Below are 54780 nucleotides of genomic sequence, written 5' to 3'. Positions count from 1 at the left end.
GCGAACTGCCGACCTTCATCTCGAACCGCGGCGGTGTCGCGCTGCGTCCGGGCGACGGCGTGATCCACTCCTGGCTGAACCGCCTGCTGCTGCCGGACACCGTCGGCACCGGTGGCGATTCGCACACCCGTTTCCCGATCGGCATTTCCTTCCCGGCCGGTTCCGGTCTGGTCGCCTTCGGTGCGGCCACCGGCGTGATGCCGCTGGACATGCCGGAATCGGTGCTGGTGCGCTTCAAGGGCTCGATGCAGCCGGGCGTCACGCTGCGTGACCTGGTGCATGCCATTCCGCTGTACGCGATCAAGGCCGGTCTGCTGACCGTGGCCAAGCAGGGCAAGAAGAACATCTTCTCCGGCCGCATTCTGGAAATCGAAGGTCTGCCCGACCTGAAGGTGGAACAGGCGTTCGAACTGTCCGACGCGTCGGCAGAACGTTCGGCCGCCGGCTGCACGATCAAGCTGAACAAGGAGCCGGTGCAGGAATACCTGCGTTCGAACATCGTCCTGATGAAGAACATGATCGCCAACGGCTATCAGGACGCCCGCACGCTGGAGCGCCGCATCAAGTCGGTAGAAGCCTGGCTGGCTGATCCGCAGCTGCTGGAAGCCGACAAGGACGCCGAATACGCGGCCGTGATCGAGATCGACCTGAACGACATCAAGGAACCGATCGTCTGCTGCCCGAACGATCCGGACGACGCCAAGTTCATGTCGGAAGTCAGCGGCACCAAGATCGACGAAGTGTTCGTCGGCTCCTGCATGACCAACATCGGTCACTTCCGTGCCGCCGGCAAGATTCTTGAAGGCAAGAAGGACATTCCGGTGCGTCTGTGGATCGCTCCGCCGACCAAGATGGATGCCTCCGAACTGACCAAGGAAGGCTATTACGCCACCCTGGGCGGTGCCGGCGCCCGCATGGAAATGCCCGGCTGCTCGCTGTGCATGGGCAATCAGGCGCAGATCAAGGAAGGCAGCACCGCGATGTCGACCTCGACCCGCAACTTCCCGAACCGTCTGGGCAAGAACACCAATGTGTTCCTCGGCTCAGCGGAACTGGCGGCGGTGTGCTCCAAGCTGGGCCGCATCCCGACCGCTGAGGAATACCAGGCCGAAATCGGCGTGGTGACCCAGAACGCGGACAAGATCTACAAGTACATGAACTTCGACCAGATCGAAGAATACGTCGAGACCGCCAAGGAAGTGACCGCCTGATCGCGTCTGCATCCTGAGCATGGAACGGCCCGCTTCGGCGGGCCGTTTTTTTTTGCGCGCCCGGTCCGGCATGACCGATTCATGTTGCACTGCGATGATGCCGTGAATGACGGCATTGCCCATGCCGGAGCGGCCCATGTCCCTCGATCTGTCCCACCTCGACGCGCTGCTGGTCGAACCGTCGCCGACCCAGCAGCGCATCATCCGCGAACTGGTGGCCACCGCCGGCCTGCTGCGCGTACGTGAAGCCGGCAGCATGAGCGAGGCGCTCGAACGGATGCGTGAAAAGGCGCCGGATGTGGTGATCAGCGCGCTCTACCTGCCGGATGCCGACGGCACCGATCTGGTCCGGGCCATGCGCGATACGCCGGCGCTGCAGCACGTGGCCTTCGTGCTGGTGTCGAGCGAAACCCGGCCGCAGGCGCTGGACCCGGTACGCCAGTCAGGCGTGTGCGGCATCCTGCCCAAGCCTTTCTCAGGCCTGCAGCTGCAGCGCGTGCTGCTGGCCACGCTGGATTACCTCGGCGACGGCGCCGCCAACGACGACGACGCCGAGTACGACGCGATGCGCGTGCTGCTGGTCGACGACAGCGCGAACGCGCGCCGTTTCATGCGCCGGGTGCTGGAAAGCGTGGGTTTCGTCGATATCGTCGAAGCCGAAGACGGCCGCAGCGCGGTGGATCTGCTCGACCGCACGCTGTTCGACCTGGTGGTGACCGACTACAACATGCCGGAAATGGACGGCCGTGCGCTGGTCGAATACGTGCGCCAGCAGAGCTGGCAGGCGTCGGTGCCCATCCTGATGGTGACCAGCGAATCCGACATGGGGCGGCTGGCCGCGGTCGAACAGGCCGGCGTGTCCGGCATCTGCGACAAGCCGTTCGAGCCGGCCATGCTGCGCGGCCTGCTCAAGGGCGCGCTGCAGCAGCGCGCCGCCTGAGCTCAGGCCGCGACCCGGTGCTTCAGTGCGTCGCTGACGGTGGCCGCCAGATCGCGCAGCATCTGTTCGGTGGTGGCCCAGTCCACGCAGCCGTCGGTGACCGAACAGCCGTACTTCAGCTGCGACAGGTCCTTCGGAATCGACTGGTTGCCGGCGTTCAGATGGCTTTCGATCATGACGCCGACGATGGAGCGGTTGCCGTCACGGATCTGGCCGGCCACGTCGGCCAGCACCAGCGGCTGCATCTCCGGTTTCTTGAACGAGTTGGCGTGCGAACAATCGACCACGATATTGGCCGGCAGGCCGGCTTTCGTCAGCGCCTGTTCGGCCAGTGCGATGCTGACCGAGTCGTAGTTCGGCCGGCCGGCGCCGCCGCGCAGCACCATGTGGCCGTGCGGATTGCCGCGGGTGCGGATGATGCTGGAGCGGCCATAGCGGTTGATGCCGAGAAAGCTGTGCGGCCGGGACGCGGAAATGATGCCGTTGATCGCTGCGTCGAGGTCGCCGTCGGTGGCGTTCTTGAAGCCTACCGGCGTGGACAGCCCGCTGGACATTTCACGGTGGGTCTGCGATTCCGAGGTGCGGGCACCGATCGCGGTCCATGAAATCAGGTCGCCGAGGTATTGCGGCGAAATCGGGTCCAGCGCCTCGGTCGCGGCCGGCAGACCGAGCTCCGCCACGTCGAGCAGGAAGCGGCGCGCACGGCGCATGCCTTCCTCGATCTGGAAGCTGTCGTCCATGAAGGGGTCGTTGATATAGCCCTTCCAGCCCACCGCGGTGCGCGGCTTCTCGAAATACACCCGCATCACCAGCAGCAGCGAGGGCGACAGTTCGTCGGCCAGCGCGCGCAGCCGGCGCGCGTATTCCATGCAGGCCACCGGGTCGTGCATCGAGCACGGCCCGACCACGACGAACAGCCGCGGATCGCTGCGCTCGAGGATGGCGCGTACCGCCTCGCGTCCGGCCCGCACCGCCGCCGACGCGGCTTCGCTCATCGGCGCTTCGCCCTTGATGTCGGCCGGGGCCGGCATGACCGAAAAGTTCTCGATCCGGCTGTCTTCGAGCAGGGTTTCGGAATTCATCGCTGTTCCTTTGTCATGGATGGCGCCAGTCAACGCGCTCTGGCCGCGGCTGTCAATCGCGCGGGTCAAGCCAGGCCCAGATCGCGTGCGCGCGCCGCCGCTTCGGTGCGGTTGCCCACGCCGAGGGCGCCGATGACGGCCGCCACGTGCAGCTTGACCGTGCCTTCGGTCAGACCGAGCGCGCGCGCGATGTGCTTGTTGGTAGCGCCGCCGCTGAGTGCGCGCAGCACTTCGAGCTGGCGGGGGGTGAGCGCCGGTGCGGCGGCCTGCGCAGCGAACGGGCCGGCGTCCGCATCGTCCGGCAGGTCACCGGCGAGCAGGGTGGCGAGGTGGCGGCGCAGCGTGTCCGGCGGCAGTGATTTGCGCAGGAAACACACGGCGCCCTGCGCCAGCGCATGGCGTGCGTCGAGCGGGTTTTCCGAGCCGGACACCACCACGATGGGCAGCGTGGGCTGCAGCGCATGCAGGCTGCCGACGACGTCGGCAGGGGCACCGCCGGGCATGCGCAGATCGATCAGCAGCAGGTCGGTGCAGTCGTCGAGTGCGCGCCGGGCTTCGTCCAGACTGCCAGCCTCGACGATGAGTGCGTCGGGCGCGCATTCGCGCACCATGCGGGCGAGGGCGTCGCGGAACAGCGGATGATCGTCGGCGATGAGCACTTTCATGCCGCGATTATCTCAGCACCGCGGCGCTTCAGCGCGCGGCAGAGCACGGCGCCCCGCGGGGCGCCGTGCCGGAAACGCCTTACTTCTTCAGCGTGGCGCCGAGGCGGCCCAGACCGGCGTCGTACACGCCCTGCATGGTCTTCACTGCTTCGTCGTCGCTGGCGCCGCTGGCGTCGAAGGTCGATTGCCAGGTGATGAGCGACTTGCCACCCTCGGCCGGGCTCACCTTGATGGTCGAGCTGTAGTTCTTCACCGGCAGCGGCGATTCGGTGATCGCATAGGTGTAGCTGCGCTGGGTGGCGCTGTAGGCGGTCAGCTTTTCCTTGATCAGCGCGCCATTGCCCAGCGTGAGCACGCGGGTCGCGCCGGCCTTGGTGCCGGTGCCCTTCATGCTGCTGGCGGTCACCGCGGGGTGCCACACATCCAGACCGTTGAAATTGCCGACCAGCTTCCATGCGGTGGCCGGGGCGGCGTCCACCGTGGCTTCGCGCTGCACGCTCAGTGCGCCCGCGGCGCTGGCGGCGGCGCTGCCGAGCAGCAGGGCGGTGGTGATGATGGTGTTGCGCAGGGTGTTCATGAGACGCTCCTCATTGTTGTTGTTGCGCCAGGGGTGGCGCACCGCAACGCATTCTTCGGACACTGGAGCGGGTGAGCAATATCTCGAAAGACATAGTCGCGAAGGACGTGAGCGCCCGCAGCCGCTGGCCGCTGCTGCTGGCCCTGTGCGTACTGGTGGCCGGGCTGGCCCTGACCTTCCGGGCGAGCCGGCTGCTGCAGGAGGTGGCGGCGGACCGGGCGCAGGCGGAACTGGAGGCGCAGGCTTCGGCGCTGGTGCGCGAACTCACGCTCGCCATCGACCTCTCGCTCGAGTCGCTGTATTCGGTGCGTGCCTACATCCGCGCCCAGGACGAGCCGGAGTCCGAGCGTTTTGCCCGCTTCGTCGCCGCCGATGCGGCCACCCATCCGGGCACGCTCGCGCTGGGCTGGGCGCCGCGGGTGACCGAGGGCGGGCGCGCGGCCTTCGAACGCTGGCTCAGTCAGCGCACTGGCCGCGCCGAAACCATTCACGAGGAAACCGGCCACGGCCTGAAGCGCGCATTGCCGGCGCATGAGGTCTATTTTCCGGTCCATTCGCTGGCCACCCGCGAGGGCGACTCGCTTGGGGCCGGGCTGGACATGGCGTCGGTGAAAGGCCGTCAGGATGCGATCACCCGCACGCTGCGCAGCAGCGAGCCCTCGGCGCTGAAAGTCCGGCGCGCGGATGCCTGGGGGCCGGACGGTGACCAGGTCACGCAGGCTTTCCTGCGGGTGGATGTCGCGCCGGTGACCGGCGGCGTCGATGAACCGGCTGGCGTGGCCTTCGGCGTGTTCAGCGTCGGCGCGCTGTTCCGCTCGGTGCTGGCGGCGGCCGATCCGGGCGTGCGCATCTGGGTGTTCGACCGTTCGGCGCCTGCGGTGGAGCAGCGCCTGTACGGGCTGGCGGTGAATGACGACCCGGCCAGCATCGACGATTTTCTGGCGACCCGCGCGCTGGGCGAGCCACTGGTCGAGCGCGTGGTCCGTTTCGCTGACCGCGAGTGGGTGATGTATCTGCAGCCGGGCGTCGATCCCGGCCTGCTGGCCCGGCTCGGGCTGCCGCTGGCCGGTCTGGTCGGCGGCGTGGTGGTGACGGTGCTGCTGTCGCTCTACCTGTTCGTCGCGCTGGCGCGCGGCCGCCAGCTCGCGTGGCTCAGCGGACGGGTGGGCGCGATGCAGCGCGACCTGACCCGCGAGCAGGTCGACGCCGCGCTCGAGCGTTCGCTGCGCGAGCAGGCGGACGCGGCGGCCTCGGCCCGCTCGCATTTCCTGCAGACCGCCAGCCACGACGTGCGGCAGCCGCTGCACGCGCTCGGCCTCTACGTGAACCTGCTGGGCGAACGGCCGGCGCTGGCGGCGGATCCGTCCTTCATGGCCCGTCTGCACAGCGCGGCGGACGGGCTGCAGGGGCTGTTCGACGCGCTGCTCGATCTGGGCCGTCTGGAGGCCGGCGCGCTGCAGCCGCTGCCCCGGGTGTTCGATCCGTCGGCGCTGCTGAACCGGCTGGCCGACGAAGCCGAGGCGCTCGCCCACCGGCGCGGTCTGGTGCTGCTGCGCCGGCTGGAGCCGGTCACCGTGCTGTCCGATCCGCTGCTGCTCGAACGTGCGGTGCGCAATCTGCTGGTAAACGCACTCCGCTGCACCGATCGCGGCTGGGTGGCGCTGCGCTGCGTGCGCCGCGGCGGCGAAGTCCGCATATCGGTGATCGACAGCGGGCCGGGCATTGCCGCAGACCGGCGCGCCCATCTGTTCGAACCCCATCTGCGCGGGCGGCGGACCGAGGGCCAGGGAGAGGGGCTCGGGCTGGGGCTGAGCATCGTGCGGCAGATGTGCGGGCTGCTCGGCCACCGCTTCACGCTGCACAGCCGTCCCGGCCGCGGCAGCGCCTTCTCGCTGGTTCTGTCCTGTGCGGCCGACGCGCAGGTGGCCGCAGAGCCGCTGCCCGCGTCGTCCGACGCGGTCGATGCAGCGTTGCCTGCGTTCAAGATCTGGCTGGTCGACGACGACGCGCTGGTGCGGGATGCGAGCGCGCGTCAGCTCGAGCAGTGGGGCGTGCGAGTGCGGACCTTCGCATGCGGCGCTGAACTGCGCGCCGCGCTGGACGGGCCGCCACCGGACGCGATGCTGGCCGACTGCCATCTTCCGGATGCCGACGGTCGCGCGCTGATCGCCGAGGTCAGGGCCCGCTTCGGTGAGGCGCTGCCGGCGCTGCTGCTGACCGGCGACAGCACGGTGCCCGCCGGTGCCGGCCTGCCGGTGCTGCGCAAGCCGCTGAACCCGCTCAAGCTCAAATCCGCGCTGAACGCGCTGCAGGCCGGCCCGGTCAGCCGGTCTGCCTGATTTCAGCGGTCCGCTGCGGCTTGGCGGGTGCCGTTCCAGCGGATGCGGTAGATCGCGTTCGACGCGTCGTCCGACACCAGCAGCGTGCCGTCCGGCAGCACCTGCACGTCGGCCGGGCGACCGAATACCGCATCGTTGCGACCGAGGAACCCTTCGATGAAAGGCGTGTAGCTCACCACCCGGTTGCCCTCCAGCCGCGCCACCATCACCCGGTAGCCGTCGCGCTCGCGCCGGTTCCACGAACCGTGTTCGGCGACGAACAGCGCGCCGCGGTACTCGTCCGGGAACTGGCTGCCGGTATAGAAACGGATGCCCAGCGGCGCCACGTGGGCGCCCAGCTTCCACGCCGGCGCCACGTAGTCCGCGCAGGACCGTCCCTGGCCGAATTCCGGGTCGGCGATGTCGCCACCGTGGCAGTAGGGGTAGCCGAAGTGCTGGCCGGGCTTGCTCACACGGTTCAGTTCGCACGGCGGCGTGTCGTCGCCCATCCAGTCGCGTCCGTTGTCGGAGAACCACATCTCTCCGGTCTTCGGATGCCAGTCGAAGCCCACGCTGTTGCGCACGCCGCGCGCATAGGTTTCCAGACCGCTGCCGTCGGCATTCATCCGCATGATATTGGCGTAGCCATCCCGGTCGCGATCGCAGATGTTGCAGGGCGCGCCGACCGGCACGTACAGCCTGTCATCCGGTCCGAAGGCGATGAATTTCCAGCCGTGCGCGGTGTCTTTCGGGAAACGGTCATTGACCACCACCGGTTTCGGCGGTGCCGCCAGCCGGTCGTCGATGGCCGGCAGCTTCACGATGCGGTCGAGCGAAGACACGTAGAGATCGCCCTTGCGCCAGGCCACGCCGACCGGCATGTTCAGGCCGCGGGCGATCTTCACCGCCTCGCCGGCCTTCATCGTGACCGGATCGAAGGGCACCGCAGTGACATGGCCCGCCCGGGAGCCGACGTAAAGCCGGCCGGGCGCGCCCAGCGTCATCGCCCGCGGGTTGTCGACCCGGGCCCACAGTTCCGCGGTGAAGCCGGGCGGCATGCGCAGCCGTTCCAGTGCGGTGTCGTCAGCGCTCTGGGCGATTGCGGGCGGAAGGCCGAGCGCGAGGGCGCTGGCGAGAATGAAGGTGCGGCGCGCGAGGCTTCGTATCATCGGAGTCTTCCTGTCATGCATATGCGGAATCGACCGGCTTCGCGGCCGCGTGTTCCGCGATGGAGCGATCAGATGAAGCTGGTGAGCTGGAACATCCAATGGGCGCGCGGCTGCGACCGGCAGGTCAGCGTGCGACGCATCGCCGACACGATACGTGCCGGCGGCGATGCCGACGTGATCTGCCTGCAGGAGGTTGCGGTGGGCCACGACGCGCTGCCCGGGCTGTCGGGAGAGGATCAGGTGGCGCAGTTCATGGCCGAATTTGCCGGGCACGCCGCGGTGTTCGCCCCCGGCAGCGACCAGCCGGGCGAGGGCGGTCGCCCGCGTCAGTTCGGCAACCTGCTGCTGAGCCGGCTGCCGGTGCGTGCAGTGTGGCGCCGTCTGCTGCCGTGGCCGGCGGACCCGTCGGTGCCGTCGATGCAGCGTGCCGTGGCCGAAGCAACGCTGGAGGCGCCGGGCGGGCCGCTGCGCGTGCTCTGCACCCATCTGGAGTACTACTCGCCGCTGCAGCGCACTGCCCAGGTGGAAGCGCTGCGCGCGCTGTCCGCCGAGGCGCTGGCGCATGCCGGCGCGCCGCCCGCGGAGAAGGACGGCAACACCGCCTTCCTCCCGCCACTGCGGCCGGCCGCGGCGCTGCTGTGTGGCGACTTCAACTGCGAACCGGACTCCGCCGAATATCGCCTGTTGGTGGAACGGTCCGGACAGCCGGGCGCCGACTGGGTGGATCTGTGGCGCCATCTGCACCCGGCACGGCCGCACGCACACACGGTGGGTCTGCACGGCGCCGACTGGCCGGACCGGCCCTACTGCTGCGATTTCGCATTCGCTACGCCGGCGCTTCTGCCGCGCGTGAGCGACCTGCATGTCGATACAGCCACCGATGCATCCGACCATCAGCCGGTGTGGGTGGAACTGCGCGGCTGACGCGCAGTCAGTCCTTCCGGGTAAGGTCGTTCATGCGAATTCGTCCGGCTCGAGCAGGCGCTCGAGCGAGGCAATGCGGTCGCGCAACACAAGTTTGCGTTTCTTGAGTCGGCGCAGCAGCAGTTCGTCGCGCGAGCCCGCGTCTTGCAGGTCGAGAATGGCCTGATCGAGATCGCGGTGTTCGGTGCGCAGCATGTCGAGCGTGGCGTGAATTTCCTGTTCTTCCATGCCTTGCGCACGGGCGCCGTGTAGGCGCCCCGGGCTCCGGTTCGTGGGACTGGCGCGGATGTTAGGTCTGCGCGGTTTCCGGCGCAAGCGTGCTCAAGGGTGTCGGTACATCCGCCGTTAACAGACTTGAAAGCCGGCGGGTGTGCCCCATCTGCATCGCAGGGTCGCGGTGCAGGAAAAAGCGGCGGGTCTGACTCCGTCGTCCGTTGTACAGCCGCACCAGCCAAGGAGAATCGTCATGCATATCATGTTCAACAATCCGCTGGTCTATGTGGTCGAGTACGCAGGTCTGGAAGCGGTCGAGGTGATCGACAAGCGCATCGGTCGCGGTGTGCTCATCCGCGACGACGCGGCACGGCGGTTCCGTGAGGAGCTGCAGGCGCTGGTCGATCACGACGAAGAGATGGGCGCGGAGGAGTTCGATGCCTTCATGGGGCCCTGGGAAGCGCTGCTGACCCAGCCGGCCATCTATCACTGAGCGTTTCCGCCCATCGCTGACTCCGGTCGAGCGAGTCAGAAGCGGGCGGGCGTCCGCCCGCTTCGGTAAAATGCGTGTCCCTCGCATAGGCACGCATACCCTCCCACCTGCATGAGCAAGGCCTTCACCAAGGAAACCGACACCGAGGACGACGATCCGGAAGTCGGCAGCGCACTGCCGCCGGGCAGCAAGAACTACATGACGCTGACCGGGTACGGCCGTCTGCGCGCCGAATTGGACGATCTGGTGCGCAGCGAGCGCCCGCGCATCGTCGAAACCGTCGCCTGGGCGGCGTCCAACGGCGACCGCTCCGAGAACGGCGACTACATCTACGGCAAGAAGCGGCTGCGCGAAATCGACCGCCGCATCCGTTTCCTGATCAAGCGGCTGGAATCGGCCACCGTGGTCGATCCGAAGGAACAGCAGAATCCCGAACAGGTGTTCTTCGGCGCCACCGTGGACTACGAGGACGAGGACGGCCCGCACACGGTGCAGATCGTCGGCGTCGACGAAGCCAATGCGTCGGACGGCCGCATTTCCTGGATCTCTCCGCTGGCGCGCGCGCTGCTCAAGGCGCGCGAGGGCGACACCGTGCGCTTCCAGAGTCCGGCCGGCCTGCGCGAGATCGAAGTGACCGAAATCCGCTACGAATGATCCATGAAGGGCGACCTCCGGTCGCCCCCGATTGCTGCGGGCGCGTTGAACCGCTGACCGCATCGACTGCCACAGTCTTCCTTTCCGGAGTGCTCACCATGAAGAAAAGCCTGGTTCTCGCCAGCGTGCTGTCCCTGTCCTGCGGCTTCGCGTCCGCCCAGGTGGTCGTGAAGGACGCCTGGGTGCGCGCCACCGTTGCGCAGCAGAAGGCCACCGGCGCTTTCATGCAGATCACCGCACCGCGTGCCGGCCGTGTCGTTGCCGCGAAGTCGCCTGTGGCCGGCGTGACCGAACTGCATGAAATGTCGATGGAAAACAACGTCATGCGCATGCGCGCGCTGCCGGTGCTTGACCTGCCCGCCGGCAAGGCGGTCGAACTGAAGCCGGGTGGCCTGCACGTGATGCTGATGGATCTGAAGGCGCCGGTCGCAGAAGGTCAGACCGTGCCGCTGTCGCTCACCGTCGAGTACGCCGACAAGTCGCGCGAAACGGTGGAGGTGAAGGCCAGCGTCCGCGGCCTGGGGGCGGCTACCGGCGGTCACGATCACCACTGATCCGGTCGCCCTGACGGATCGGCGGGGTCAGTGAGGGAACGCCGAGCAGCAGGCCAAGGGGGGGCGGCATCCTTGCCGCTTACGGAGCACGCTGTCCACAGGGCCGCGCGGGTCATGCTGGACAGCATGTCCTGATCACCGCCGCCCGATAGTTGGAGCCCATGATGGCCACCGGATCTGAACGATCTCCGACCATGGGCTGCTCGTGACAACGGCCGCCCGGTGTTCAGTGCCCCCCTGCAGCGGCTGCATGGCGAGGCTCCGGCGTCACCTCCGTATCGAGCGGCAAGGCTTGACCGTCACCGCCCGCGACGAGGCAGGCCCGGTTCGCGACGACATCGATCCTTCGCCATCGGGCAGCCATATACCCTGCGAGAGCACGCGGCCTGGTCGGTATTCCCGGCTGTCCTCCAGGCACACATCGCCCTCGCTTCCCATTCTTCGCAGATGATCTGACCGTCGGGTGCCAGCGACCATAGAGCGGGGCGCGACAGTCGCTGTTCTCTGTACCGAACGATCGGTCTGGGTTATAAACGGACGGCCGGACATGCTCGAACCGTTCCGAGGTAGAGGTTCGGATCTTGCTTTCCAATGTTCCGTGCTCGCACCGAGACTGCGAAGCCGGATCGCACCGCATGAAGCACCTGCGTACGGTTCGATCCGGACGATAAGCCGATTCGTTCTATCCGTGCCATGTCATTCCGATGGTCGCGGACGGATGTCCGGACAAGGAGGAAACGATGATTCAAAGAGCCGACTTCGTCGCAATCGCCTTCCATTCTGTCGCGCCACGATTCGTTGTTCAGGCGCGCCCACATGCGCTCATGACGGCCTGTATCGTCAGGCTCTGAGTCTCCACTCGCCATCAGGGCGGGCCGAACGCACGGTACGCAGGGCGGCATGGTCGGTCGCCCCGTGCGGTCGCCGTCTTTGACGCCATGCGCAAAACGGGTCCAACGATGAAGATGCCGATGAGTGACGCACGGATGGATTTGTGTCGGGAAGAGCTGATGCAGGCCTTCCCGTGGCCGACGATCATGCTCGACCAGGAAGGATTCGTGGTTGCGGTCAGCCGTCCGCTTCCCGGCGTGACCATCAGTCCTGTTCAGGGCAGGCAGCATCTGGGCGACCTGCTCCCGGCTTACTGGGCGGCGGTCGGCGAGGCCGGCCCGGGCCCTTGCGAACGCTTCCGTGACGTGGCCCGTGCGGTCGATGGCCGCTGGTTGCATGAGCGCCTGTGGATGAGTGCCCTTCGGGACGGCATGCTGCTGTTCGTAGAGGATCGCAGCGAGCAGATGACGACTTCGCAGGCCGAGCTGCAGCGTGACAGGCTGGCGTCACTGGGTTTCATGGTGGCAGGCGTGTGCCACGAGATCAGCAATCCGCTGACTGCAGTGCAGTCGATGATGCAGATGCTGCTCGGGCGCGCCGACGTCAGCGCGGAGGCGCTGCAGAAAGGCCTGAGAATCGTGTCGGAGAATGTACGACGCGTGATGGACATTTCACGCCGAATGGTCGATTTCTCGCGGGTGGGGGACGAGCCACGCGTGCCGTTCGAGATCGACGCCTCCATCATCGAAGCCATCGTGCTGCTGCGTCAGGGGCTGTCCGGGAAAGCCGTCTCGGTGGAGCATTTTCCGGAACTGGGCGCGCTCGTTCTCGGCAATTCAGGTCAGTTGCAGGAGGTGATCTACAACATCCTGATCAATGCCGCACACGCGGTCGGTGAGGCGGGGAGGATTTTCGTCACCACCGCGCAGACCGGAGACCGGCGGGTGCTGGTCCGCATCTCCGACACCGGTCCGGGCATACCGGAAGAGGTGCTGCCGCGCATCTTCGAGCCCTTCTTCACGACGCGCCCCTCCGGGCAGGGCACGGGGCTGGGGCTGGCCATTGCCTACGAGTTCGTGCGCGAGCACGGCGGCGAACTGCGCGCATACAACAATCCCAACGGCGGTGCGACATTCGAGATCGACCTGCCTGCCCATTCAGCGAGGACACAGCATGAGCGCCAAAGCGAACAGGCATGAGGTGGTGCGCCCGGAACGCATCCTGGTCATCGAAGACGATCCCGGCATCGCGGTCTGCGTGGACATGCTGCTTAGCACCCGCGGCTATGCCTGCACCGTGTTCGACAACGGGGCCGCCGGGCTGGCCCATCTCGCCGCCGAGCAGGTCGATCTGCTGATTACCGACCTGAGGCTGCCCGACACCACCGGACTGGATATCCTGGCCGCCAGCAAGGCGGAGCGGCCTGACTTGCCGGTCATCCTCATGACCAGCTATTCCTCGCTGGAGAACGCGATAGACGCCCTGCGAAAGGGCGCGGTCGACTATCTGATCAAGCCTTTCGACAACGACGAATTCCTGTTTGCCGTCGAGCGCGTGCTGGCCGAGCAGCGCACGCGCCGGGAGAACCGGTCGCTCAGACGCAGCCTGCGCCGCGCCTACGGCGAGCGCACGATCATCGGCGAAAGCGACGGTGTGAAGCGCATGCTGGCGATGATTGCCCGGGTTGCATCGACCGATACCAATGTGCTGATCCAGGGCGAGAGCGGCACCGGCAAGGAACTGGTCGCCCAGGCCATACACTTCGGCGGTGAGCGGGCAGAGCGCCCCTTTGTCGCGATCAACTGCGGTGCCATCCCGTCGGACCTGATCGAGTCCGAACTGTTCGGCCACGTGAAGGGGGCGTTCACCGGTGCGGTGAGCACCAGCGAGGGCCTGATCCGCGAAGCCAGCGGAGGCACCCTGTTCCTGGACGAGATATCCGAACTGCCGCTGAACGTCCAGGTGAAGCTGCTGCGCGTCATCCAGGAGCGTCAGGTGCGGCCGGTGGGGGCCACCCAGACCTATCACACCGATACCCGTTTCGTCGCGGCAACCAACCGTGACCTGCGGGCGGAAACCGAGAGCAATACCTTTCGCGCGGACCTTTTCTATCGTCTGAACGTGATCACGATACAGGTGCCGCCGTTGCGGGAGCGGGGCGGAGACATCGAACTGCTTGCGCGCTATTTCCTCGAGCGCCACTGCAGGCGCCTGGGCATGCAGATCCGGGGCATGTCCGATGAATTCGTCGCCTTCCTTCGGGAGTATCCGTGGCCGGGCAACATCCGAGAACTGGAAAACGTGATGGAACGGGCCATCATCATGGCCGAAGGCGACACGCTGTCGCTGGACGAACAGTTCGACGCACTGCCGCAGGCCACGCAGGCACGATCGGGCCCGCCCGCGACGGAAGGTGATCCGTCAGGACCGATGTCGATCGAGGATTACATCCGCCACAGCATTCTTCGCTACCAGGACAGCTACTGCGACCGCGATCTCGCAGCCTTGCTCGGCATCGGTCGCAAGGCGCTGTGGATGCGCCGCCGACGCTGGGGACTGATGAAGGACCGGGGGCGTGCGGAGGACATGCAACTGGACGACCAGATGTCGTGAGCACTGCAAGCGCGTGTTTCGTTTTGAACCTCATCTGTGTTTCTTCCGGAAACACAGAGGGCCAATCCGGGGTTCGGCAGGGCGCCTTGAAGGCTTTCCGTGCATGGTATGGATAATGCATAGCACTGTACGAACAGGTTGAACGAGAGGTTGGCATGACCGGAGTGACGAGTCCGCTGCATACGCCTTTCAGTGTTCTCAGGCAGGCGCCGTTCTTTGCCGGGTTGAGCGATGCGCAACTGCACGCCATCACGCTCATTTCGCGTCCTGAGGACTGGGCGCAGCACAGCCGGATCTACAACATCGGTGATCCGGTGAAATCGCTGTACGTGCTGCTGGATGGAAAGGTCAGGTTCGCGATCGGCGTGGGGGGCAGGAATACCTCGGCCGGCGATGTGCTCGAGCGCGGACAGGTTTTCGGCTGGGCGGCACTGGTACCGGAGGCGCAGGGGCGTATCGCTACCGCGTCGTGCGCGACCGACTGTCGCGTACTGGCGATAGACGGCGCCCGCCTGCTGACACTGATGGATGCGGACCACACGATGGGCTACCGCATCATGAAACAGCTCAATCTCCTGATCACCGGCACCTTCACGTCGTTCGCCGCGGGCTGAACGCCCGCGCGGCGCAGAAGCTCGCATCGGGAGATGCTCATGGCCTTGCTGATGCTGATCGCACTCGTGGTCGGTACGCTGATCGGTGCTGTAGGCGTGGGCGGCATCCTGCTCATTCCGGCGCTGAACCTGATCGGTGGGCTGAGCATACAGTCGGCGATGGCCACCGCCCTGTTCACCTTCGTGTTCACCGGCATTGTCGGCACCATCGCCTTCATGCGTCACGGCAGCATCGACCTGCGCATCACGATACCGGTATGCGCGGGCGCGCTGATCAGCGGGTTTGCAGGCGCCTGGGTGAATGCGCTGCTCAATGCATCGCTGTTGATGATCCTGCTCGCCCTGGTGGTCTGCCTGGCCGGCATCTACACGCTGGCCACGCGCGGGCGGCCACGACGTCCGGTGCTGGATGAGCATCCGCGCCTCCAGCGGGCCCTGCTTTTCGGCCTCGGCGGCGTGGCCGGTTTCGGCTCGGGGCTGACCGGTGTCGGTGGGCCGGCGCTTTCGGTGCCCATGATGGTGCTCGCCGGCTTCCAGCCGCTGACCACGATAGGCACCAGCCAGGTGATACAGATACTGGCCGGCGCATCGGGCACGCTCGGCAACCTGCGCTTCGGCGTCATCGATTTCCGCCTGGCCGGCGCCCTGGTGCTGTTCGAGCTGGCCGGTGTCATGATCGGCGCGCGCATCGTCCACGCCATCAATGCGCAGCGTCTGCGCTTCTGGGTCGGCGTGCTCTGTCTCGCCGTCGGAGGCGGCCTGCTGGTCAAGGCGACCGGCGGATTCTAGACGCCTGTATTGCGCGTCCGCGTCACGCATGCCCGGCCGGGACAGGTCCGCCGCATCCGTGGCCAACTTTCGTTCCCCCGCCGAAAGTCCGTGATCGCGCCGTGAAGCGGCCCGGAAAGACGTCCTCCTCATGACCGGACTGACCGGAGCAATCGCTCGCCGCAACGCGGGGGGGCGCAGCGGCCAGGCAGACGGCATCCCGGTGACCGGTGAGGGGGCGTTCGTGCAGGCGCCGTGTTCTGCCGGGCGGGCCGGCGGAAGGAGGGCGGAAGGAGAAGGGCGGAAACGGCGCGCGCGGAGGGGGCGATGGCGGGCCGCAGCCCGCCATCCGTCGTCAGGAGATGGTCTGGTAGTAGAGGTTCTGCGGGTGATTGGCCTGCGCGAAGAAGTACCAGCGTTCAGCCAGCAGGCCGACGTACTGGACTGCGAAGGCCAGCCATAGCAGGGGGGGCGAGGCGGTCATGGCACCTGCCGCGAGCAGCAGTACCGGCAGCACGAAGGCGAGCAGCAGGAAGGTCCATTTCACCGAGCGCAGGAACTGCAGCGTGCGGTGGTGGAAGAACTCACGGGTGTTGAAGGAGCCGCCCATCAGGCCCTGAGACCGCTGCGCGATGCGCGGGTGATGGACGCCGATCGCGGTCTGCAGTGACGAGCGGGGACGCAGTCGCGCATTGCGCAGCAGCGAGGCGCTGCGCGTGGCCAGGCCGAGCACCGTCAGGGCGATGGCAAGCGATGTCATCATCGTCATCAGTTCGGCGGCGCTGAGCGCGGCGTAGGCGCTGGCCAGCGTCAGGCCTGAGGCGCAGCCCAGCACCAGATAGTTGATCACGGTAAGCGGACTGGCCCACTCCTGCAGGAACTTCAGGCACGCATAGATCATTCCGGTACATACGAACAGCGCCAGCGCCAGTGCGGCGCCGATCGCGCCGGTCGCGAGGGTGATCGGCCAGCTCATGGCGTGACTGAGCGCGTACAGCGCGGTGGTCGCCATGAAGGCCGGCAGTACGATGACCTCTCGCGAAAGCCAGGAGGTGCGCCACATCGCGGCACTGCGCCAGGCCCGCTCGGGTCGGCCGAGGTGAAAGAACGACGCGACCAGTCCGGCGCCCGACAGCGCAAGGCTGATGAGTGCGCCGAGGACATAGAAGTCGTGACCCGGCATCGGGGCCGAAAGTTTGAGCGCATGCGCGAGCTCACTTCCGAAAAGTGCGAGGAAGAGGCCCTGACCGGCGCCGGTGAGCGTCGTAAGCAGAATGACGGAGAAGGCGGGATTCATCGTGTCGTCCTGTCGGTGGATGGAGTGGGAGTCACCAGCTGGCGGCGTCGTCCAGCGCCGGCGTGCTGGCATCCGGCATGGGCTTGAGGCCGTCCACTTTCAGCGGATTGTCGGTGCGGACAATCTCGTCGGGCCGTATGGTCATTTCAGTCTTGCGGCGCGGCAGATAATGGTTGGACGGCTCGGTGCCCCATTCCGGCATCAGCTGGTAGCCGCCGCGCTCGCGTATCGCCTTCGACGCCACGGAGTCGGGGTCGTGCACGTCGCCGAAGATGCGAGCGCTGGTCGGGCAGGCGAGCACGCAGGCCGGCTTGCGATCGCGTTCGGGCAGCGCTTCGTTGTAGATGCGGTCCACGCACAGCGTGCACTTGGTCATCTCCTTGCGTTCCGGATCAAGTTCGCGGACACCGTAGGGACAGGCCCAGGAGCAGTACTTGCACCCGATGCACTTGTCGTAGTCGACCAGCACGATGCCGTCCTCGGCCCGCTTGTAGCTGGCGCCGGTCGGGCAGACCGGAACACAGGGAGGGTCCTCGCAGTGCAGGCACGACTTCGGGAAGTGCACGGTTTCGGTGTTCGGATAACTGCCCACCTCGAAGGTCTGCACCCGGTTGAAGAAGGTGCCCGTCGGGTCTTCATCGTAGGGATTGAGGTCGGCCAGCGAACCGGCCGTTCCCGATGTGTTCCACGACTTGCAGCTCGTCACGCAGGCCTGACAGCCCACGCAGACGTTGAGGTCGATCACGAGTGCCAGCTGGGTCATTGCATGTCTCCTGCACGCAGTCCGCATTCGCGGGCGAAGGGGTGAATCGGACGATGGCGACGGCGGTTCATGAGCGCTTCTTCCAGTTGCCGACGAAGTACTTCAGGACACCCGGGCGTGTCTTCGTCACGCCAGGCAAGGTTTTCATCGGCTCGAACTGCGGCCAGCTCTCCTTCGGTTCGTCGTCGCCGGCGCGATAGATGCGCACACGCACGTCGTACCAGGCCGCCTGCCCGGTCACCGGATCGGAATTCGACATGCGCCGCGCGCTGCCCTGCATCGGCAGTTCTTCCGATATCAGGTGATTCAGCAGGAAGCCCTTGCGTGCCTCGTTGGCCATGGGTCCGAGGTTCCACGCATTGCTCGCCTTGCCGATCGCATTCCACGTCCACACGGTGCCCGCCTCGACCGCCTCGCTGTAGCGGCACATGCAGCGCACCTTGCCCCAGGGCGATTCCGCCCACATCCAGTCACCGTCGCCGATGCCGGCGGCACGCGCGGTGGCCGGATTCACGTGCAGATAGTTGTGTGCGTGGATCTGCCGCAGCCAGGCGTTCTGCGAATCCCACGAGTGGTACATCGCCATCGGCCGCTGCGTCACCGCGTTCAGCGGATAGCGCGTGGTGTCGGTGCTCTGCGATTCCAGCGGCGGGTAGTAGAAGGGCAGCGGGTCGAAGTACTTCTCGACGCGTTCGCGCAGTTCGGGCGGCGGCCGGCGACCCGGCCGCTTCCCCTGCGCGGCCAGCCGGAAGCGCTGCATCACGTCGGAGTACAGGTGGATCAGGATCGGATCCGCGTCGCGCCGCATGCGCACCCGCTGCGCCCATTCCATATAGCCCTTGTTCCAGTTGCGCATGTACTGGTAGGACGCGGGCAGCACGTAATGGAAGACACAGTTGTTCTTCGCGTACATTTCCCACTGCTTCGGATTGGGCTCCCCGCGTATGGCCTTCTGACCGTCCACGCCGCGCCAGCCGGCAAGGAAGCCGATGCCCGATCCCGGTTCGGTTTCGTAGTTCACGATGAAGTCCGGGTAGTCGCGGAACTTGCGCGTGCCATCCGGCCGCACGAAGGCCGGCAGGCCGAGCCGGCTGCCGAGTTCGATCAGCACTTCCTGGAAGGGCTTGCACTGGCCCTTGGGCTCGACCACCGGAATGCGCACCGAGTCGACCGGGCCGTCGAACTCGGAGATCGGCCGGTCGAGTATCGACATCACGTCGTGCCGTTCCAGATAGGTGGTGTCGGGCAGGATGAGGTCGGCGAAGCCTGTCATCTCCGACTGGAAGGCGTCGCAGACCACGATGAAGGGAATGCGGTATTCGCCGTCCTCGCCCTTGTCGTTCAGCATCTGGCGTACTTCGCTGGTGTTCATGGTCGAGTTCCACGCCATGTTCGCCATGAAGATGAGCAGGGTGTCGATCGGATACGGGTCGCCGCGCCAGGCGTTGGTGATCACGTTGTGCATCAGGCCGTGCGCCGACAGCGGGTACTCCCACGAGAAGCCCTTGTCGATGCGTACCGGGCGCCCGTCGTCATCCACGCACAGATCCGCCGGATCGGCCGGGAAGCCCAGCGGCATGCCGTCGAGCGGACTGTTGGGCTTGACCGCGTGCGGACCGCGCGGCGGCTTGGCGATCGGTGGTATGGCGCGCGGGAAGGGCGCCTTGTGGCGGAAGCCGCCCGGGCGATCGATGGTGCCCAGCAGCGACATCAGGATGGCCAGCGCACGTATCGTGTGGAAGCCGTTCGAATGAGCGGCCAGTCCGCGCATCGCGTGGAAGGACACCGGGTTGCCGGTCACGTGGTCGTGCTCGACGCCCCAGGAGTCGGTCCATGAGATCGGCAGGTGGATTTTCTGGTCACGGGCCGTCACGCCCATTTCATGCGCCAGCCGGCGGATGGTGTCCGCCGGAACGCCGCAGATGCCTTCCGCCCATTCCGGCGTATAGCTCTTGAGGCGGTCGAGCAGCAGCTGGAATGCCGGCTTCACCGGTGTGCCGTCTGGCAGCGCGTAGCTGCCGCGCAGCCGAGGGTCGGCGCCGGGCGTGTGGGTCGGGACCAGCTTGTCTGTCAGGCGGTCCCACCAGTACTTGTTGTGCGGGTAGTCCGGGTTCACCGGATCGCCCTCCGGGTCCATCGCGAACAGGCCGAATTCGTCGGCGTCCGGATCCTGGATCACCAGCTGACCCGCGTTGGTGTAGCGGGCGAGGAACTCCCGGTCGTACAGCCCCTTGGCGATGATTTCGTGACACAGCGCCAGCAGCAGGGCGCCGTCGGTGCCCGGCTTGATCGGCACCCACTCGTCGGCAATCGCCGAATAGCCGGTGCGCACCGGATTGATGGACACGAAGCGGCCGCCGTTGCGCTTGAACTTCGACAGCGCCACCTTCATCGGATTGGAGTGGTGGTCCTCCGCCGTGCCGATCATGATGAACAGCTTCGAACGCTCGAGGTCGGGGCCGCCGAATTCCCAGAAGGAGCCGCCGATGGTGTAGATCATGCCGGCCGCCATATTGACCGAGCAGAAGCCGCCGTGCGCCGCGTAGTTCGGCGTGCCGAACTGCTTGGCGAACATGCCGGTGAGCGCCTGCATCTGGTCGCGGCCGGTGAACAGCGCGAACTTCTTCGGATCGGTTTCGCGCAGTTTCTTCAGGCGCTCGGCAAGCAGCGCGAACACCTCTTCCCAGCTGATTTCGTCGAACTCGCCGGCACCGCGCTCGGTACCCGGTCTGCGGATCAGAGGCTGGGTCAATCGCGCCGGCGACTGCTGCTTCATGATGCCGGACGCGCCCTTGGCACAGATGACGCCCTGGTTCAGCGGGTGGTCCGGATTGCCATCGATGTAGCGCACCTCGCCGTTGCGCAGATGGACGCGGATGCCGCAGCGGCAGGCGCACATGTAGCAGGTGGTCTTCTTGACATCCAGTTCCTCCACCGGCTCGGCGTGCGGGTTCGACAGACGGACTGTGCTCATCGATGACTCCATGGTGGTGATTGACGTTTGCGACGGGTGCAGATGATCAGCGGGGGCTGCCATCCGGCAGCCTCTCCCTGCATTGCCTGAAGATGCGGCTGGAGCAGTTCGCGCAGACCTTCGGATCGAAGCGCGGATACAGCGTGCCGATCACGTCGTCGCCGATCGCGAACAGGCTGTTCTGTCCGATGTCCCCGAGCTGGCCGCCGCGCTCGAGCGTGCTGCGCGCCTGCTCGTTCAGCCGATGGAAGTACAGACCTCCACCGCGCGCGCGCCGTCGCCGTGCCTCTTCGGCAAGCAGGTCCGCACCGGATGCATCGATGAAGTTGATGCCGGGCGCGAGGATGAGCAGATGCTTCTGCTCCGGATGAACTTCCTCGAGCTGGTGCAGGTGACGCTTCACGTGATCGATCGCGCCGAAGTACAGCTCTCCGTCGATGAACTCCATCTTCAGCTGGGGGCAGTCGGGTTCGTCGCGCTGCGGCACGAAGTGGTACTGTCCCTCGCCGGGCGCCGGGACGGCGGCACGTATGCCCGGTCGCGCGGTGCGCTCCAGATAGAGAACCAGGGACAGAATGACGCCGGCGTAGATCGCGAATTCGAGCTGGAACACCAGCGTGGATGCGAGCGTCGCGAACAGCACCGCAGACTCGCGTCGGCTGGTGCGCATGACCGCGCAGATGTGTTTCACGTCGATCAGGGCATAGGCGACCATGAACAGGATGGCGGCCATCGAGGCGATCGGCAGATAGCGCGCGAGCGGCACGAAGAACAGCAGGGTCAGAACCAGGAAGCAGGCCGAGAAGACCGACGACAGCGGGGTGACCGCGCCCGCCTCGTAGTTGATGCCGCTGCGCGTGAACGATCCGCTCGACACGTAGCCGGAGAAGAAGCTGCCGGCCAGATTGGCCAGGCCCTGACCGAAGAACTCCTGGTTGCCGTCGATGTGCTGGCCGGATTTCGCGCCTACGGCACGCGCGATCGACAGCGCCTCGGTCAGCGACAGCAGGGTGACGGCGAGCGCGATCGCGCCGAGCTGGTGCAGCACCTCCATGGACAGCATCGGTGCCGACAGCGGCGGCAGGCTGCGTGGAATCTCGGACACGGTCTCGATGCCCGCATCGTGGCCCACCATCGCTTTCACGGCGAGCGCGTAGACGCTGCCGACCACCATGGCCACGATCATGTAGGGCACGCGGCGCACGTGACGTTTGGTGAGTATCCCCGCCACGAGCGTGACCGCACCCACCCCCGCCACCTGCCAGTTGATGTCCCCGGCGGCGGCCGCAAAGCGGGACAGCGTGCCGAAGAATTCACCGCCTGAACCGTAGTGCAGGCCGAAGAAATTCTTCAGCTGACTCACCGCGATCAGGACGGCCGCGCCTGCGGTGAAGCCGATGACGACGCTGTGCGAAATGAAATTGACCAGCATGCCCATGCGCGCGAAGGCGAGTGCGAGCTGCATCAGGCCGACCATGAAGGTGAGCGTCAGCACGTAGGCGATGTAGGCCGTGCTGCCGGGCTCGGCCAGCGGACTGATGGTCGAGAACACGACGATGGAGAGCGCTGCGGTCGGACCGGACACCAGATGCCGGGATGAACCGAACAGTGCCGCGAAGATGACCGGAATGATGGCGGCGTAGAGACCGTACTCCGGAGGCATGCCGGCGATGTGTGCGTAGGCCACCGCCTGGGGCAGCAGGATGATGGTTCCGCTCAGACCTGCCATGGCGTCGCTGCGCAGTGATGCGCGATTGACCATCGGCCACCAGCGTCGCATCGGCAGCAATGACAGACCTGTTCTGTTTACGCGATTGGACAGTGGGTTCAAGCGTCAGGCTTTCGTGTTGAAGGTGCGCTCTGACCGGACAAGGGGGTTCTGGAGTGCGATGCAGTGGTCAAGCGCATGGCCGACCCCTTACGCAAGTTCAGTGCCACGGCGCGAGCGCGCATGCACTGCAGGGGCGCAACCTGCGAGGTATCAAGGCCGTGCGGAAGGCATTGCGGGGAGGGGCCGCCCGGGCTGTCGAGGTGATGCCGTAGGCCGGAGTGAGTCGCCAGGGAGACGGTGTTTCCTCAGGAAACGCTGCGGTGTTTCCTGAGGAAACCGGGCGACTGATCGCCGCAGAGGGAGCCTTGCGGCAAGGTCGTCGTCGCGGAAATGGACGGTGCGTTCGAAACGCTTGTGCAGCAACGGTTCCGGCGTATCGGTCCGGTCGGTTTTCCGGGGCCGGCACGGCTTCTGCTAAGTCGGGTTATCGACGCACGATCGTCGATCCGAGCAGCAGTACGACATCACCTCGCTACGTACCGGAAAGGACCTCACATGTCTCGCAACGCAGTGGAGTGGAAGCAGACGCCGAGCTTCCCTGAATCTCACTATGTCGATACGCGCATCTACACCGAAGAGGACATCTTTCTCGACGAGCAGCGCAAGATCTTCAACAAGTGCTGGATCATTGCCTGCCACGAGTCGGAGATTCCGAACGCCTACGACTACCGCACCTTCAGCCATCCGGGCGGGCCGCCGCTCATCGTGATCCGGGGTGAAGACATGCAGGTGCGGACCTTCTACAACATCTGTCCGCATCGCGGCAACACGCTGCTCTACGAGCCGGTCGGAAACGCCAAGCGCATCACCTGCATCTTTCACGCCTGGTCGTTCAACGCGACGGGCGACTGCATCGACATCTCACGCGGCAAGGAGGGCTATCAGGACCGCTTCGGCTGCAAGGATGCCGGCCTGCGCGAGGTGAAGACCGAACTGGGCTTTGGCGGCTTCGTGTGGGTGAATGTCGATGACGACAGCTGCACCCTCAAGGAGTACATCGGCGAGGCGATGGGCATGCTCGATGAGCATCTGAACGAGCCGCTCGAGGTGTTCCATTACCACAAGGCCATCGTGAACACGAACTACAAGCTGTGGCACGACACGAACAGCGAGTTCTATCACGACTACATGCACTACTTCAATCGCATCACCGGCATGATCCAGCCGGGCTACTTCGACCGGAAGTACACCGGCTATCCGAACGGACACGCGTCGGTGGGCTCGATGGCGATCAAGTACGACGCCTACGAGGGCAGCAAGGCCCGCGGTGTGGGCTGGCCCGGTCTGGCGCCGGGTGGCTGGGTGCTCATCGATATCTTCCCCGGCATGACCTACAACCTGCGCACCTCGGTGCTGCGCATGGATACCGCGATTCCGCTCGGTCCGAACAAGCTGCTGATCGAGTTCCGCGGCCTGGGCCTGAAGCGCGATACGCCGGAGGAACGCGCCGAGCGCATCCGTGACCACAACATGATCTGGGGACCGTTCGGCCGCAACCTGCACGAGGATCTGCTGGGCGTGCATGGCCAGGGACTGGCGATGCGCGAGCGCACCGACAGCAAGTGGGTGATTCACGGGCGTGAAGAGAACATGACCATCCACGACGAAGGCGGGATGCGCCACTTCTACGCCGAGTGGAGTCGCCGCATGGGACGCAAGGCTTACGACCCGTACGGCGAGCAGGCCGCCGTGGCGAAGTGACTCCAGATCAACCGAACCGAAACGAGAGGGCAAGCGTGGACACCAGAACCGCCATTACCGAACTCATCCACCGATCCGGTCTGATCATGGACCGGTGCGACTTCAAGGGCTATCTCGACCTGTGTGCGCCGGAGTACCAGTACCGGATCACGACATACAGCCCCGAGATCCGCAAGGACATGACGTGGCTGGAGCATGACAAGGCCGGAATGAAGTCGCTGTTCGACAACCTGCACCGGCACAACAGCGACAAGTCGCCGATCAGCCGTCACATCAATGTCTGCCTAGTCGACATCGACGATGCGGCCGAGGAGGCCGAGGTCACCAGCACCATCCAGGTGTTCCGCACCACCCTGGACGGTGGCGAGACCGAGCTGTTCGCGGTGGGAAAACTGTACGACAAGGTGGCGTTCGGCCAGGGTGGTCCGGCGTTGCGCAGTCGGAACGTTCGCCTCGATACGCGGCTGCTCGGCTACGGCTACCACATTCCGTTCTGACCTCGGCCGGGGACACGACATGAAAATCCAGGTCAACGCTCGAAACCGCACGCATCTGTTCGAAGCCTCACCGGGCGAGAAGATTCTGCACAGCGGTCTGGCGCGGGGCATCGCGCTTCCCTATGAATGTGCCAGTGGAACCTGTGGGACCTGCAAGGCGAAGCGGGTGTCGGGCGAGATCGACGACGCCTGGCCTGATGCACCCGGACGCAAGAGCCTGAAGTCGGCCGACGAGTTCCTGATGTGTCAGTGCGTGGCCCGGACCGATGTCGTGGCCGAGGTGCCCGCCTACGTGCAGATGATGGATACCGGCTCCTGCGTGCCCTGCGCGGGTGCCGGGCGGATCGCCTCGACAGAGATGCTCACGCACGACGTGATGCTGATCGATGTCGATACCGATGCACCGATGGAGTTCGACGCCGGACAGTTCGTACTGCTCGGTGTCGACGAGGTCGAGGGCATGCGCGGGTGGTCGATGGTGAACTTCGACCGCCATGCGCGCAGGCTGCGCTTCGTCGTCCGGCGCAAACCGGACGGCGTGCTGTCGGACTGGCTGTTCTCCGGCACGTCGCGCTTCGGCACCCGTGTTTCGCTGTTCGGACCGCTGGGGCATGCAACCTTCTACCCCAGCCTCGGACGCGATCTGTTGTGCATCGCGGGCGGCAGTGGCATCGCCGGTGTCATGTCCATTCTTTCCCGGGCCGAACAGGACGACTACTTCAGCCGGCATTCCGGCGACGTGTTCTTCGGCGTCCGTACCGCACGCGATGTGTACTTTCTCGAAGAGTTCACGCGTCTGCGTCGTGCCTGCGGTCAAGGGCTCACCGTCACTGTCGCGTTGAGCGATGAGGAGCCTCCGTCCGCCCTGGTCAATGACTACCCGCTGATCCGCTTCGATCGCGGCTTCGTGCACGAAGTGGCCAAGCGCCACATGGCCGGGCGTCTGGGCAACGTCATTGCCTATCTTGCAGGGCCGCCGCCGGCGGTCGATGCCTCCATCCGGATGCTGCTGCTGTCGCGCGTCACTGCGGACAACATCCGGTACGACAAATTCAGCTAGGACCGCGGGCATGCAAAAACAGCGAATCTGCAGCGCGTCGGACGTCCCGGACAACGGGATGAAGAGCTACGACATCGAGGGCAGGAAGATTCTCGTGGTGAATGCCGGCGAGTGCTTCCATGCCTATCAGGGGCTGTGTCCGCACCAGGACGTGTGCCTCGACGAGGGCTACTTCGACGGCCAGCTGCTCACCTGTCACCAGCATCTGTGGCAGTGGGATATCCGGACCGGCGATGCAGTCGGTCTGGCCGAGGCGCCGCTCGAGAAGTACGAGGTGGAGGTCAGCGAGGGCGAGATCTTCGTCGTGCAGTCGAGCGCGCTGAAGGCGGTGGACATGCTCAAGGACGTCTCTCCGGCGTCACTTGAGCGGCTGGAGGGTCTGGCGCGGCGGGAACAGCTGCCCGCGGGCACGGTGATCTACGAGGTCGATGACCCGGCCGATGACCTCTATGTGCTCGAGTCAGGCCGCGTGGAATTCACGATAGGGCGCGACGACCGCACGCGGCTCGCGGGCTTCATGCTGCGCAAGGGCGAGGTGTTCGGCTGGGCGGCGTTGCTGGAACAGCATCCGCGCAGAATCGCCCGCGCCGTATGCCATGAGGACTCCGTTCTGCTGCGGTTGAACGGCGAAGCCATGCTCGAGGCCCTTGAGGCCGATCCAACTTCGGGGCTGATGGTGATGCGACGGCTGGCGACACTGGTCGCGCGCCATACGACGGGACCTCAGAACAGTTGAGCGAAGGACCGTATCAACGGTCCGGATGTATCCGGCAGGAACGGAGGCGAGGGCAGGCAGATGCAGTGATGAGGCAGTGCGGAGACTTCGGTGTCCATACCAACAATCAGGAGGAGAGTTTGCCATGGGTAATCTCAGGAATCGGGTATGCAGGATGGTGTCGACGCTGCTTGCAGCGGCGGCGTGTACGCTGGCAGCCGGCGCTGCGCAGGCCGGCGACATCAACTTCGGCAAGGTCGGCGAACCGGTGAAGCTGGTGGTCGGCTACCAGCCCTACTACACCGAGTCGTGGTCGGGCGTCGTCATGCGCGGCAAGAAGTTCTACGAGAAGTACCTGCCCAAGGGCTCCAAGGTTGACTTCGCGGTCGGCCTTCAGGGTGCGGTCGTGGTCAATGCGATGCTGGCGGGCAAGCAGCACATCGGCTATGTCGGGGACATGCCGGGCATCGTATCGACGACCAAGCATCAGGTCGCCGACATCCGTATCGTTGCGGCGCTCGGCCTGGGCAAGGACCAGTGCAACATCTTTCTCGCACGCAAGGACGCACCGAACTTCGCATCCTCCAAGGAGGCACTGAAGTGGCTCAACGGCAAGAACGTGGCGGTGCCCAAAGGCAGCTGCACCGACCGCTTCGCGCAGGAGACCTTCAAGAAGGAGAACATCACTCCGGGCGCTTATCTCAATCAGAACATCGAGGTCATTACCAGTGGCTTCCGTGCCGGCAAGCTGGATGCCGCGGTGGTGTGGGAGCCGACCGCGTCTCGCCTGGTGCAGGAAGGGCTGGCGAAGCGCGTCGCATCCGGAGCGACCGTGGATGAAAGTGACGGCGGCTTTCTCACGATGCGGGAAGATCTGATCCGTACCCGTCCCGATGTCGTGAAGGCCTGGCTGAACGCGGAGCTGGATGCCCAGCTCTTCCTCGCCGACCCGGCCAACGCGCAGGAAATCGCCCGCATGGCGATGGAACAGACGACCGGCTTCACCGAGCGTGCGCTCTGGTCCTCGATGTTCCTGCGCTATCCGGACAGCGCCGGCGGCGTTGATCAGCGGGTGCTGCTGCCCTTCACGATCACGCCCGAAGTGCAGGCACTCATCAACGATGCCACCACTTTCCTGTTCGCCATCAAGAGCATCAACGTCGACAAGCTTCGTCCGGAAGCCGTGATGCCCGAGCTCACCCAGGCTGTTCTCAAGGAGCGCGGACTGACCTCGCCGATCGGCTCGGTCAAGGCGCTGCCCGAATCCGCCTACAAGGGCAACTGAGCGCGTCCGCACGGGGCGGACGCATCACACGTTGAATGCGAGGGAACATGGAACAAGTCGAACGCTTGCTGAAGCGGACCTTGCCCTTCCAGGTGGTGTCGCCGGAAACGCTGGACGGCATTGCCGAGATCTCGAGACATGAGGTCTTCAAGGCGGGGCAGGTCATCTACGGGGCCGGACAGCCGGCCGAAGAGGTCTACGTGCTGGTTTCGGGCCGGGTTGCGCACCGGATCGATCCGGACATCAAGGCGCGTGTGCATGAGAAGGAGCTGCAGGTCGGCGACGTCTTCGGCTGGGCCGCGATACTCGAGGGCGAGAAGGTGCGGCTTGCCGATGTCGCCTGCATCGAGGCGGCCGAGGTCCTGAAGATCGACGGCGCTCGCCTGCTTGAACTTCTGCGCAAGGACGTCAATTTCGGCGAGGCGGCGCTGAAGAGCTTCTCCCAGCTCATCAGCCAGCAGTACTACCTGCCGCCGTCCGTATCCGAGCGCGTGCCGACCACGCTGTCCAAGGTGGGCGACACGCGCACGCCCGCCTCGAACGAGGCCGAACCGCAGACGGCGTCGGCATGGACCCTGACCATGTACCGGGCGAGCGCGTGGCTGAAGAGCCCCGATCCCTACCTGATGATGGTGGGCTTCGCGCTGATGCTGGGCTTCTGGTACCTGACCGTGGAGGTGCTCAAGCTGCCCCGCTTCGAGGATCTGCCCGGCCTGACCACCGTCGTGAAGGAGTGGTTCGCCGAGGACCCGGTCTATGGCATGTCCATCTACACGGCCGAGTACTACCAGCACATCTGGGTAAGCATACGGCGCGTGGCCATCGCCTTCCTGCTGGCGACGGTGCTCGGGGTGCCGCTGGGTCTGTTTCTAGGCTGGTCGCGCAGTTTCCGCGAATACGTGTTCCCGGTATTCGAACTGCTCCGCCCGATACCGATCCTCGCCTGGGTGCCCCTGGCCATCATTATGTTCTCCGGCAGCGAGACGCCGGTCATCTTCCTCACCTTCCTCGCGTCCTTCTTTGCGACCGCACTCAACACGATGCTGGGGGTGGAGTCGATCGACGAGTCCTACACGCGCGCCGCAGCCTGTCTTGGTGCGAACCGCTGGCAGGTATTCAAGGAAGTGATCGTGCCCGGATCCATGCCCTACGTCTTTACCGGGCTGCAGATCTCGGTCGGTGTCGCGTGGTTCTCGCTGGTAGCCGGTGAGATGGTGTCCGGACAGTACGGACTGGGCTACGTGATCAACACGTCCTACACGATGGTCAGATACCCCACCATCATCATCGGCATGGTGACCCTCGGCATCGTCGGCTACACGACGAGTGCGATGGTGCGGGTGGCCGGCAACTACATGATGCAGTGGCGTCTGCGTGAAATGGCTCTGGGAGGTCGATGATGAGTGCTGTGCTTGAGAAGGTACGTACGCAGGGCAACGAGGCGCGCTACGGAGCGATCCGGATCGACGACGTGGTCAAGATCTACGACCCGGAAGGTGCCGCCGTAATGGCTGTCGATCACTGCACGCTGGACATCAAGGCAGGCGAGATCTGCATGATCGTCGGCCCGTCCGGCTGCGGAAAGACGTCGCTGCTGAACGCGATTGCAGGCTTCCATGACATCACTTCGGGCGCCATCTACATGGACGGCGAAATGCTCTGCGGTCCTGGCAAGCCGAAGGCCGACCCGGGTGCCGACCGCATCGTGGTGTTCCAGAACGGCGCGCTGTTCCCCTGGAAGACGAATCTCGAGAACGTCGCTTTCGGTCCGATGATGCAGGGCAAGCTGAGCAAGAAGGAAATCATCGAGAAGGCGCGCAGCATGATGGCGGATGCCGGCCTCAGCGGCACCGAGCATAACTACCCGGGCGAGGTGTCGTCGGGTCTGCGGCGGCGGGTCGAAATCGTGCGCGCGCTGATGAACGACCCGAAGGTGCTGCTGTTCGACGAGCCCTACCGGGCGCTCGATTCGCTCACCCGCTCGGTGATGCACGAGTCGCTGCTCGACATCTACTACAAGAACAAGGTCACCATCTTCTTCATTACCCACGACCTGGAAGAGGCGATCTTCCTCGGCCACAAGCTGGTGATCATGACGACGCGGCCATGCCGCCCGAAGAAGGTGCTCGAGGTCGACATACCGCATCCGCGGGATTACAGCGTGCTGACCAGCCCGCGTTTTCGCGAACTGCTCGAGGAAACCGCGTCGGTCGTGCATGAAGAGGCGCGAAAGTCCTTCGCCTCTGGCGAGAAGGAGGGCTGAACGATGAACATGAAGAAGATACGGCGCTCGCTGTTCAGCCGGACGACCTTGCGCGCCATCGTGTCGATCACCGTCTTCCTGATTCTGTGGGAGGCGGGTTCGCGGTCGAAGGAATGGGCCGGCTTCACCATGCCCTGGATCGGACTTGTGCCACCGCCGACCAGCGTTCTTGCGGTGTGGTGGGACCTGCTGGGTGATACCGGCTACTGGCAGAGCTGGTATCTGAGCCTGATGCGGGTGCTGAGCGGCTTCGTCGCGGCGATGGTGATCGGCATTCCGCTTGGCCTTCTGATGGCGGTCAGCCGGACTTTCAATTCGATCACCTTCCCGTCGTTCGAGATCCTGCGTCCGATCCCGCCACTGGCGTGGGTGCCGGTCGCCATCATCTTCTGGCCGACCGAAGAGCTGTCGATCGCGTTCGTCACCTTCCTCGGCGCCTTCTTCACCGTGGTGATCAACGTACTGGGCGGCGCGCGGTCGATCGACATGCGCTTCTATCAGTCGGCGCAGGCCATGGGGTCGTCGCAGTGGGACATCTTCAAGCGCATCGTATTGCCGGCGACCGTGCCGTCCATCGTGGTGGGCTCGTCCGTAGGCATGGGCATCACCTGGAACGTGGTGGTGGCCGCCGAGATGATTTCCGGCGGCGGTGGCGGCGGAGGTTCGGGTGGCGGGCTCGGCTTCTTCATCTGGAACTCCTACGTCGGCGGATCGTATGAGCAGATCGTCATCGGAATGATCAGCATCGGCATCGCCGGCTACGCCTGCAGCGAGCTTCTGCGCGGCATCGGCGGTTTCTTCACACCCTGGCTCAGAACACGGTAAGGAGGCGGATCATGGCAAGTGCACAACACGGCGCGATGGCGCCGATCACCAGCAAGATATCGATCAGTGCCGGGGAGATGGTCGTCAGCAACGTGTGCAAGTCCTACGGCACCGGGCTGTTCGAGAAGAAGGTGGTGAAGGACTGTTCGTTCAGCGTCGAGCGGGGCAAGCTCACCGTGATGATCGGTCCGTCCGGCTGCGGCAAGAGCACCCTGATCAAGCTGCTCGCAGGTTTCGAGAAGCCGACCAGCGGCAGCATCCTGCTGAATGGCAAGCCGGTCACCGGGCCGGGCAGGGACCGGCTGGTGGTGTTCCAGGAGTCGGCGCTCTTCCCGTGGATGACGTCCTACGACAACATCATGTACGGACCGATCGCCCGGGGTGAGAACGACCAGAAGGCGCGCGATCTCGCCGAGTTCCTGCTCGACAAGGTGGGCCTGCGCGACTTCCGCAGCAAGTACCCGATGCAGCTGTCGGGTGGCATGCAGCGGCGGGCGGAACTCGCGCGCGCGATGATCAACAACCCGGAGGTGATGATCCTCGACGAACCTTTCCGCGGCCTGGACGCGATGTCGAAGGAACTGATGTGGGAGTACTACTCGGCGCTGTACGAGGAGTCCCGCCGCACCACCTTCTTCGTCACCACCGACATCGATGAGGCGCTGTTCCTGGCCGACCGCCTGATCATCATGAGCAACATCCCGACCCGGGTGAGGGCCACCATCGAGGTGGACATTCCGCGGCCGCGCAAGCTGGCCGATTTCTTCCTCGGCGACCGCGCCAACGAAGTGAAGATGACCGCACTGTCCCTGCTGCACGAGGAGGCGATGAAGTCCTTCTCCGGCGGCAGCAAGGCGGCTGCCGACTTCGTCGAATCCTACGCAAGGAGATCACAGAGGGCGTGACGCGTCGCGCCGTACGGCGCGCGCCTCCAGACCCTGACGGGCGTGCCGGCCGGCACGCGCGCAGGGAGCGCTCGCGCCAAAGAAACGCGGGGTCGCCTTGCGGCGCCTCCGCGCAACAGCCGGACGGGGCATTGCCCCACTCTCAACGACTCAATACAGGTGGACACCATGACCCAGACCGTGATCGACATGCGCAGCAGACCTTCCTACCTGCACGATTTCTATGGCAAGACGCCGGACACCCCCTCATTCGAGGTGGTGAAGTGGCTCAACCGCCGAACCGGATCCCAGGACGAACTGCATTTCACCCGCTCCAAGAACGCCAGTGCTTTCGTCAAGGAGATCCGGGCCGCCGGAATTACGCAGGCGGTGGTGGTCGGCCGCGACACGCCGGGGATCAAGCACTCGAACGACGAAATCAAGGCGATGGTGTCGGAACACAAGGAGCTGGTGGGCATCGGCTCGGTCGATCCGCACGCCAGCGGCATCAAGGCGGCAACCGACGAGATCGAACGCGCGGTGAGGCAGCTCGGCCTGAAGGGGATCAACATCGAGCCCGGCTTCTGCAATCCTCAGGTGGCCGCCGATGATGCACAGCTCTATCCGGTATACGAGGCCTGCCAGGCGCTCGGCGTGCCGGTGACCATCATGTCGGGCCCGACTACGCCGCGCTTCGAACTGACCGATCCGGCGTCGATCGGGCGCGTGGCGAAAAACTTCCCGCAGCTGAAGATCGTCTGCTACCACGGCTTCTGGCCGTACGTGAACGAGATGATCGGCATCGCCTTCCGCTGGGACAACGTGTTCGTCGTCGCGGACATGTACATCTTCCTGCCCGGCGGTTCGCTGTATGTCGAAGCCGCCAACGGCTTCATGCAGGACCAGCTGCTGTTCGGCAGTTCGTATCCGTTCAGGGCAATGGGGCAGTCGGTCGAGGACTACCGCACGCTTGGTTTCAAGGCGTCGGTCATCGACAAGGTGATGGGCGGCAACGCAAAGCAGGTTCTGGGGCTTTGAGTCCATGGGCGAGGAGAAGGCAATGCACGCAGTCGGTCAGACCCTGTCGATACGACGGGCCGTCGATGAGGACATCGAATGGCTGCTCGAGATGTATACATCGCTCGACTTCTCGCCCGAACCGTCCATGCCGCTCGCGGATGCCCGGGCACGCTTCCGGCGGATCGACGAAAGCGTCGGCTACCGGGTGTATGTGGCCGAATGTGACGGGGTGCGAGTAGGGACATTCGCGCTCATCCTCATCGACGGGCTGGCGCATGGCGGGCGACCACATGCGCTGGTCGAGGACGTGGTGGTCGCGCCCGGACACCGCGGGCGTGGTGTCGGCCAGTCGATGATGCGTTTCGCGATGGATCGCTGCGCAGAGGCGAAGTGCTACAAACTTGCACTGTCCAGCCACCTGAGACGTGAGAAGGCGCATCAGTTCTACGAAGTGCTGGGATTCGAACGCCACGGCTACAGTTTCATGGTCACGTTCTGAAGGACCCTGCATGCAATGAGAGTCTGCCGCCGTTCCGGGTAGGGCGGATCACCCTGCGCAGAGTCGTTCAGCGGCGGGCACTGCTGCAGTGCACGGTGACGCGGAAAGTCCCGGGCAGGTCAGCCGATTGCGAGCATGCGCAGCGCCATTTCATTGAATCGCTCGGAGATCGTCTCGGCGCCGAGCGAACCGTCGGGGCGCATCCAGAGATAGCTGTAGAAATACATTCCCAGCACGCCCTTCAGTACCACCGGATCATAGGGACGGAAAAGGCCTTGTTCGGCGCCTGAAATGAAGGCGTCCTTCCACACCCGCTCGTAGCGGGTATGCAGCGCGAGCACTTCGGCGCGACGGCTGTCGGTGAGTGACTGCACCTCCCGGAAGCACACGGTCAGCTCTGCCTGATGGGAGGCAATCATCGAGATCAGGTGCTGGCCCAGTATGCAGATGCGCTTTCGCGGGTCGGGCTCATGTTCGGCCGTGACCGCGAGGTCGTTCAGGTCGGCGATGTACTCGCGCGCGATGTCGTAAAGAAGATCGTCTTTGCTGCGGATGTGGTGGTAGAGCGCGCCGCGGCCGAGCTGAACAGCATTCTGGAGTTCGGCTATTCCCACTGCGTGATAGCCGCGCTCGGCAAAGAGGCGAGCGGCTACCTTGACGATGCGTGCGCGCTGCGAGCGGTCATCCTTCGTGTCTGCGCTCATGAGGACGGCCCCGGCGGGCCGGATTACGGAAACGGCCAAATCATAAATGACCCGTCGAGCCTTGCGCTCAAAGCATCGTGTCCTAAGTGGCGCATCGGGCGCGTCGGTCCGACCCCTTTCATCACGAGACAGCTACCGCTGACCCGAATCCCGAATCGATTGCTCCAGACAATCTACCCACGTACTATACCGACCGATCGGTACAGTTCCGGTCGTCCGATGTTCCAACTTGCCTGGAGGTCATCGTGGATCAGAAGAAAAACGGAGTACGTTTGGTCGCGGCCGCTCGAGCCGAACTCGCAGCTCACGGTTCAATGACACACGACCCGTCGCGACGGGCACTGCTGGCGAAGACGGCCGCCGTGGCGGTGAGCGGCGTGGCCGCGGTCGGCGCGGCGCGCGCGGAGCCGCTACCGGTTCCGGACTCGAACAAGTCGCTCGGACGTCCCTTGCCGCCAGAAGAGTACGGCATGCCATCGAAGTACGAATCGCACGTCAAACGACGGAGAACGGATGTTCTCGTCAACAAGCAGAACTATTCGGACTGGAGTTTCACGCCGCTGCATCAGCAACTGGGTACCGTCACCCCGACCGGGCTGATTTACGAAAGGCACCATAACGGCGTGCCGGACATCAACCCGGACCAGCATCGTTTCGCCATTCACGGCATGGTGCGCCAGCCGCTGGTCTTTTCGATGTCCGACCTGATGAAGTATCCGTCGGTGTCGCGCTTCCACTTCATGGAGTGCTCGGGCAACGGCCTGACCGACTGGCTGAAGCCGGCCGCCCGCACCGTGCAGCAGACCCACGGACTGCTGTCGTGCGCCCAGTGGACCGGCATCCCGGTGTCGACGCTGCTCGACGAGGCGGGCGTATCACCCTCGGCCACATGGGCGTTGGCAGAGGGCGGCGACGGTTCTGCCCACGCACGCAGCATTCCGATGAAGAAGCTGATGGAAGATGCGCTCATCGTCTATGCGGCGAACGGTGAGATGCTCAGACCGGAGAACGGTTACCCGCTCCGTCTGTTCATTCCGGGCTGGGAGGGCAACGTCAGCATCAAGTGGCTGCGCCGGCTCAAGCTGGGCGATCAGCCCTGGCACCTGCGCAGCGAAACCGCGCGCTACACCGACCCGATGCCGGACGGAAAGTGGCGCCAGTTCAGTTTCGAGATGGAGGCCAAGTCGGTCATTACTTCGCCGTCGGGCAGCATGAAGATCCGTCCGGGGCCGATCGAGATCGTCGGTTTCGCGTGGTCCGGCAAGGGGCGCGTACGCGCGGTAGACGTCACCCTCGACGGCGGTCGCACCTGGCGGGAAGCTCAGCTGGAGGGGCCGGTGATGGACAAGTGCCTGACGCGTTTCAGGCTGAGGTGGAACTGGACCGGTGAGCCGACGACGATCGCCAGTCGCTGTGTCGATTCCACCGGCTACGTGCAGCCGACGGTCGCGGACATCCAGAAGGTGCGCGCGATCACCGGTTTCGTGCAGCACCACAACGGCGTGTTTCCTTGGTCCATCAACGAAGCGGGGGAGGTGAAGAATGCGATCGCTTGAAACCGTGACGATGACCTTCGCAACCGCCGCGCTGCTGGCGGGGTGCGCTGGAAATGCGGCGAATCCGACGGCGTCTTCGCCACATGCCCGATCAATGATGCTCGGCACCCCGATCGTCGAAGCGGATATCTCCGCCTGGAATATCGATGTCCGGGGGCCGGACGGGCAGGGCCTGCCGCCCGGATCGGGCAACGCGCGGGCGGGGAAGGCACTGTTCGATGCGAAATGTGCTTCCTGTCATGGTGCAGCCGCTGCCGGTGGCCCGATGTTCGGCACGATGGTTGGCGGCATCGGCTCGTTCAAGACCGACAAGCGCCTGCTTACGCCGGGCAGCATGTATCCGTACGCACCGGCGCTGTTCGATTACATCCGCCGCGCCATGCCGTTGACCGCGCCGCAGTCCCTTAGCAATGACGAAACCTATGCGCTGACGGCGTATCTGCTCCACCTCAACGGACTGTCTGGCGAGGACGCCGAAATGAACGCGACCAGCCTCGCAGCGATCCGCATGCCGAATCGTGATGGGTTCATCGTCGACGACCGACCGGATACGAACGCTGTCCGTTGCATGCAGGACTGCAGGCCGCTTCGAACGAGTGTTCCAGCGCCGTGAGGCCGTTAGGGGCGGGTGCTTCCAGAGGTCGCGTCGGGCGGTGATCAGAGGTCTGGCTGTAGAAGCTGAGCGCGTATTGTCCGGTCGGCGCCGGGATGCTCTCTACTCCGCTGCCGAAAGAGGCCTTCGGGCCCGGTCGCTTGCATCTGCTGGGCCGGATTCAATCGACCGGGCTTACATTGCCGGGGTTTCCCGGGCTGAAAGCCCTGCGGGGGGCAAGTGTCGGGAACCGGGTCCATCCTTGACCATCCTCTCACTGGTCGCCTCAGGATACGGTCTCGACTGAAAAAAAGGATGGCGGAGCGGACGGGGGCGTGCAACGGAACGCATCGCCTCCAGGACTGAAAAGTTCTCCGAGTAGGGCATAGGGGACACGGCGCGTCCCTGTACTGAACACATGTAGCGTCAGGGCGGAGAAAGGAGGAAAGTCGGCGGGTGTTACTGTGGGGAGGTGATCGATTTGACACTGCCCGTAAGCCGCGCGAAGCCAGGCGAAACCCAATGCGGAGGCGGATGTTGAGCAAATGAGCCCGCGACGGGCCAATTGCACGGATTGCGCGAGAGCCGCATAAATTTGCACCCGATTTGTCACCACCGTGATCAGGGATCGGTGCGTTGTGAGCGTGCAGCGGCCACATCGTCAGCGCGTCTGTCCGAACGGCAGTGCGAAACCGGCACTCGTAGAGCGCCATCGCTGCCATCTCAACCTTGTCCATCGCACGCACCGCAACGAAATACCTGTGGGGCGCGCATTGTCGCGGCTTAGGCTATCCGGCTGAGCGCGTTAACCCTTTTGTCTGGTCATCAGGCTGTAACCCAATCTGGCGGCAGATGTCAGCGATTGCAGCCGCTTCTTCCGCAGGACCGGTCACCGGCGCTCCGTTCTCTACTTGGGACCGCCAAACACCGCGCAAAACGGCGGTGAGCAGGTTGAGCACCGGTCTATCCGCCGTCGGATCGTCCTGGCTGTACAGCTCTGCTACGACTGATGCGGCCGTAGGCCGATCCATCAGATTCTGTTCGAGAGCCGGCCGTACTGCGGCCAGGTAGCGTGCAAGCGAGGCGCGGTTGATGGCCACCACCTCCGGTTGGTCGATCAGCGTGCTCGCTTCCGCCGCACGCCGCTTCACGGCTTCCGCTGGCGGGGTGGAATACGCCAACCGCACCGGAGCGTTCTCCCAGCGATGGCGCCATCGAAGCGCTGCGGTCGCCCAGACTCGCAAATCCTCGACGGTGATGGTGGGCAGCTGCTCTCGCAACACTTCTGAGGCTGAGGTTTCACCCTTGTTGTAGGCGCGGACGAATCGGTCCGCATCTGCGAAAGCGTCAACCGATACAAGCTGTTCCCAGGTCAAGTCCGACAAGGCGAGTTTCACCACCTGCCACTGGGCTTCGTCCTGCTGCGCATCCAGCAAGCGTTCCCGAGCCAGATCGGCGGCCAGCATTGGGCCTTCGCCAGCCAGCAGCCAGGCCAGATTCAGCCCAAGTTCATGCAGCCCGCGCAGAACGGCAGCTCCAGGCAATGTCTTGCCCGATTCGTTGTCCTGAATCCCGCGCTTCGAGGCTCCTAAGGTCTTAGCAAGTACGTCTTGCGAGAGACGTAGGTGCTGACGGAAGTCTCGCAGGCGAGTGCCCACGCCCTGCTTGACGCTTTCCAGATCCAAAGCGTCAACGGTGGTCTGTGGTTCGCTCATGCGTTGACGCTTCCATAAGTCACTAATAACTAAGTATTTTCAGCTCTAGTGGCACGGAAAAGCGTCAACCCAAGCGTCAACCGACACGCGCAGTTGTTGACATGGCACGTTTTAACGTGCGTAATGCACACATCAACAGCACGCGCACCGGTTACATGGAACGTATTTCCGTGCCTAAAAAAGCCAGTCAGAGGTCCGACTGGCATCCTGCAGACATCGTGGCCGCCCTTCGCAAGGCGGGCTGGACTGTCCGGGCTCTGGCGATTCATTACGACATCGCACCCACAGGCCTATCTCGCGCCATGCGCGAGAGCAGTCCGGCCGGGGAGCGGCGTATCGCCAAGGCCCTCAACCTGCACCCGAAGACCATCTGGCCGTCGCGTTATCACGCCGACGGTTCCCGGAAGCTTCAGGGCATCCACGCCATACAGTCTACTCGCGACCTCCGCGGGCGCAATGGCAATACCGCGGCACAGGTCTAGACATGCGCCGCGACACGATCACTGCCGACTTGTTCGAGGCCTATGAGGTACCGACACCGCGTGCTGCGCTGCCCGGTGCGCTGGCCTTCGGCGCGGTCATCCGCGGGCTGATCTCCGAGGCGATCAAGGCGTCTCCGCTTTCGCGCGCGGCAATCGCAGTACGCATGAGCGAGCTGACCGGGCAGGACATTACCGTCCACATGATCAACGCCTGGACGGCGGAAAGTCGGGCCGAGTGGCGTTTCCCGCTCGAATACCTCCCGGCGTTCGAGGAGGCGACCGCCACCCATGCCATTACAGCGTGGCTCGCAGATGTGCGTGGTGGTCAGCTGTTGGTGGGGCGTGAGGCGTTGAATGCCGAGATCGGCCGGCTTGAGCGCATGCGCGATGCGGCAGCCCACAGACTGAAGCAACTGAAGCGCTTTGCGGGAGACGGGGAATGAAAGCCGTCACCGTGAAAGACCTGGTCGATGCACTGGGCGTCTCGAAGCAGGCTGTCCTTGCGCGTGCTCAGCGCGAAGGCTGGCTGTTCGAGGAGCAGGCTGTGCGCGGCGGTCGCCAGCGTCTCTACTCACTTGAATCCATTCCTGAGCCTGTTCGCCGCCTGGTGGTGGCTGGTCGGCTGCAGGCGGTAGAACCGCGTCTCTGCACCACAGCATCCGCTGTGACCCCTTCGGCCGGTACTCCGGTGCCGGCCGCTTTTTCTTCCGAAGTCACGGTCACTGCTCCCGCTGACCTGACTGACACCCAGCGCGCCGCTCGCGATGCACGCGCTGCCGTGTTGGCCGCTATCCGCCGGCTGCAGGCTGATGCGAGCTGTACGCAGGAAGCCGCCATGACGGCACTCCTGACTCACGCACGCGCAGGCCGACTCGATGCGGTGATCGACAAGATGCTGCGGTCGGCACGAGACAGCCGGGGCCGAAAAGGTGATGCGTACCCCTCTGTGCGTACGCTGAAGCGCTGGCTGTCGGTCCGCACTGCCAGCGAGCTGGCCCCGAAGCTGCCCGCCGCCGATATGCGTGTGCCGGCCTGGGCGGCGGACTTCATGGCGGAGTACCGCAAGCCTCAGAAGCCGTGCGTGACCGATGCTTATGCGCTCTTCGCCGCCAGATGGCCGGGCGTGTCCATTCACCAGGTGCGCCGGTTCCTCGAAAAGGTCGGGGCAGTTGAGCAGAACCGCGGCCGCATGCTGCCGCGCGAACTGAAGGCCTTGCGCCCCTTCGTGCGCCGCGACACCTCGAAGCTGCTGCCCGGCGATGTCTACACGGCGGACGGCCACACGTTCGACGCCGAGATTGAGCACCCCGACCACGGTCGCCCTTTCCGGCCCGAGGTCACCGCGATTGTCGACGTGGCCACCCGCCGCATGGTTGGCTGGTCCATAGGGCTCGCGGAAAGTACCTGGGCGGTGCTCGACGCACAGCGGCACGCTTTCACCACATGCGGCATCTGCTCGATCTTCTACGTCGATAACGGCGGCGGCTACGCCAACGCCTTCCAGGCCGACGAAGTCCTTGGCATGGCGGCTCGCATCGGCTACGAGATCCGCAACTCGCTGCCCTACAACTCCCAGGCACGTGGCCTGATGGAGCGCTCGCACCAGTCGGTATGGGTGACCGCCGCCCGATCGCTGCCGACCTACATGGGGTCGGGCATGGATCGCGAAGCCCGCCAGAAGGTGTTTCGCATCACCCGCGCTGCGATGAAAGCAGGTGGCCGCAGCGAACTGCTCATGGCCTTCCGCGACTTCGTCGCGTTCGCCGAAGCCCAGGCTGCTGCCTACAACGCACGTCCGCATTCAGCGCTGCCGCGCATCGTCGATACGGTCACCGGCAGGCGTCGCCACATGTCGCCGCTCGAAGCCTGGCAGGCCGCCCGGGATGAGGGCTGGCTGCCGGTGATGCCCGAGCCCGAGCAGGCGGCAGACATGTTCCGGCCGTACAAGTTGGCCGTCGTGCGACGTGGCGAGGTGCAGCTGCACAACCACCGCTATTTCTCGGCCGAGTTGGACGCACTCGACCTGCACGGCGAGAAGGTGCGCGTCGGCTACGACATCCACGACCCGTCGTCGGTGGTCATCCGCGACATGGACGGCCGTTACATCTGCACCGCCGAACTCGACGGTAACAAGCGCGGCTACTTCCCGCAGTCGGTCATCGAGCAGGCGCGCGACAAGCGCGCGGCCGGCCGCGAGCGCCGCCTGCAGGACAAGCTGGAAGAGGTGCGCGCCGAGCGCGACGCCGGGCGCGTGCTGGAGCACAGCGCAGGCACCGGCCTCTACGACCCGCTGCTCGACATCCCGGCCGTGCGCATCCCGGACGCCATCGAGTCGCCCGTCCAGCTCGAAGACGACACCGCCTCGCGCGCCCCTGAAGTCGTTCAGCTGCCCGGCACCGAATCGCGCCCGCGCTTCGGTCCGGATGACGACGCCGATCAGTACCGCTGGCTCTACCGCCACCCGCACGCGTGGGACGCCCTCGACGCCGAGTGGCTGCTCGGCTTCGTCGAGAGCTCGATGTACGAGGCGCTGCTGCCGCGGCTGGCTTACCAGGGCGTGGCCTGGACTGCGGAAATGGAAGAGAGGGCGCAGCGGGCGCTGCAAGGCGGCGCGAGCGCGCCGGAACAGGGTTTTGAGGTGGCCGCCGGTTGAGTTGCAGCTCAACCGACAGCCGATGCAACTGCACGTCGCAATCTGGAGGGTAGCACTTTGAAAAAGGCCTTTGTCGAAACCAAGAACGTCGAGCTGTTCCGTGCCGCCCTCAAGGCGGTGGAGCAGCGCGGTGCGCCGGAGGCGAGCTGGCTGCTCGTCGCCGGTGACCCGGCGTTGGGCAAAAGCACCACGGTGAAGAAGTGGGCTGCTGCAAACCGCGCCATCTACCTGCGCGCGAAAAAGATGTGGACGCCCAGCTTCTTCATCCGGGACCTCGCCGGCGAGCTGGGCGAGGACGAAGACGGATCGTTGAAGTCTGTTTTCGGACGCGTCATCGCGCGCATCGGGCATACCCAAGCCACGATCGTCATCGACGAAGTGCAGCACTGCCTGCACAGCGGCGCGGCTGTACTCGAAGAGCTGCGCGACATCACCGACACCACCGAAACGATGGCTGTGCTGGTCACCGGCGTCGAGCAGGTGCAGAGCCGCATCGGCAAGCACGCGCAGATCTCGTCGCGGATCGCCCGCGTGGTCGACTTCCGCCCCTCGACGGTGGAAGACATTGGCCTGATGTGCGCGCAGCTGTGCGAAGTGAATGTCGCGCCCGACGCGGTCGCGCTGGTGCATCAGCAGGCCCAGGGCCGCATGCGCCAGACCATGAACGCCCTGGTCGCCATCGAAGCCATTGCCCGCCGCAACAAGCTCGTCACCGTCACCGCCGCCGACCTGCAGGGCGTCGTGCTGGTGCAGGACTGGCGCGTGAAGCGCGTTGCGAAGGAGGCTGCGTGATGGCTGAACACCTCGTAATGCAGCACGCCGATTGGCTCGCAGAAGGCGAGCGCCGCTTCGGCTCTGATGCGATGCGTTGGCGCTTCGTGTGCCCCTCCTGCGGGCACGTCGCAAGTGTCCAGGACTGGCGTAACGCGGGCGCCCCCTCTGGAGCGGTCGCGTTCTCGTGCGTCGGCCGCTACACCGGCGCCGATCACTCGAATACGTTCAAACACGCGGGCGGGCCGTGCAACTACACGTCCGGTGGCCTGTTCGTCATCAATCGACTGTTCGTCATGACTGCCGACGGAAAGGAGACTCCGGTGTTCGAGTTCGCCGAGGTGGAGTCGGCTGGCGAAGGAGCGCGCGCATGATCGAGATCCGTGCCCGCGTCCGGTACACCACCGGCGCCTACATCGCCTCCGGCGGCGGCCTTCGCGCCAGCTGCGCTGTGTCGGCCAAGGCCGCGGTCGAGCGCCTGGCCGAGAAGCTCGCCGCACGCTTCGACCAGCCCACCTATGCCGACGTCGACTGGATCGAAGGCAGCGACTGGCAGGTGCTGCTCGATGACCGCGAGCACCTGATCGCCTACTGCTGGCACAACGGGGTGATCGAGTTCGGTGAGACGAAGCCGGAAGGCGCGCTGCATGTCGCAGAAGGCACGTCGTTCGAAGTCCGCGCCGCGATTCACGGCACAGCCACCCTCGCGCATGACGGCAAGACATGGCTGGTGCCCGGCGTGTTCGAGGCCAGCACCGACAAGGTCCGCCTGCAAGCGCTGATGAACTACCGCCAGTGGCTCATCGACCGCGCCAGCGTGAAAGGAGCTGCGTGATGGCTACCAAACCCGCATCGCTCGCCGTCATCACGTTCGACGGTTTTCATTCGTTCCTGCTGCCCGCTGATCGTGCGTTGAAGGTGGCGGCGCTGATGGAGGGCGCTGTCACCGTCGAGCTGGACTTTACGAGCCGCAACTTCGCTCGCGACGAGTGGCTGGCCAAGGGTGAAGTGCAGGTCGCCTACAAGACAGTGAAGGCAGATGCTGTGAAACACCCCAACGGTGATCGATCGACCGCGCCGAGCGGTCGTCGCCGCCGGGCTGCAGGCGTGAGCGAGGAAGGCGACCAATGATCGGCCGCTACGTCCTCCCCAGTGATGTGCCGTCCGTGCAGCACAAAGGCTGCATCTCTGCCGCCGACGGCAACCACTACTGCTTTGGCCTCACGCTCCGCGGTGAGCCGGTCATCGTCGGCCAGGCGATGGACAGAACCCTGCTGATCACCTGGCCCGAGCTCGTGGCGCTGGCGATCGCGCAGGGCATCGACACGGCCGACCAGGCCACGGTCGACGCCGCGCAGGCCGCCATCGACAAGGCGGCCGCCCGGCCGGCGGAGGGCTCATGAGCTGGACAGCCCAACGCGTGCTCGAAGCGGCCCGCACCGCGCAGCCCGGCGACTGCCTGCGCGAGACCGATCTCGCGCAGCGCGCCGGCCTCACCGACAAGCAATGCGAGAACGCCTGCCGCGTGCTGGTGCGTCGCGGCCTGCTGTCGCGCCGAGTGGCCGGCTGTCACACCCTCACCACCGAAGGGCGCGCCGCGCTCGACGATGGCCGGCGCATCGCCAGCGGCCCGCAGCACCCGCACGTGGCCGGGCGGCGCATCTTGCGCGCCGAGACAGCCCGCGACCGCATGTGGTCGGCGCTGCGCATCGAAGGCAAGGCCACGCTCGACGATCTGGTGATGCTGGTCGCCCAGGGCGACGAAGCCGACCTGAAGAACAACCTCGCCAAGTACATGCGTCTGCTGGAGCGCGCCGGCTATGTGCGGCGCCTCCGGGTTAAGGAGGCGCCGATGCGCGTCACCAGTAACGGCTGCGTCCGCTGGGCGCTGATGCCGGACCGAAACACCGGCCCGATCGCACCCCGGCCGGTGCCGAAGCGCCGCGCGCTGTACGACGGCAACCATGAACGCGACTACCCGCTCGACGGCAGTGGCTGGGAACGTGGGGAGGGGCGGCCATGACGCCCGAAGCCCGCGCACTGTTCGATCGCGCCCTGGGTGAGCACGGCGCTGTCGAGGTAGCCCGCCGTCTCGGCTACCGCAACCACACCATCGTGAGCCTGATCGCCGCCGGAAAGTACCAGGCGAACACCGACCGCTTTGGCGCCAAGGTGCTCGCCGCCTTCGGTGTCGTGCGCTGCCCGCACCTGGGTGGCGAAATCCCCCGTGCCGACTGCGCCGGCCATGCGCTGCGCAGCGTGCCCACCAGCAGCCCGGAAAAGCTGCGCCACTGGGTGGCCTGCCAGGCCTGCCCGCACAAGCCCGCCGCCCCCGCAAAGGAGTCCGCATGAAGCACGAACGCATCACTGCAACCACGGCCGCAGACCAGCTGATGATCGACGCCCTGGCGCCGCCGCCGCGCCTCATCGCCACGCTGGCCGACCTGTGCATGGTAGCCGTGCTGGCCTTCGGCACCGGCATCCTGGTGATGGACATGGCCACCGCCCGCCAGATCGAGCGCTGGGTCGAGCGCGGTGGCGACCTCTCCATCGCCGGCTACACCCTGGTGTGCGAACTGCCGCTCACCAATGGCTGCCACGCGCGGCCGGTCGGCCCGAACGAGGTGCGGCCATGAAGAAGGCTGCCGGATCCTTCGCGAATCAACTGACCGAACTGGCCAGCGCCTGCGTGCCGCTGCACGAGTGGGTCGCCGAGCAGCTTGCGGAGGGTGAGTGCTCGGTCTCCTGGCTGAAGGACGCCTGCCCGCGAGCCGGCGTGTCACACGAAGACATCCGTCGAGCCGGCGATCTGCTGGTCAGTGAGAAGCGGGCCGTCGCCGTCTTCGATGAGGTCGCCAAGCACTGGCGCTACAGCCTCGCCGCCAAGCCGGTCACCCGCGTAGCCGAGGCAAAGGGCTACGCCACCCGCGCCGATCTGCGTGCTGCAGTGCTCGCCTACATACGCGCCGCGGCCGAGCCGCCCACGGCCTCGCAGATCGCTCTCGCGCTCGACGCGCCATCCGCGCTGGTCAGCCAGTGCATCAACCACCTGAAGAACGGCCAACACCTGATCCGTCCGATACCGGCGATCAAGGGCACCCACCTGCGCTACGTGGTCACCGACACCCAGGGCGCCGAAGCGGCTGAACCTGCCGAGGCTGCCGAGCCAGCGTCGCCCCCTGTTGCGGTCGCCGTGACCTCCACGCCGGTGGCGTCCTCGCACGGTATGGCGCCCGTGTTCGCGCTCGACTCGACCGGCCGCCTGGTCATCGACGAAGACGGCAGACAGATCGAACTCAACCCGGCCGCCGCGCTCGCGCTGGCCGATTTCACCGCCCGCGTCCGTCCGGCCATTGAGGCCGCGCTCGCAAACCACGGAGTACCCGCATGAAGACCACCCCCGAACTTGCCGCCATCCGCGACGCCGCCCAGGTGCTCGCCGCCCGCCATCGCGTGCTCACCGACCTCGCCGCTGCCCAGCAGGCGCAGATCGCGCAGGCCATCGAGCCCATCACCCGCCAATTCCGCGGCGCCATCGACGCCGCTGCGGCCGAAGAAGCCGAGGCGCTGGCCGAACTGCAGGCGCTGGTCGAAGCCGCACCCGCGCTGTTCGTGAAGCCGCGGTCGATCACCGTCGACGGCGTGAAAGCTGGCTTCCGAAAGGAAGAAGACAGCCTCGACTGGAACGACGAAGCCGCCGTCATCGCCCGCATCGAGAACCTGCTGCCCGAGTCGGCCGATCTGCTCATCCGCACCGAAACCACGCTGGTGAAAGACGCCCTCGGCCAGCTGAGCGACGCCCACCTGCAGCGCATCGGCGTGCGCAAGGTGCTGGGCGCCGACAAGGCCTTTGTCGCCATCGGCGAGTCCGACCTCGACAAGCTGGTGAAAACCATTCTCGCCGATGCGGCGCGCCGCCAGGGCGACGACGAGCCGGCGAAGAAGGCCGGCAAGACCAAGGTCAAGGCCAAGGCCGCCGCCTCGGCCTGACCCCATCCGCCCCCACCCGAGGAGTCCGTCATGTACCGCACGTTCGAGCAGCTGCCCGCCTACCTCATCGTCGTATCGCTGGCCATGGCCGGGCTCAAGGTGTCGGGGCATATCCCCGAACTCACGTGGGCCGTCGTCGTTGCCCCAGCGCTGGCCCTGCCGGCGCTGGTGTGTGTCGTCGTGCTCGCGTTCGCACTGGCCATCTGGCTCGTCAGCCTGGTGGCCGCCGTCCGCAGCTTCTTCCGTACCACCACCACCCCCCAGGAGTAACCATGAACCAAGCAGAAACCATCCGCACCGTCGCCGAAGTCGCCGAAGTGCCCAAGGCCCAGGTGAAGCACATCCTTGAAACGCTGGGCGAGGTCATCAAGGCCAACCTCACCAGCAATGGCGACGAAGTCGCGCTCCCCGGTGCCGGCAAGCTCAAGGCCAGCCTGCGCGCCGGCCGCACCGGCCGCAACCCGCAGACCGGCCAGGAGGTGCAGATTCCGGCCGCCCTGACGGTCAAGTTCAGTGCCACCAAGGCGCTGAAGGACGCCATCAACGCCTGAGCGCGGGCCAAGAACCAAGCGCCGCCGCCCACGCATCGGCGCTTGCTCCTTGATCCACGCATCTCACGCCGACCGACTGGAGGACACCGTGAAAGCCCCTGTTTCCAGAGTGACGCCGCAACTCGCCGCACGTCGCAAGGCCGTGCATGCCGCCTGCCGACAGCTCGGCATGGACGACGACGCCCGCCGCGACTTCATGCACGCGCACGCCGGCGTGCGGTCCACCAACGACCTCGATCTGCACGGCTGCCAGCGCGTGCTCGACGCCGCCCGCAAGGTCGGCGCCACCCGCCCGGCGCCGGAGAAGTACGTCGGTCGCCACCCCGGCTACCCGGAAACCTGCCGCCGCGGCTGCGGGGCGTTGCTGGAGAAGGTCGAGGCGCTGCTCGCCGACATGAAACTGCCCTGGGCCTACGCCACCGCCACGCTCCGGCAGATGCACAGGAACATGCGGCTGGAGTGGGCCACCGCCCGGCAACTGCACGACCTCGTCGCCGCGCTCGTCGTTGAGCAGAAGAAACGCCACATGCTCGAAGCCGTTACGTCGCTGGCCCGCGCACTTGGCCGCACCGACAGCGACCTGAACGCCCTCGCGCGCTGGCTCGCGCCGGTGTCCCGGCCGCTGACACCGAAGTGGCAGCGTGACCTGCGCTACCTGGAGGCGATGGCGGAAACGCTGTCGGGCGAATGGGCCGCGCGCCAGGCGGCCGCGCGGGCGGCGGAGGCTGCCTGAAATGAGTTTGCCGCAGACAGTCATTGATCTCGTCGAGCTGCTCGGCCACGAGGCCACCATGCGCCTTGTGGACGCCTTCGGCGGCCTCGAAATCGAAGTGCCCAGCGGGAAGACCATAGGCAAAGTGGAAGGCCCGCTGACCGCGCAGATCATCCAGGCGATCGGCGGAGGCCTTGCGGCCCGGTTCATGGCTACCTATGGCGGCGAGCCGCTGTACATACCGCGCTGCGTTCAGGCCATCCGCGACGAGCGCGACCGCGCCATCCAGGCCGACTACGATGCGGGCACCCGCGTGCCGGACATCGCCCGCAAGTACATGATCAGCGAGCGCTGGGTGTGGGTCGTGCTAAAGCGCTCGATCTCGGGGGCAGTGCCGGGTCGGCGGGTGGATGACAATCAGTTGGACATGTTTGGCGGAGCCAGCTGATAATTTCGCGCCTACAGGGAGCACATCATGAATGGACAGATCGCCCTCATCATATTCGGCGCCGCATTCGTAACGCTTGTGCTCGCCGGGCGTGGCTTGTCGTTCATCGGCCGGTTCGGCGGCGCGTTTGTTGGGGCAGCAGCCCTTACCGGCGTACTGTCGTTTGCGTTTGGCTATCTCGCGAAGGCCGCAACGGACCCTCTCGGTGCCTCCCGCTCCATCCCGAAGGATCTGAAGGCAGCAGGCCTCGACAGCGGCGCGCAGTGGTCACCAGAGCAATCAGCCATGGCCGCTCGCATCACCCACGCGACACTGCTGCGGGTCGAACAGGAGCTTTCCGCCGCCGACCGTATCGGAGATCCGGCGGCCGCCCTTGCCGCCATGGATCATCTTCGCCCGCTCTTCGAGGGCTGGGGAAATCAGGACTCGAATCAGAACGCGGCGCCGCATCGCGCGTGTCGGCTCGCGATGGGGCATCTTGCCGACGGCGCGATTGCTGTCGTTCGAGGCGCTCGTTGGTATGATCGCGACCGCTACAAAGCAGCTGTCGATCTCTGCGGCAAGTAGCTGACCGCCTGAATCCCTTCACCCCATAGCAGTGTTCATTCCCCGCGCATTCTGCGCGCATGGACACGCGCACCGCAGCCTCTTCCCCCGCCCGCAACGCTGAGCCCGTCGAAACCGGCATCAACCGGCCGATCACGCTCATCGTCATCCACTGCAGCGCCACACCTAACGAGCGCACGCTGTTCAGCGGCAGCGGGCGCGAACTGCGCACCCCGGTCGATGAGATCGACAAGTGGCACTTCGACCGCGGCTTCCTGCGCGGAGCCGCCGCCGCGCAGCGCTTCAACCCCAGTCTGCGTTCAATCGGCTACCACTATGTGATCGCGCGCAACGGCGGCCTCTTCACCGGCCGTCACCCGGAAGAGGTGGGCGCGCATGTGGCGGGCTACAACCGCAACAGCCTGGGCGTGTGCCTCATCGGTACCGACAGCTACACGCCGGCGCAGTGGGCCACGCTGGCCGACTGTCTGCCGCGCTGGTGCACCGCGCACCGCGTGGAGCGTCGCTTCGCTACGCCGGCATGGCGCGAGGGCGTGTGTGGTCATCGCGATCTGAGCCCGGACAAGAACGGCGACGGCCTGATCACCCCCAACGAGTTCATCAAGCGCTGCCCCGGCTTCAGCGTGGCCGACTGGCTGCGCGGCGGCATGGCGCCGCTCGAAGGCCATATCTCCCCGGAGGTGCGCTGATGAAAATCGGCCCGGTCCGCCTGCAACCGATCGAAGACTGGCGGCGCTGCTGGCGGCTGCTGTCGGTGCAGCTCGCTGCGCTGCTGGCCGTGCTCGACACGGCGTATGACTACCTGCCAGCGGTGCAGCATTACCTGCCCGAAGGCTGGGTGCGCTGGCTGGCGCTGGCGATCATCGCCGGGCGCGTCATCCAGCAGACCAGCGTCGGGCGGAGCGGCCTGTGAGCACCCGTCTCCAGCTGCTGGCCTTCGTGCTACTGGTCGGCGCCATGGTGGCGCTGCTGGCCACCAGCGAGTGGCGCGGCGCAGGCGGCGCTCACACGCCGCTTCGCGCCGGCCACGATGTTGCCGTTGCCGCGCCGACCGCACCGGAGGCGACGGGCGTCGAGTGGATCGTGCCGCCGCGCCCGGTGCGCACCCGGCCCGCCAGTGCCAAATCCGCCGCGAAGCTTCCCGCCGCTGTGCAGGAAAGCGCCGCCGCGGTGGTGCTGGAATCCGCGCGCATCGCCCCCAGCGAGCGCACCCAGGTGGTCACGGCAGTGCTCGATACCGGCAGCGGAGAGACCACGCAATACGTCGTGGCAGAGCCGCTGCCGTGGCTCGACACCACGGTACGCAGCGACGCAGGCATCTACGTCGGCCTCAAGCGAGCAGAGCCGACCGTCCGAGTGCAGGCGCGCGCCCAGTTCGCCCAGGTGAAAGCGGTGCGGCTGGGCGCGATCGCCAGCGCCGACTGGCCCCTGAACGGCGAACGCCCGGGCGTCCAGAGCGAGGTGTTCGTCGGCGTCGGAGGGTGGGTGCAATGGTGATTCCGTAACGACTTCTTCAGCGGCTCCGCCGCCGCCATCGCCGGCCCAGTGGCGTCGTTACGCCGGCAGCCAGTCACGTGGTGAGACGTGCGCGTCCTCCCCGGCTTGTACAGGGCCGGTTTTCAGCGCGGCGGGGGCTGGCAACCCGAACAACGAAGCCGACCGCGGAGCGCCATGCACATCAACCTCGAATGCGTCATGTACGTCGGCCGCGGCTACGCCGGGGCCGGGGGCTTTGAAGCCCGCGAGCCTTACGACCTGGTGTTCAGTGTGTTCAAGGTGGCCGAAGGTGTGGCGCGCGTGTTCGCAGCCCATGGGGAGTTGCCCCGCGAAGCATTCCGGCAGATCTGCGCTGAGCTGGCTGGCAAGGGTTTCCACACCGCGTTGATCGAGCGTCATGGCGTCGAGCGCGCGCTGCCCACCGGCCTGACACCCCCTACCGGTACCGAAAGGCACGAATGATGGATTACGAGGTGGCCAAGTTCTGGCTGCAGTTCTTGAATTTCGCGGTCACGCTCTGCGTTGGCTTGTATGTGTGGTCGAGCAATCGCCACCGGGTCACCAACGAGCGCATCGGCGACCTTGAAAAGGGCATAGACGTGCGACTCGACGCGCATGACTCGCGCCTGGCCACGCTGGAAGGCCAGGTGAAGGCGGCACCCACCCACGCCGACCTCGCGCAGATCCACGAGAAGATCAACACGGTGGCGCAGTGCAGCTCACGCATGGAAGGCGAGATGAAAAGCCAGACCGACCTGCTGCGCCTGGTGCTCAACAAGATGACGCGAGGTGACGCATGAGCGCCGCCGCCCGCATCGTCGAGCAGGACCGCCGCCGCGCCATGCTGGCCGCGCTGCTGGTGGCGCCGGGCTACCGGCTGCCCCTGCGTGCCGTACGCCAGGCCGTGGAGTCGCTGGGCTACGTCGTGAGCCTCGATCTGGTGCGCACCGACCTTGCCTGGCTCGCCGAGCAGGGGCTGGTCGAGCAGGCTGACGACGTGGTGACGCTGACCGACCGCGGTAACGACGTGGTGATGGGCCGCGTGGCGCAGCCCGGCGTGAAGCGGCCGGAACCGGGTGAGCTGCGATGAATGACCCCATCGGCGTCGTGATCATCGCCTTCGCGATCTACTACGGATTGCGCAGCATCGCTGACGCGATCCGCTCGCGCGGCGGGAATCGCACGGTGATCGTGCGTCACGAGTACCCCGAGGGCGATGATGGCCCACGGTGACGACGTCCGCCGCAAGGTCCGGGCGGCCTACGTATTCGACCAGCTCGGGCTGGAGATCGCCGCCGTAAAGGAAGGCGTGCCCGAGGCCACCGCGCGCCGCTGGAAGCGTGAGGCCAAGGCGGCCGGCGACGACTGGGACCGCGCCCGCAGCGCGCAGCTGCTCGCCGGCGGCGGCATCGAAGAGGTGGTGCGCCAGACGCTGGCCGTCGTGGTGCAGCAGGTGCAGGCAACCGTCGAAACCATCCAGATCAACACCGACATCGCGCCGGCCGAGAAGGTGCAGATGCTGGCTAGCCTGGCCGACGCCTACAACAAGCTCATTGCGTCGTCGAAGCGGATGATGCCGGAGACCGACAAGCTGGCCGTGGCGATGGCCACGGTGAAGCAGTTCAGTGCCTTCATCCAGGAGCGCTACCCGCAGCACCTCGCGGCCTTCGCTGAAGTGCTGGAGCCCTTCGGCCAGGAGCTGGCGAAGGCGCAGGGGTAAGCGATGGCCGCGCAGCAGACGTCCGAGAAGGATTTCCTGGAAGAGCTGGCCGAACTGTCGGCCCGGCTCAAGGCCGATATCGCGGCCCACCAGTCCGGCCTCGACCCGTCGCCCGCCGCGCGCCGTGAGCGCCGGCGCCGGGTGCTGGTCGATGGCGACTTCAGGTTCTTCGCATACACCTACTTTCCGCACCACGTGCGCGGCGAGCCATCGATCTTTCAGGAACACTTCTGCACGCGCTTCCCGCAGATCCTGAAGCTGGCCGGCGGCGCCACCGAGTGGTGGATCGCGCCGCGCGGCGAGGCGAAATCGTCGCTGCTGACCAAGGTCGGCCCCACCTGGTGCGCGGTGCAGGGCCTGCTGCAGCGGCCCGAGATCCGCGCCGAGACCGGCTGGCCGGAGGGGCAGGCGCTGCCGTCCTTCATCGACTACATCATCCTGCTCGGCGCTGAAACGAAGTTGCCGACCAAGCTGCTCGAAGTGGTGAAGACCGAGCTCACCTTCAATGCCGCGCTGGCGCTCGACTTCCCCGAGGCCTGCGGCAAGGGGCCGGTGTGGAAGGTGGGCGAGTTCGTCACCCGCACGGGCGTGAAGGTCGAGCCTTTCGGCGCCGAGCAGGCCATCCGCGGCACCTTCCACGGCGCCAGCCGGCCCAAGCTGCTGCTGGGCGATGACCTCATCACCGACAGCGAAGCGAAGAGCCCGACCGAGCGCGAGAACCGCTGGACCTGGCTGACCAAGGCCATCGACTACCTTGGCCCGCCGGACGGCAGCGTGAAGTACATGGGCGTGGGCACGGTGCTGGACAAGGATGACCCGATCAGCCGCGCCAAGCGGACCATCGGGCACATGGTCCATCACTTCCGCGCGATCGTGAATCTGCCAGCGCGCATGGATCTGTGGGAACAGTGCCAGGCGCTCATGCTCACCGACGATCTGCGCGCCCAGGAAGCGGCCGGCACCGATGGCCGCGTGCTGCCCGAGGCGGAGCTGCCGTCCTTCCAGTTCTACCAGGCGAACAAGTCCGCCATGGACGAAGGCGCGGTCGTATCGTGGCCGGCGGTGCGTGGCCTGTTCTGGCTCATGCGCCAGCGTGCCAAGGCGCCCAAGGCCTTCGGTACTGAAATGCAGGGCGAGCCGCGCAGCGACGAAGACAAGGTGTTTTCGCCGGTCCGCTTTCACGTGGGCCGCCTGGCGCAGTGGCTGCTGTTTGGCGGCTGCGACCCGTCAATGGGGCGCGGCGAAACGTCTGACCCGTCCGCCATCCTGGGCGGCGCCTATGACAAGCAGCGCGCGCGGCTGCACGTGGAGTTCGCCGAAATCAAGCGGCGCGTTCCGTCCAAGCTCGAATCCGACCTGATCAAGTTCCAGCGCGAGTATGGCGCCCAGGCGATCGCCTTCGAGAACAACGGCGCCTTCGAGCACAGCCGCATCACTTTCGCGCGTGCCGGCATCCAGGCCGGCGTGCCGCTGCCGCTGGTCGGCTTGCCGGCCACCGTCGCCCCCGAGGTGCGCATCGACTCGCTGGAGCCCTTCGTCACCGACGCGCTCGAACCGCGCATCGTGTTCAACCCCGCGCTCACCCAGCTGCTGGCCGAGCTGGACAGCTGGCCCGAGAAACAGTCCGGCCACCACTACGACGGCTTGTGCGCGCTCTGGCTGCTGTGGGTGATCTCAGTCGCCCGCGGCGGTGGCCACCAGCTGCAGACCGTCGCACGCAAGGGCGCACCGACCGCCAGCCGCGGCGGGCGTGGCGGCGATGACGACCACCCGCAACCCGAATCCCGGAGGATGTAACCGTGACCGACAAGGACAAGATCCTCGACAAGATCCGCAAGTGCATGGCGCTGTCGGCGTCCAGCAACGAGCACGAGGCGGCTGCAGCCCTGCGCCAGGCGCGCGCACTGATGGAGAAGCACGGCATCAGCGACACCGACGTGCTTGCATCCGCCGCCGGCGAGATGCGCGCGAAGGCGGGCGCTGCATCGCGGCCGGCCGAATGGGAAGCGAGGCTTGCCGCCGCGACGGCGGCTGTTTTCGGCTGCCAGTCGCTCTTCGCCGTAGGCGCGGCATGGGCAGATCACCGAGGTCAGTGGGTGTTCATCGGCACGGGCGCCCGCTACGAGGTAGCCAAGTACTGCTTCGAGGTACTGCTGCGCCAGGTGAAGCGGGCGCGCGCCGAGCACATCAAGACGGTGCTGCGGCGCTGCCGGCCAACGACCAAGACGCGACGGGCAGATCTGTTCTGCCATGGCTGGGTCGCCTCCGCGGTCTCGAAGGCCGAGGCGCTGGCGCTGCCTGAGGACGAGCAGAAAACGCTCGACGCCTACCTCGCGAAAACCTACCCGTCGCTGCGGGAGATCAAGACCACCAGCAGGAACGACAAGAAGCGCATGTCGGAAACCGACTGGCTCGATTTCGCCCGCGGTCACCGATCTGGCGCCGATGCGCAGCTCAACCGCGGTGTCGGCGCGAACGGCCCGGCTCCGGCACTGGAGGGCGCATGAAGATCCTCGACCAGTACGGGCAGCCAATCGAAACCAAGGCCCTTCGCGAGCCGCAGACGGCGGGCATCGGCACGCTGGCGCATGAGTGGATCCAGCACGGCATTTCGGCCGGCCTGTCGCCGGCGCGGCTCACTGCCATCCTGCGCGAGGCGGACGAAGGCAACCTGCTGCGCCAGCACGAGCTGTTCGAAGACATGATGGAGCGCGACGCGCATCTGGCCGCGGAGATGGGCAAGCGCTGCATGGCGATCCAGACCGTCGAGTGGGACATCGTGCCGCCGCGCAACGCCACCGCGGCCGAGAAGAAGGCCGCCGAGTGGGTCGAGGAGGTGCTGCGCGACCTGGGCGGCTTCCAGGATCTGCTGCTGGCGATGATGGACGCGATCGGCCACGGCTTTGCGCCGATCGAACTGGAGTGGCGCGTCGAGGGGCGTGAATGGCTGCCGCAGTGGCATGCCCGGCCGCAGACGTGGTTCCAGCTCGACCAGGCGCGCCGTGAGCTGCGTCTGCGCGACAACAGCGCAGACGGGGCGGTGCCGCAGCCCTTCGGCTGGATCATGCACACCCGCAAGCGCGCCAAGACCGGTTACATCGGCCGGCTCGGCCTGCATCGCGTGCTCGCGTGGCCCTATCTGTACAAGGCCTACGGCGTCGGCGACTTTGCCGAAATGCTGGAGATCTACGGGCTGCCCTTCATCCTGGGCAAGTACTACCCCGGTTCATCGAGCGAAGAGAAGAGCAGTCTGCTGCGCGCCGTGACCGCGCTCGGCCACGACGCCCGCGCCATCATGCCGGCGGACATGGAAGTCGAGATCAAGGAGCTCACCGGTGGCGGCAGCGGCCAGCCGCTGCACCTGCGCATGGTCGAGTGGGCAGACAAGGCGCAGTCCAAGGCCATCCTGGGCGGCACGCTCACCAGCCAGGCAGACGGCAAGACCAGCACGAACGCCCTGGGCAAGATCCACGAAGACGTGCGCGACGACATCCTGGTGAGCGACACCGACCAGATCGCCGCCACCCTCACGCGCGACCTGATTTACCCGCTGCTGGCGCTGAACATCGGCGGCATCGACGG

64 protein-coding genes (2 of these 64 only partly in view) are annotated in these 54780 nt (G+C 65.8%); 53 read left to right on the top strand and 11 right to left on the bottom strand.

The annotated features are described in order from the left end of the window. Both acnB and METUNV1_RS08915 read left to right on the top strand, forming a co-directional pair. Positions 1-1211 carry the final stretch of a bifunctional aconitate hydratase 2/2-methylisocitrate dehydratase gene (acnB, locus tag METUNV1_RS08920; protein ID WP_008060959.1) on the top strand. The gene continues 1381 nt to the left of window position 1, outside the view, so only the last 1211 of its 2592 coding nucleotides appear in the window; the start codon falls outside the window, past its left edge; its stop codon occupies positions 1209-1211. Between the two features lie 136 nt (positions 1212-1347). After that, positions 1348-2151 (top strand): response regulator, encoded by an 804-nt coding sequence (locus METUNV1_RS08915; protein ID WP_008060958.1) that lies wholly within the window; start codon positions 1348-1350, stop codon positions 2149-2151. Positions 2152-2153: 2 nt separating this feature from the next. On the opposite strand, the gene METUNV1_RS08910 is transcribed toward METUNV1_RS08915, so the two are convergent. The 3 genes from METUNV1_RS08910 to METUNV1_RS08900 form a co-directional block, all read right to left on the bottom strand. Further along, positions 2154-3233 carry a 3-deoxy-7-phosphoheptulonate synthase gene (locus METUNV1_RS08910; protein WP_008060957.1) on the bottom strand — a complete coding sequence of 360 codons (1080 nt, stop codon included), beginning with the start codon at positions 3231-3233 and terminating at the stop codon, positions 2154-2156. 65 nt (positions 3234-3298) lie between these two features. Beyond that, positions 3299-3898, bottom strand: coding sequence for a response regulator transcription factor (locus METUNV1_RS08905; protein ID WP_008060956.1), 600 nt, complete (start codon positions 3896-3898; stop codon positions 3299-3301). A 79-nt stretch (positions 3899-3977) separates the two neighbouring features. Then, a complete protein-coding gene (locus tag METUNV1_RS08900) occupies positions 3978-4475 on the bottom strand; it encodes an SRPBCC family protein (RefSeq protein ID WP_008060955.1) in 498 nt (165 codons plus the stop codon). Between the two features lie 107 nt (positions 4476-4582). Here METUNV1_RS08900 and METUNV1_RS08895 point away from each other — a divergent pair, with 107 nt between their 5' ends. Then, positions 4583-6814 carry an ATP-binding protein gene (locus METUNV1_RS08895; protein WP_051165243.1) on the top strand — a complete coding sequence of 744 codons (2232 nt, stop codon included), beginning with the start codon at positions 4583-4585 and terminating at the stop codon, positions 6812-6814. Between the two features lie 2 nt (positions 6815-6816). Here the strand turns inward: METUNV1_RS08895 and METUNV1_RS08890 are convergent, their stop codons facing one another. Further along, positions 6817-7962: a PQQ-dependent sugar dehydrogenase gene (locus METUNV1_RS08890; RefSeq protein WP_008060951.1), complete on the bottom strand. Its 1146-nt coding sequence runs from the start codon at positions 7960-7962 to the stop codon at positions 6817-6819. Between the two features lie 72 nt (positions 7963-8034). On the opposite strand from METUNV1_RS08890, the gene METUNV1_RS08885 reads away from it, so the two are divergent. Then, the gene (locus METUNV1_RS08885) at positions 8035-8886 is read left to right on the top strand and encodes an endonuclease/exonuclease/phosphatase family protein (protein ID WP_008060949.1); all 852 of its coding nucleotides are present in this window, start codon (positions 8035-8037) and stop codon (positions 8884-8886) included. 30 nt (positions 8887-8916) lie between these two features. Here METUNV1_RS08885 and METUNV1_RS08880 read toward each other — a convergent pair whose 3' ends face one another. Continuing rightward, entirely contained in the window at positions 8917-9114 is a 198-nt protein-coding gene (locus METUNV1_RS08880; RefSeq protein WP_043359452.1) for a DUF465 domain-containing protein, read from the bottom strand. 238 nt (positions 9115-9352) lie between these two features. Here METUNV1_RS08880 and METUNV1_RS08875 point away from each other — a divergent pair, with 238 nt between their 5' ends. The 7 genes from METUNV1_RS08875 (at position 9353) to METUNV1_RS08845 (ending at position 15647) form a co-directional block, all read left to right on the top strand. After that, positions 9353-9592, top strand: coding sequence for a DUF3567 family protein (locus METUNV1_RS08875; RefSeq protein ID WP_008060947.1), 240 nt, complete (start codon positions 9353-9355; stop codon positions 9590-9592). A 111-nt stretch (positions 9593-9703) separates the two neighbouring features. Further along, the gene (greB, locus tag METUNV1_RS08870) at positions 9704-10246 is read left to right on the top strand and encodes a transcription elongation factor GreB (protein WP_008060945.1); all 543 of its coding nucleotides are present in this window, start codon (positions 9704-9706) and stop codon (positions 10244-10246) included. Between the two features lie 98 nt (positions 10247-10344). Further along, positions 10345-10800, top strand: a complete 456-nt coding sequence (locus METUNV1_RS08865; protein ID WP_008060943.1) for a copper chaperone PCu(A)C — start codon at positions 10345-10347, stop codon at positions 10798-10800. A 959-nt stretch (positions 10801-11759) separates the two neighbouring features. Further along, positions 11760-12830, top strand: coding sequence for a sensor histidine kinase (locus METUNV1_RS08860; protein WP_008060940.1), 1071 nt, complete (start codon positions 11760-11762; stop codon positions 12828-12830). Then, positions 12805-14244 carry a sigma-54-dependent transcriptional regulator gene (locus tag METUNV1_RS08855; protein ID WP_008060938.1) on the top strand — a complete coding sequence of 480 codons (1440 nt, stop codon included), beginning with the start codon at positions 12805-12807 and terminating at the stop codon, positions 14242-14244. Before METUNV1_RS08860 ends, METUNV1_RS08855 begins: the two co-directional genes overlap by 26 nt. Before the next feature lie 155 nt (positions 14245-14399). Then, the gene (locus METUNV1_RS08850; RefSeq protein ID WP_008060936.1) at positions 14400-14858 is read left to right on the top strand and encodes a Crp/Fnr family transcriptional regulator; all 459 of its coding nucleotides are present in this window, start codon (positions 14400-14402) and stop codon (positions 14856-14858) included. Positions 14859-14897: 39 nt separating this feature from the next. Beyond that, a complete protein-coding gene (locus METUNV1_RS08845; RefSeq protein WP_008060933.1) occupies positions 14898-15647 on the top strand; it encodes a sulfite exporter TauE/SafE family protein in 750 nt (249 codons plus the stop codon). Positions 15648-15981: 334 nt separating this feature from the next. Here the strand turns inward: METUNV1_RS08845 and METUNV1_RS08840 are convergent, their stop codons facing one another. The 4 genes from METUNV1_RS08840 to METUNV1_RS08825 all read right to left on the bottom strand — a co-directional run bounded on the left by METUNV1_RS08840 (position 15982) and on the right by METUNV1_RS08825 (position 22422). After that, positions 15982-16923, bottom strand: coding sequence for a dimethyl sulfoxide reductase anchor subunit family protein (locus METUNV1_RS08840; RefSeq protein WP_008060931.1), 942 nt, complete (start codon positions 16921-16923; stop codon positions 15982-15984). Between the two features lie 31 nt (positions 16924-16954). After that, on the bottom strand, positions 16955-17686 hold the full coding sequence (locus METUNV1_RS08835) for a 4Fe-4S dicluster domain-containing protein (RefSeq protein ID WP_008060929.1): 732 nt from the start codon (positions 17684-17686) through the stop codon (positions 16955-16957). A 67-nt stretch (positions 17687-17753) separates the two neighbouring features. Next, entirely contained in the window at positions 17754-20660 is a 2907-nt protein-coding gene (locus tag METUNV1_RS08830) for a molybdopterin oxidoreductase family protein (RefSeq protein WP_008060928.1), read from the bottom strand. Positions 20661-20706: 46 nt separating this feature from the next. Next, a complete protein-coding gene (locus tag METUNV1_RS08825; protein WP_008060927.1) occupies positions 20707-22422 on the bottom strand; it encodes a SulP family inorganic anion transporter in 1716 nt (571 codons plus the stop codon). A gap of 564 nt (positions 22423-22986) precedes the next feature. Here METUNV1_RS08825 and METUNV1_RS08820 point away from each other — a divergent pair. From METUNV1_RS08820 to METUNV1_RS08770, 11 genes are all read left to right on the top strand, one after another. Continuing rightward, positions 22987-24192, top strand: coding sequence for an aromatic ring-hydroxylating oxygenase subunit alpha (locus tag METUNV1_RS08820; RefSeq protein WP_008060926.1), 1206 nt, complete (start codon positions 22987-22989; stop codon positions 24190-24192). Positions 24193-24227: 35 nt separating this feature from the next. After that, positions 24228-24689 (top strand): nuclear transport factor 2 family protein, encoded by a 462-nt coding sequence (locus METUNV1_RS08815; protein WP_008060925.1) that lies wholly within the window; start codon positions 24228-24230, stop codon positions 24687-24689. 19 nt (positions 24690-24708) lie between these two features. Beyond that, positions 24709-25749 (top strand): 2Fe-2S iron-sulfur cluster-binding protein, encoded by a 1041-nt coding sequence (locus METUNV1_RS08810; protein WP_008060924.1) that lies wholly within the window; start codon positions 24709-24711, stop codon positions 25747-25749. Positions 25750-25759: 10 nt separating this feature from the next. After that, complete coding sequence (locus tag METUNV1_RS08805) at positions 25760-26485, top strand: cyclic nucleotide-binding domain-containing protein (RefSeq protein ID WP_081471347.1); 726 nt, start codon at positions 25760-25762, stop codon at positions 26483-26485. A gap of 124 nt (positions 26486-26609) precedes the next feature. After that, positions 26610-27749, top strand: a complete 1140-nt coding sequence (locus METUNV1_RS08800; protein WP_008060907.1) for an ABC transporter substrate-binding protein — start codon at positions 26610-26612, stop codon at positions 27747-27749. 47 nt (positions 27750-27796) lie between these two features. Further along, positions 27797-29149: an ABC transporter permease subunit gene (locus tag METUNV1_RS08795; RefSeq protein WP_008060906.1), complete on the top strand. Its 1353-nt coding sequence runs from the start codon at positions 27797-27799 to the stop codon at positions 29147-29149. Next, positions 29149-30012: an ABC transporter ATP-binding protein gene (locus METUNV1_RS08790; protein ID WP_020164173.1), complete on the top strand. Its 864-nt coding sequence runs from the start codon at positions 29149-29151 to the stop codon at positions 30010-30012. The genes METUNV1_RS08795 and METUNV1_RS08790 overlap by 1 nt, the downstream gene beginning before the upstream one ends. 3 nt (positions 30013-30015) lie before the next feature. Beyond that, a complete protein-coding gene (locus METUNV1_RS08785; protein ID WP_008060904.1) occupies positions 30016-30837 on the top strand; it encodes an ABC transporter permease in 822 nt (273 codons plus the stop codon). Between the two features lie 11 nt (positions 30838-30848). After that, the gene (locus METUNV1_RS08780) at positions 30849-31742 is read left to right on the top strand and encodes an ABC transporter ATP-binding protein (protein WP_232416226.1); all 894 of its coding nucleotides are present in this window, start codon (positions 30849-30851) and stop codon (positions 31740-31742) included. Positions 31743-31910: 168 nt separating this feature from the next. Next, on the top strand, positions 31911-32759 hold the full coding sequence (locus tag METUNV1_RS08775; RefSeq protein ID WP_008060902.1) for an amidohydrolase family protein: 849 nt from the start codon (positions 31911-31913) through the stop codon (positions 32757-32759). Positions 32760-32781: 22 nt separating this feature from the next. After that, on the top strand, positions 32782-33240 hold the full coding sequence (locus METUNV1_RS08770; RefSeq protein ID WP_043359443.1) for a GNAT family N-acetyltransferase: 459 nt from the start codon (positions 32782-32784) through the stop codon (positions 33238-33240). Between the two features lie 119 nt (positions 33241-33359). On the opposite strand, the gene METUNV1_RS08765 is transcribed toward METUNV1_RS08770, so the two are convergent. Then, entirely contained in the window at positions 33360-33944 is a 585-nt protein-coding gene (locus METUNV1_RS08765; protein ID WP_043359441.1) for a TetR/AcrR family transcriptional regulator, read from the bottom strand. A gap of 245 nt (positions 33945-34189) precedes the next feature. Here METUNV1_RS08765 and soxC point away from each other — a divergent pair, with 245 nt between their 5' ends. Further along, positions 34190-35500 (top strand): sulfite dehydrogenase, encoded by a 1311-nt coding sequence (soxC, locus tag METUNV1_RS08760; protein WP_232416227.1) that lies wholly within the window; start codon positions 34190-34192, stop codon positions 35498-35500. Further along, the gene (locus METUNV1_RS08755) at positions 35487-36113 is read left to right on the top strand and encodes a c-type cytochrome (protein ID WP_232416228.1); all 627 of its coding nucleotides are present in this window, start codon (positions 35487-35489) and stop codon (positions 36111-36113) included. Before soxC ends, METUNV1_RS08755 begins: the two co-directional genes overlap by 14 nt. 767 nt (positions 36114-36880) lie before the next feature. On the opposite strand, the gene METUNV1_RS08750 is transcribed toward METUNV1_RS08755, so the two are convergent. Further along, positions 36881-37807 (bottom strand): helix-turn-helix domain-containing protein, encoded by a 927-nt coding sequence (locus tag METUNV1_RS08750; RefSeq protein WP_008060891.1) that lies wholly within the window; start codon positions 37805-37807, stop codon positions 36881-36883. 101 nt (positions 37808-37908) lie between these two features. Here METUNV1_RS08750 and METUNV1_RS08745 point away from each other — a divergent pair, with 101 nt between their 5' ends. From METUNV1_RS08745 to METUNV1_RS08605, 29 genes are all read left to right on the top strand, one after another. Further along, on the top strand, positions 37909-38289 hold the full coding sequence (locus METUNV1_RS08745; RefSeq protein ID WP_008060889.1) for a helix-turn-helix domain-containing protein: 381 nt from the start codon (positions 37909-37911) through the stop codon (positions 38287-38289). 2 nt (positions 38290-38291) lie between these two features. Then, positions 38292-38732 (top strand): hypothetical protein, encoded by a 441-nt coding sequence (locus METUNV1_RS08740; protein ID WP_008060886.1) that lies wholly within the window; start codon positions 38292-38294, stop codon positions 38730-38732. Next, complete coding sequence (locus METUNV1_RS08735) at positions 38729-40942, top strand: Mu transposase C-terminal domain-containing protein (RefSeq protein WP_008060884.1); 2214 nt, start codon at positions 38729-38731, stop codon at positions 40940-40942. The genes METUNV1_RS08740 and METUNV1_RS08735 overlap by 4 nt, the downstream gene beginning before the upstream one ends. A gap of 57 nt (positions 40943-40999) precedes the next feature. Then, positions 41000-41734 carry an AAA family ATPase gene (locus tag METUNV1_RS08730; protein ID WP_008060882.1) on the top strand — a complete coding sequence of 245 codons (735 nt, stop codon included), beginning with the start codon at positions 41000-41002 and terminating at the stop codon, positions 41732-41734. Then, on the top strand, positions 41734-42087 hold the full coding sequence (locus METUNV1_RS08725) for a VVA0879 family protein (RefSeq protein WP_008060881.1): 354 nt from the start codon (positions 41734-41736) through the stop codon (positions 42085-42087). The genes METUNV1_RS08730 and METUNV1_RS08725 overlap by 1 nt, the downstream gene beginning before the upstream one ends. Continuing rightward, positions 42084-42548: a hypothetical protein gene (locus METUNV1_RS08720; protein WP_008060880.1), complete on the top strand. Its 465-nt coding sequence runs from the start codon at positions 42084-42086 to the stop codon at positions 42546-42548. The genes METUNV1_RS08725 and METUNV1_RS08720 overlap by 4 nt, the downstream gene beginning before the upstream one ends. Then, positions 42548-42844: a hypothetical protein gene (locus METUNV1_RS08715; protein ID WP_008060879.1), complete on the top strand. Its 297-nt coding sequence runs from the start codon at positions 42548-42550 to the stop codon at positions 42842-42844. The genes METUNV1_RS08720 and METUNV1_RS08715 overlap by 1 nt, the downstream gene beginning before the upstream one ends. Then, positions 42841-43116 (top strand): hypothetical protein, encoded by a 276-nt coding sequence (locus METUNV1_RS08710; RefSeq protein ID WP_008060878.1) that lies wholly within the window; start codon positions 42841-42843, stop codon positions 43114-43116. The genes METUNV1_RS08715 and METUNV1_RS08710 overlap by 4 nt, the downstream gene beginning before the upstream one ends. Next, positions 43113-43736: a hypothetical protein gene (locus tag METUNV1_RS08705; protein ID WP_008060877.1), complete on the top strand. Its 624-nt coding sequence runs from the start codon at positions 43113-43115 to the stop codon at positions 43734-43736. Before METUNV1_RS08710 ends, METUNV1_RS08705 begins: the two co-directional genes overlap by 4 nt. After that, complete coding sequence (locus METUNV1_RS08700) at positions 43733-44065, top strand: hypothetical protein (RefSeq protein WP_008060876.1); 333 nt, start codon at positions 43733-43735, stop codon at positions 44063-44065. Before METUNV1_RS08705 ends, METUNV1_RS08700 begins: the two co-directional genes overlap by 4 nt. Next, the gene (locus tag METUNV1_RS08695) at positions 44062-44349 is read left to right on the top strand and encodes a hypothetical protein (RefSeq protein ID WP_008060870.1); all 288 of its coding nucleotides are present in this window, start codon (positions 44062-44064) and stop codon (positions 44347-44349) included. The genes METUNV1_RS08700 and METUNV1_RS08695 overlap by 4 nt, the downstream gene beginning before the upstream one ends. Further along, entirely contained in the window at positions 44346-45104 is a 759-nt protein-coding gene (locus METUNV1_RS08690) for a hypothetical protein (RefSeq protein WP_008060860.1), read from the top strand. The genes METUNV1_RS08695 and METUNV1_RS08690 overlap by 4 nt, the downstream gene beginning before the upstream one ends. After that, positions 45101-45703: a host-nuclease inhibitor Gam family protein gene (locus tag METUNV1_RS08685; RefSeq protein ID WP_008060857.1), complete on the top strand. Its 603-nt coding sequence runs from the start codon at positions 45101-45103 to the stop codon at positions 45701-45703. The genes METUNV1_RS08690 and METUNV1_RS08685 overlap by 4 nt, the downstream gene beginning before the upstream one ends. 30 nt (positions 45704-45733) lie before the next feature. Continuing rightward, positions 45734-45973, top strand: a complete 240-nt coding sequence (locus METUNV1_RS08680; RefSeq protein ID WP_008060855.1) for a hypothetical protein — start codon at positions 45734-45736, stop codon at positions 45971-45973. Between the two features lie 2 nt (positions 45974-45975). Further along, entirely contained in the window at positions 45976-46254 is a 279-nt protein-coding gene (locus METUNV1_RS08675) for an HU family DNA-binding protein (protein WP_008060853.1), read from the top strand. A 169-nt stretch (positions 46255-46423) separates the two neighbouring features. After that, positions 46424-46987 carry a phage protein GemA/Gp16 family protein gene (locus METUNV1_RS08670; RefSeq protein WP_008060852.1) on the top strand — a complete coding sequence of 188 codons (564 nt, stop codon included), beginning with the start codon at positions 46424-46426 and terminating at the stop codon, positions 46985-46987. A gap of 1 nt (position 46988) precedes the next feature. Beyond that, positions 46989-47414, top strand: coding sequence for a Mor transcription activator family protein (locus METUNV1_RS08665; protein ID WP_008060850.1), 426 nt, complete (start codon positions 46989-46991; stop codon positions 47412-47414). Positions 47415-47441: 27 nt separating this feature from the next. Further along, positions 47442-47981 carry a hypothetical protein gene (locus tag METUNV1_RS08660; RefSeq protein ID WP_008060848.1) on the top strand — a complete coding sequence of 180 codons (540 nt, stop codon included), beginning with the start codon at positions 47442-47444 and terminating at the stop codon, positions 47979-47981. A gap of 59 nt (positions 47982-48040) precedes the next feature. After that, on the top strand, positions 48041-48670 hold the full coding sequence (locus METUNV1_RS08655; RefSeq protein WP_008060846.1) for an N-acetylmuramoyl-L-alanine amidase: 630 nt from the start codon (positions 48041-48043) through the stop codon (positions 48668-48670). Further along, positions 48670-48894: a DUF7940 domain-containing protein gene (locus METUNV1_RS08650; protein ID WP_008060844.1), complete on the top strand. Its 225-nt coding sequence runs from the start codon at positions 48670-48672 to the stop codon at positions 48892-48894. The genes METUNV1_RS08655 and METUNV1_RS08650 overlap by 1 nt, the downstream gene beginning before the upstream one ends. After that, positions 48891-49478 (top strand): hypothetical protein, encoded by a 588-nt coding sequence (locus METUNV1_RS08645; RefSeq protein ID WP_008060843.1) that lies wholly within the window; start codon positions 48891-48893, stop codon positions 49476-49478. Before METUNV1_RS08650 ends, METUNV1_RS08645 begins: the two co-directional genes overlap by 4 nt. A gap of 174 nt (positions 49479-49652) precedes the next feature. Continuing rightward, complete coding sequence (locus tag METUNV1_RS08640; protein ID WP_008060842.1) at positions 49653-49940, top strand: hypothetical protein; 288 nt, start codon at positions 49653-49655, stop codon at positions 49938-49940. Further along, positions 49937-50278 carry a hypothetical protein gene (locus METUNV1_RS08635; RefSeq protein WP_139026331.1) on the top strand — a complete coding sequence of 114 codons (342 nt, stop codon included), beginning with the start codon at positions 49937-49939 and terminating at the stop codon, positions 50276-50278. The genes METUNV1_RS08640 and METUNV1_RS08635 overlap by 4 nt, the downstream gene beginning before the upstream one ends. After that, positions 50275-50568 carry a VpaChn25_0724 family phage protein gene (locus METUNV1_RS08630; protein WP_008060840.1) on the top strand — a complete coding sequence of 98 codons (294 nt, stop codon included), beginning with the start codon at positions 50275-50277 and terminating at the stop codon, positions 50566-50568. Before METUNV1_RS08635 ends, METUNV1_RS08630 begins: the two co-directional genes overlap by 4 nt. Next, positions 50565-50711, top strand: a complete 147-nt coding sequence (locus tag METUNV1_RS08625; protein WP_008060838.1) for a hypothetical protein — start codon at positions 50565-50567, stop codon at positions 50709-50711. The genes METUNV1_RS08630 and METUNV1_RS08625 overlap by 4 nt, the downstream gene beginning before the upstream one ends. After that, positions 50695-51198 (top strand): DUF1804 family protein, encoded by a 504-nt coding sequence (locus tag METUNV1_RS08620; RefSeq protein WP_242059658.1) that lies wholly within the window; start codon positions 50695-50697, stop codon positions 51196-51198. The genes METUNV1_RS08625 and METUNV1_RS08620 overlap by 17 nt, the downstream gene beginning before the upstream one ends. 3 nt (positions 51199-51201) lie before the next feature. Beyond that, a complete protein-coding gene (locus METUNV1_RS08615; RefSeq protein ID WP_008060835.1) occupies positions 51202-52995 on the top strand; it encodes a hypothetical protein in 1794 nt (597 codons plus the stop codon). Between the two features lie 2 nt (positions 52996-52997). Continuing rightward, positions 52998-53705, top strand: a complete 708-nt coding sequence (locus METUNV1_RS08610) for a DUF2786 domain-containing protein (protein ID WP_008060833.1) — start codon at positions 52998-53000, stop codon at positions 53703-53705. Next, positions 53702-54780, top strand: the 5' portion of a protein-coding gene (locus tag METUNV1_RS08605) for a DUF935 domain-containing protein (RefSeq protein ID WP_008060830.1). 508 nt of this gene lie beyond the right edge of the window; only the first 1079 of its 1587 coding nucleotides appear in the window; it begins with the start codon at positions 53702-53704; its stop codon lies off the right edge, out of view. The genes METUNV1_RS08610 and METUNV1_RS08605 overlap by 4 nt, the downstream gene beginning before the upstream one ends.

It is taken from the genome of Methyloversatilis universalis FAM5 (genome assembly GCF_000214035.2).
Lineage (GTDB): Bacteria > Pseudomonadota > Gammaproteobacteria > Burkholderiales > Rhodocyclaceae > Methyloversatilis > Methyloversatilis universalis.
Note: the sequence above shows the minus strand (reverse complement) of the source record. Positions and strands in the feature narration are given on the sequence as shown.

Coding starts and splice junctions, on each gene's coding strand:
- METUNV1_RS08915 (WP_008060958.1), top strand. CDS start 1,348: ATGTCCCTCGATCTGTCCCACCTCGACGCGCTGCTGGTCGAACCGTCG.
- METUNV1_RS08910 (WP_008060957.1), bottom strand. CDS start 3,233: ATGAATTCCGAAACCCTGCTCGAAGACAGCCGGATCGAGAACTTTTCG.
- METUNV1_RS08905 (WP_008060956.1), bottom strand. CDS start 3,898: ATGAAAGTGCTCATCGCCGACGATCATCCGCTGTTCCGCGACGCCCTC.
- METUNV1_RS08900 (WP_008060955.1), bottom strand. CDS start 4,475: ATGAACACCCTGCGCAACACCATCATCACCACCGCCCTGCTGCTCGGC.
- METUNV1_RS08890 (WP_008060951.1), bottom strand. CDS start 7,962: ATGATACGAAGCCTCGCGCGCCGCACCTTCATTCTCGCCAGCGCCCTC.
- METUNV1_RS08885 (WP_008060949.1), top strand. CDS start 8,035: ATGAAGCTGGTGAGCTGGAACATCCAATGGGCGCGCGGCTGCGACCGG.
- METUNV1_RS08880 (WP_043359452.1), bottom strand. CDS start 9,114: ATGGAAGAACAGGAAATTCACGCCACGCTCGACATGCTGCGCACCGAA.
- METUNV1_RS08875 (WP_008060947.1), top strand. CDS start 9,353: ATGCATATCATGTTCAACAATCCGCTGGTCTATGTGGTCGAGTACGCA.
- greB (WP_008060945.1), top strand. CDS start 9,704: ATGAGCAAGGCCTTCACCAAGGAAACCGACACCGAGGACGACGATCCG.
- METUNV1_RS08865 (WP_008060943.1), top strand. CDS start 10,345: ATGAAGAAAAGCCTGGTTCTCGCCAGCGTGCTGTCCCTGTCCTGCGGC.
- METUNV1_RS08860 (WP_008060940.1), top strand. CDS start 11,760: ATGAAGATGCCGATGAGTGACGCACGGATGGATTTGTGTCGGGAAGAG.
- METUNV1_RS08855 (WP_008060938.1), top strand. CDS start 12,805: ATGAGCGCCAAAGCGAACAGGCATGAGGTGGTGCGCCCGGAACGCATC.
- METUNV1_RS08850 (WP_008060936.1), top strand. CDS start 14,400: ATGACCGGAGTGACGAGTCCGCTGCATACGCCTTTCAGTGTTCTCAGG.
- METUNV1_RS08845 (WP_008060933.1), top strand. CDS start 14,898: ATGGCCTTGCTGATGCTGATCGCACTCGTGGTCGGTACGCTGATCGGT.
- METUNV1_RS08840 (WP_008060931.1), bottom strand. CDS start 16,923: ATGAATCCCGCCTTCTCCGTCATTCTGCTTACGACGCTCACCGGCGCC.
- METUNV1_RS08835 (WP_008060929.1), bottom strand. CDS start 17,686: ATGACCCAGCTGGCACTCGTGATCGACCTCAACGTCTGCGTGGGCTGT.
- METUNV1_RS08830 (WP_008060928.1), bottom strand. CDS start 20,660: ATGAGCACAGTCCGTCTGTCGAACCCGCACGCCGAGCCGGTGGAGGAA.
- METUNV1_RS08825 (WP_008060927.1), bottom strand. CDS start 22,422: ATGGTCAATCGCGCATCACTGCGCAGCGACGCCATGGCAGGTCTGAGC.
- METUNV1_RS08820 (WP_008060926.1), top strand. CDS start 22,987: ATGTCTCGCAACGCAGTGGAGTGGAAGCAGACGCCGAGCTTCCCTGAA.
- METUNV1_RS08810 (WP_008060924.1), top strand. CDS start 24,709: ATGAAAATCCAGGTCAACGCTCGAAACCGCACGCATCTGTTCGAAGCC.
- METUNV1_RS08805 (WP_081471347.1), top strand. CDS start 25,760: ATGCAAAAACAGCGAATCTGCAGCGCGTCGGACGTCCCGGACAACGGG.
- METUNV1_RS08800 (WP_008060907.1), top strand. CDS start 26,610: ATGGGTAATCTCAGGAATCGGGTATGCAGGATGGTGTCGACGCTGCTT.
- METUNV1_RS08795 (WP_008060906.1), top strand. CDS start 27,797: ATGGAACAAGTCGAACGCTTGCTGAAGCGGACCTTGCCCTTCCAGGTG.
- METUNV1_RS08790 (WP_020164173.1), top strand. CDS start 29,149: ATGAGTGCTGTGCTTGAGAAGGTACGTACGCAGGGCAACGAGGCGCGC.
- METUNV1_RS08785 (WP_008060904.1), top strand. CDS start 30,016: ATGAACATGAAGAAGATACGGCGCTCGCTGTTCAGCCGGACGACCTTG.
- METUNV1_RS08780 (WP_232416226.1), top strand. CDS start 30,849: ATGGCAAGTGCACAACACGGCGCGATGGCGCCGATCACCAGCAAGATA.
- METUNV1_RS08775 (WP_008060902.1), top strand. CDS start 31,911: ATGACCCAGACCGTGATCGACATGCGCAGCAGACCTTCCTACCTGCAC.
- METUNV1_RS08770 (WP_043359443.1), top strand. CDS start 32,782: ATGCACGCAGTCGGTCAGACCCTGTCGATACGACGGGCCGTCGATGAG.
- METUNV1_RS08765 (WP_043359441.1), bottom strand. CDS start 33,944: ATGAGCGCAGACACGAAGGATGACCGCTCGCAGCGCGCACGCATCGTC.
- METUNV1_RS08755 (WP_232416228.1), top strand. CDS start 35,487: ATGCGATCGCTTGAAACCGTGACGATGACCTTCGCAACCGCCGCGCTG.
- METUNV1_RS08750 (WP_008060891.1), bottom strand. CDS start 37,807: ATGAGCGAACCACAGACCACCGTTGACGCTTTGGATCTGGAAAGCGTC.
- METUNV1_RS08745 (WP_008060889.1), top strand. CDS start 37,909: ATGGCACGTTTTAACGTGCGTAATGCACACATCAACAGCACGCGCACC.
- METUNV1_RS08740 (WP_008060886.1), top strand. CDS start 38,292: ATGCGCCGCGACACGATCACTGCCGACTTGTTCGAGGCCTATGAGGTA.
- METUNV1_RS08735 (WP_008060884.1), top strand. CDS start 38,729: ATGAAAGCCGTCACCGTGAAAGACCTGGTCGATGCACTGGGCGTCTCG.
- METUNV1_RS08725 (WP_008060881.1), top strand. CDS start 41,734: ATGGCTGAACACCTCGTAATGCAGCACGCCGATTGGCTCGCAGAAGGC.
- METUNV1_RS08720 (WP_008060880.1), top strand. CDS start 42,084: ATGATCGAGATCCGTGCCCGCGTCCGGTACACCACCGGCGCCTACATC.
- METUNV1_RS08715 (WP_008060879.1), top strand. CDS start 42,548: ATGGCTACCAAACCCGCATCGCTCGCCGTCATCACGTTCGACGGTTTT.
- METUNV1_RS08710 (WP_008060878.1), top strand. CDS start 42,841: ATGATCGGCCGCTACGTCCTCCCCAGTGATGTGCCGTCCGTGCAGCAC.
- METUNV1_RS08705 (WP_008060877.1), top strand. CDS start 43,113: ATGAGCTGGACAGCCCAACGCGTGCTCGAAGCGGCCCGCACCGCGCAG.
- METUNV1_RS08700 (WP_008060876.1), top strand. CDS start 43,733: ATGACGCCCGAAGCCCGCGCACTGTTCGATCGCGCCCTGGGTGAGCAC.
- METUNV1_RS08695 (WP_008060870.1), top strand. CDS start 44,062: ATGAAGCACGAACGCATCACTGCAACCACGGCCGCAGACCAGCTGATG.
- METUNV1_RS08690 (WP_008060860.1), top strand. CDS start 44,346: ATGAAGAAGGCTGCCGGATCCTTCGCGAATCAACTGACCGAACTGGCC.
- METUNV1_RS08685 (WP_008060857.1), top strand. CDS start 45,101: ATGAAGACCACCCCCGAACTTGCCGCCATCCGCGACGCCGCCCAGGTG.
- METUNV1_RS08680 (WP_008060855.1), top strand. CDS start 45,734: ATGTACCGCACGTTCGAGCAGCTGCCCGCCTACCTCATCGTCGTATCG.
- METUNV1_RS08675 (WP_008060853.1), top strand. CDS start 45,976: ATGAACCAAGCAGAAACCATCCGCACCGTCGCCGAAGTCGCCGAAGTG.
- METUNV1_RS08670 (WP_008060852.1), top strand. CDS start 46,424: ATGGACGACGACGCCCGCCGCGACTTCATGCACGCGCACGCCGGCGTG.
- METUNV1_RS08665 (WP_008060850.1), top strand. CDS start 46,989: ATGAGTTTGCCGCAGACAGTCATTGATCTCGTCGAGCTGCTCGGCCAC.
- METUNV1_RS08660 (WP_008060848.1), top strand. CDS start 47,442: ATGAATGGACAGATCGCCCTCATCATATTCGGCGCCGCATTCGTAACG.
- METUNV1_RS08655 (WP_008060846.1), top strand. CDS start 48,041: ATGGACACGCGCACCGCAGCCTCTTCCCCCGCCCGCAACGCTGAGCCC.
- METUNV1_RS08650 (WP_008060844.1), top strand. CDS start 48,670: ATGAAAATCGGCCCGGTCCGCCTGCAACCGATCGAAGACTGGCGGCGC.
- METUNV1_RS08640 (WP_008060842.1), top strand. CDS start 49,653: ATGCACATCAACCTCGAATGCGTCATGTACGTCGGCCGCGGCTACGCC.
- METUNV1_RS08635 (WP_139026331.1), top strand. CDS start 49,937: ATGATGGATTACGAGGTGGCCAAGTTCTGGCTGCAGTTCTTGAATTTC.
- METUNV1_RS08630 (WP_008060840.1), top strand. CDS start 50,275: ATGAGCGCCGCCGCCCGCATCGTCGAGCAGGACCGCCGCCGCGCCATG.
- METUNV1_RS08625 (WP_008060838.1), top strand. CDS start 50,565: ATGAATGACCCCATCGGCGTCGTGATCATCGCCTTCGCGATCTACTAC.
- METUNV1_RS08620 (WP_242059658.1), top strand. CDS start 50,695: ATGATGGCCCACGGTGACGACGTCCGCCGCAAGGTCCGGGCGGCCTAC.
- METUNV1_RS08615 (WP_008060835.1), top strand. CDS start 51,202: ATGGCCGCGCAGCAGACGTCCGAGAAGGATTTCCTGGAAGAGCTGGCC.